This window comes from Xanthomonas sp. CPBF 426 (assembly GCF_903989465.1).
GTDB classification, from domain to species: Bacteria; Pseudomonadota; Gammaproteobacteria; order Xanthomonadales; family Xanthomonadaceae; genus Xanthomonas; species Xanthomonas euroxanthea.
This window is the reverse complement of record NZ_LR861805.1, coordinates 2359740-2416384: the sequence shown is the minus strand read 5'-3', so window position 1 is coordinate 2416384 and position 56645 is coordinate 2359740. Positions and strand designations below refer to the sequence as shown.

Genomic DNA, 56645 nt, shown 5'->3' with positions numbered 1-56645 from the left:
CAGCGTCACCATCGCACCGCCCGCACCGACACCTGCGATGCCCACCAGCGCAGCCACCAGGAGATAGACGGTGAGCAAGGCGCGCGTGCCACCAACGCGGTCCGCAATCACGCCGCCCAACGGGCGCATCACCGACCCCGCCAGCACGCAGGCAGCGGTCGCCCAGCCGGCAGTGCGCGCATCGAAGCCGAACTGGTCGTGGAAGTAGCCCGGCAACGCGCTGGCAAACCCGGAGAAACCGCCAAAGGTCACCGAATAGAAAAACATGAAACGCCAGGCATCGCGGTTGCCCACCAGCACGCGGCCGTAGTCGGACCAGCGCTTGCGTGCGACCGGTGCAGGCGCCTCCTTCGCAATCAAGACAAAGACGATCAGCGTCAGCAGCAACGGGATGCATGCCAGTCCGAATACATTCTGGTAACCGAACGCCAACGCCAGCATCGGTGCGAACAACGCCGCCAATACGGTGCCGGAATTGCCCGCACCGGCAATGCCCATCGCCGTGCCCTGATGCTCGGGCGGATACCAGCGCGAGGCCAGCGGCAGCGCAACCGCGAACGAGGCGCCGGCAATGCCGAGCAACACGCCCAGCAGCAACACCTGCCCCATGCTGTGCACGCCGAACTGCCAGGCACCAAACAACGACGCGATCACCGCAAGCTGTGCGGCAACGCCCGCACGCTTGGCACCGATACGATCGGCCAGCATGCCCAGCGCGAGCCGCAGCACGGCGCCGCACAGGATCGGCACCGCCACCATCAGGGCGCGCTGCTGCGTATCCAGTCCCAGCGATTGCGCAATCGGCACCTGCAGCGGACCGAGCAGATACCACACCATGAAGCTCAGGTCGAAATACAGGAAGGATGCGAACAAGGTGGGCGTGTGCCCGGATCGCCAGAACGAGCGCTGCATAGAGACCTCTTCGAATGCGATGGCCAAAAAAAAACGGCGCCCCTCCGGTAAAACCGGAAGGACGCCGTTGTCCTGGATGCGTGCGGATCGCCGTTGATCCGCTGCATCGTGTGTGTGTTGTTGCAGGTACGCCGTTGCACCTGCACGTGAGTGCCAAGCAATCAACGTGCCAACTTGCGCACCCGGGCATCATGCCGCTGCAAGTCACTGGAAAATGGTGGCTTTCTTGCAATGCCTGCAGTTCGCCAACGATCTGTCGAGGAACGGATGCAGCGTGCGGTTCCCGGCTTTCGTGCGCCGATGCACCAATAGCGTGCGTCGGTTGGTGCGCGCCCTGCCCCATCGCACGGCTAAGAGCGCCGAATACATCTGGTGCACTACAAGGGCGCGGTGTCCTTATTAGATGCAGTCAAATGTTTAGGTCGAAGCTTGGCTAGTCGAGGGCGCGATGCCCTCGCCGCTTGCGGGACATGCCGTGAATCCATCCGTGGACGCTCGGTGGCGGCCTCCATGCCGCCACACGGTCCCGCAACCGGCGAGGGCACCGCACCAGGAAGTTGATCGGCTGCCCTTTCTTAGAGTCTTTATTCAACTTGCGCCGGGCAGATGAGAAGTTTGTGGGGTGCGTATCGAAGACCTGTCTGCCGCCCGGCCTGCGCTGGGAAGTCGATCTAACGCACTGTGATCCGAACAACGCACCTCATGCCCTGCTTGCAACCACACACCGACCATCTCCACAGGTCCTTGCCCGCTCACCGTCGCGGGACCTTGAGCGGCATGGATGCCGCGCCAGAGCCTACAGGGACGTACTTGCGGCGTGTCCTGCGAGGGTGGGCGGGCAAGGGCCCTGCAACCAAGCGGCAGACCACATGCCTCGCGCCGTTGCGGTTGCCGTTGCCGTTGCCGTTGTAATTTTTGCCGCTGCTTCCGCTTCTGCCCGATCCAATGCATCCAGCCAGTGCACTCCGGCTGGCTGGCCGCACGACCCTCTTGTCAGCCACGCTCAGCGCGAATCGAACAACCGATTGCTGCGGTGATCGCCCTCCGGCACGGCCACGCCGATGCGTGCGGCCGCGCGCCGATAATTGTCCAGTCGATGGATGTCGCGCAGCCGCGCGATGTCGTCTTCCTGGATGTCATGCCAACCCCAGCGTTGAAACTGGGTCAGGAACCACTCGCCGTCCGATAGCCATGGCATGTTGACCGCGCCATCGCGGTGAAAGGCCAGCGCCGTCCCATCGTTCGCAGATGCCTTCGCATCGGCATCGGCATCCAGGCAGGCCGCCAGATGCGCAGCCGACACGCCGATATGCTGCGGTTCGGCCAGCCACTGCGCACATTGCGCGCGATTTGCCGGGTCCGCATCCAGCCAGCGGCAGGCCTCCAGCACGCAAGCGGTCAGGCGTTCGGTCAACTCGGGTTGCAGCGCCGCGAATTCGCGCCGGCAGGCCAGCACTTTCTCCGGATGGCCGGCCCACAGCTCGCCACTGCGGATCACCCGTCGACCGCTGCCCTGCGCCTGCGCAACCGCCGCCCATGGCTCACCGGAGCAATAGCCATCGACCAGGCCACTGGCCAAGGCGTCCGGCATCTGCGGCGGCGGGATGCTGAGCACCTCCACTTCGCGCATCGGGTCCACGCCGCGTGCGGCCAGCCAGTAGTACAGCCACAACGCATGCGTGCCGGTGGGGAAGGTCTGCGCGAACACGGCGCGGCGACCCAGGCTGGCCAGCGCCTGTGGCAAGGTCTGCCCATCGGCCAAGGCCTGCGCGAGCGCAGGTGCCAGCGTGATCGCCTGGCCGTTGTGGTTGAGCGTCAGCAACAGCGCCATCGGGCACTGCGGCCCGGCAATGCCCAGGTCGATCGCATAGACCAGGCTGGCCAGGGTGTGCGCGGCATCGACCTCGCCCGCCAGCAGACGGTCACGTACGCCGGCCCAGGACGCCTGCCGTTGCAAGTGCAGCTGCAGCCCATGCACGTAATCCAGGCCCAGTCGTTGCGCCGCGACCAGGGGCGCGCAATCGATCAGCGGCATGTAGGCCACGCGCAGTACGGGGAGGTCGGCTTGGCTCATGTGGTCATCCCAGCAACTCGGCCATGGCCACGATGCGTCGCGCCACTTCGGCCAGTTTGACGCCCTGCTTCATCGCCTGCTGGCGCAGCGCCGCGTAGGCGTCGGCCTCGCTCAGGCCGCGTTTTTCCATCAACAGGCCCTTGGCGCGATCGATCAGCTTGCGGTCCTGCAGCGCCTGCTGCACATCGTCCAGGCGCTTGCGCATGCTGCTTTCCTGCGCAAACCGCGCAAGCGCCACCTGCACGATCGGCGCCAACCGCGCCGGCGCCAGACCATCGACCACATAGGCAGTGACACCAGCGCCGACGGCCGCATGGATCAAGGCATCGTCGCCATCGCCGGAAAACATCACCACCGGGCGCGGCGCGTGGGCATGCAGCATCGACAGTTGCTCCAGGGTGTCGCGCGAGGGCGAGTCGACATCGATCACCACCACGTCCGGCTGCTGACTCTGTACCGCATGCAGCAAGGCACCGACCGATGCCACATCGTCGAGCACCGTGTAGCCGGCGCGCGTCAATGCCTGACGCAGTTCGCCGATCGGCTTTTCGGTATCGTTGACCAGCAGGACACGCATTGGCGGCAGCGAGGCGTGGACGTGGCCTGATGGTGCCATGCAACATGCCGTCGATGCGAGCCATCCTTTCGGAGTACGTCTGATGCCGTTGTTCCCGTTGTTCGCAAACCTGCAGGCGCGCGCCGTGCTGGTCATCGGCGGTGGCGAGGTCGCCACGCGCAAGGTGCTGGCGCTGCTCAAGGCCGGTGCGCACATCCGCCTGTACGCGCATGCGCTCTCGCCCGAACTGGCAGAGCTGATGCAGGCCGGCCGTTTCGAACAGTTGGGCGGCCAGTTCGATCCGGCCTGGATCGATGACGTGTGGCTGGTGGTCGCCGCCACCGACGACGGCGCGTTGAATCAACGTGTCGCCGCTGCCGCCGGTGCGCGTCAGCGCCTGGTCAACGTGGTGGACGATGCGGAGCTGTCGACCTATCAGGTGCCGGCCATCGTGGACCGCGATCCGCTGGTCATCGCCATTTCCTCCGCCGGTGCCGCACCGATGCTGGCACGCCGCCTGCGCGAACGGCTCGAGCGCGAACTGGATATCTCGGTCGGTCGCTTCGCCGGCCTGTTTGCGCGTCACCGCGAGCGCATCCGCAGCCAGTTCCCCGACATGAACCGGCGCCGGCGCTGGTTCGACCGCGTCATCGACGGCAACGTGCCGCTGCTGCTGCAGGCCGGCAACGACGACGCGGCCGAAAGCGCCTTCATCGCCGCACTGGACGATGCCGGCGCGGTGCCGGCACGTGGCAGCGTGCAACTGGTCGGCACCGGCCCGGGCGATCCCGGCCTGCTCACCCTCAAGGCGCTGCGCGCGATGAATCTGGCCGACGTCCTGCTGATCGGCGACGACATCCCCGAGGCAGTGCTGGAACTTGCAAGGCGTGATGCCTCACGCCGCGGCTTGCCGCACGATGCCGCGGCACAGCACGATCTCTTGCTGGAACTGGCCACCGAAGGCCTGCACGTGGTCGCATTGCGCAGCGGCGCCGGTTACAGCGATACCGATGCTGCCGCAATCCAGGCCGCGCTGCAGGCGCGTGGCCTGGCGTGCGAGCGTGTGCCCGGCATTGCTGCGCGGCTTGAAGCCGACGCATGAGCGGTGTGCGCGTGTAGCCACCGCCTCAGGTTTTCGGAAAGCGCTTGCGCGCACTGTCGCGCACATCGATATCGAAGGTCACCTGCAACGCCGTCTGTTCGGCATGGCCAGCACCGGCGTCGAAGCTGAAGCGCAGTCCCTCGCGGCTGGGCAATTGCCGTGCATGGTCTTCCAGCGCATCGCGCGGCACCGACAACTGCCAATGGTCGGTGGCGCAGTTGCAGGCTGCATGACCACCGGTCAGGCTCACGCTGTGGCGCACCAGGCGCGCGCCCTGCCCGCTCGGCAAGCGGCTCAGGTTCTCGACCGTGCGCCCGGCAAGCAACTCGGCCAGTTCGGCTTCGTCGATGCGAAAGCGCAGCTGCTGACCTTCAATCTGGATTTTCATGCGTGAGCTGACTCCACTGCTCGGGCGTATTGCAATTGACGAACGAGGCGCGTTGGCTGGCGGTGACAGCCACGCGATGGCAATGCAATGCGGCCTGCAGGGCGCGCAGCGAGCGCGACGGCCCGGCGCCGGCCATCAGCGCAGCGAGTGCCTCACGCACAGCGGCATCCAAGTACAGCCGCATTGGCAACATCTGGTCTTCGAAGGCAACGCAGCGCCGATGTGGCGGGGCCAGCAGCCGCTCCAGCAATGCCCTGGACAGCAGTGGCATGTCGACCGGGACCACCACCAGCGTCACTGCATCGGCCAGCCGATCGATGACGCTGGCCAGGCCGCCCAGCGGCCCCAGGTCCGGCTGCACGTCGGCAATCCCGGCATAGCCCGGGCGATCGCCGCTGATCACCACATCGCGCGCGCCGGCATCACGCAGCAAGGCCTGCATGTGCTCCAGCAACGGACGGCCGTGCCACTGCAGCAGCGCCTTGTCCCGCCCCATCCGCGAGGACCGGCCACCGGCCAGCACCAGACCCGTCCAGGCAGGCGTGGCGCTCATGCCGCCCGCCCGCCGGCAACACAGCGCGCCACGTGCCGGCGCACGCTCATGGCACAAGCGCCGGTGCGGCCGGCTGCAGATGGCCCAGCCCGAACACCTGCGCCGTCGTCGCGGGCGCGGCGCCCGCGTCCTGCGGTTCCAGCACTGCCCACACATTGGCCTGCAGCAACGGCGCCACGCGGAACGACTCCTGCTGCGGCAGGATCTGCACGCAGAGCACGCCGGCAGCGCTGCAGCTCAAGCGTGCGCGCAGGTGCTGCCGCCAGAGTGGCCGTGCCTGCATCGGCGTCTCCAGCGAAACCTGCAAGCCGCGCTCGGCCGGCATGCCAAGCAAGCCGCGCAACGCCGGCTCGACAAAAAAACGCAGCCCGGCGGCGCTGGCCATTGGATTGCCCGGCAGGCCGACGTACAGCACGCCGTCCTCGAAGCGCGCCAGCAATACCGGCTTGCCCGGCCGCACCGCAACCTTGTGGAACAGCACCGCCGCGCCATGCCGTGCCAAGGCATCCGGCACGAAATCGTAGCGACCGCGCGACACCGCGCCCGTGCTCAGAATCACATCGGCGCCCGCATTGCGCGCCTGCGCAAGCGCCGGATCGAAGCCGGCAGCGTCATCGCCCACCTGTCCATGCCACACGACTTCGGCACCGGCTGCACGCAGCTGGCTGAGCAGATAGCTGCTGGTGCCATCGCGGATCTGACCAGGCTGCAGCGGCTGCGCCGGATCGCCGACCAGCTCGCGGCCGGTCGCAATCAGGGCCACACGCGGACGCCGCACCACCTGCACACGCGCACACCCGAGCGCGGCCAACAGCATCAGGTGGGCGGCGCGCAGCACGGTGCCGGCCGCGATCACGCGATCGTGCAAGGCCACATCTTCTCCGCGTCGCCGAATGTGCTGGCCGGCGCGAAGATCGGCGCGCAGACGGATGCGGCTGGGCCGTGGGCCATCATGCGCCAGCACGTCCACCTGCTCGATCGGCACCACTGCATCGGCACCCGCAGGCAAGCCGGCACCGGTCATGATTTCCCAAGCGTGGCCAACCGCGATGCCAACGGCATCTTCACCTGCGGCAACGCTGCCGCCGATGACGTGTTCGCTGCCGGCGGTTGCACCGCGGCCGGCAGTGAGCAACGCAAATCCATCCATCGCGCTGTTGTCGAACACCGGCAGCTCGGCCGGACTCGACAAGGCCTGCGCAAGCACCCGTCCCTCGGCATCGGCACTGTCCACCCACTCGCCGGCAAGCACGGCGATCTGCTGGTGGACAATCGCAAGTGCGTCGGCGTAGCTGATCATGAGCAAGGCACGGTCGAGCGATGGATGACCTGGCTAGGATACCGGCCCCCGGCGCGGCCGGTACAGGTATGGCGGTTGCGGCATCGCTGCCTCCTGCTGCACGCACAAGCCTGTCTGGCCGATGGCGCGCGTCGCTTGAAGCCGCTAGAACGCCATGCCCACATGGCACCTCGCACTATTGCACGCCGTTCCCCACGGTAGCCGTTCCGCATGCAACCCGTCGACCTTGTGGGCTGGCTCGCCAGTACCATCCTGATTGCCACCTTGATCCGCCAGATCTACAAGCAATGGCGCTCGGACGCAGCGCACGGCGTGTCGCGCTGGCTGTTCATCGGCCAGATCAGCGCCTCGGTGCTGTTCATCCTCTACAGCTACCTGGTCGGCAATGCAGTGTTTATCGTCAGCAACGTACTGATCCTGCTGACCGCCCTCACCGGGCATGTGCTGCACCGGATCAAGCAGCGTCGGATGGAGCGTCGCCATGCAAGCGGGACCGGCTAAGCCTGCCGCATTATTCAGCGCGTTTCTTCGCCCGCTTGCGCGGCTTGGCGGGTGCGGTTGACGTGCTGGTGGCGGGCGGCGTTGGCGTCTTCTTCGTCCTGGTCTTGGGCGCCGTCTTCGCGGTTGTCTTCGCGGTTGGCTTGCGCACCGCAGCTGCCTTCGCGACGGGCCGTCTACGCGGCTTGGACACAGCCTTGGCCTGCGGTGCCTGCCCGGCTACCACGTCCGGCACACGCACGCTGATCCATGTCGGCGCGTGATCGCTGGCTTTTTCCAATGCACGGACCCACTTGTCCACGCCGGCGTCCTGCAGTCTGGGCGCCAGGGTGCGATTGAGCAACAAGTGATCGATGCGCAAGCCGCGATCACGCGCAAAATGCTGGCGAAAATAGTCCCAGAAGGTATAGATCGGCGTCTGGCCGTGGACGGCAAGCAGACTGTCGGTCCAGCCCTGGTCGAGCAGGGCCCGGTACGCCTGGCGGCTCTCCGGCTGCAGCAATGCATCCTTGCGCCAGCCTTTGGGATCATAGATGTCGGCATCGGTCGGCACCACGTTGAAGTCGCCGATCAGTGCGACCGGGTGTGGCAGGTCCACCAGCGTCCTGGCATGCCGGATCAGGCGTTGAAACCATGCCAGCTTGTAGTCGAACTTCGGCCCGGGCTGCGGATTGCCGTTGGGTAGATACAGGCAGGCCACCACGACCCCGTGAATTGCCGCTTCGAGATAACGGCTCTGCGTATCGCCACGGTCCCATGGCAGCCCCCGACGGATTTCCACCGGATCGGCGCCACGCGCCAGCAATGCCACGCCATTCCACGACTTCTCGCCCTGCCAGATCACGCCGTACCCGGCATCACGGATCGCCTGTTCCGGAAAGGCATCCTGCGTGGCTTTCAGTTCCTGCAAGCCGACGATGTCCGGTTGCTCGCGCTGCAACCATTCCAGCAAGTGCGGCAGCCGGCTAGTGATGCCATTGACGTTGAAGGTCGCGATCTTGCGGGTGGTGGCGGGCATGGGCGAACGGCCAGATGAGCGTAATGGAACAGCATCGCCGGCCTGGCATTAAGCGGATGCTCAAGCGGAGTGAAGCTCCATCGCGTGCTGGCATAGGTGCCCACCTAGCAGACGATCAGCCTGTGTCGCCGGTCTTGACCGACACACTCGAAACCTCGACCGCCCGTTGCAGCGGCAACCGGGCGGTCAGTCACTTGCCGGCCATGTTCACAGGCTTCAGTGTCCAGCACCCTTGGTGCCGGCCTGCAGGGCCTTGGCTGTCGCCAGATGGTCGGCGACATGGCTACGCGTGGTCTGCAAATGCGTCAGCACCTGCGGCGTCTTGGCAGCGGGAATCAGATGCTTGTCCAAGGCTGACAATGCATCGGTGTGGTCCTTGACCATCGCCGTGACGTAGGCGGCCTCGAAGGCCTTGGCGTCGAGCTTCTGCAGCGTCGCCAGTTCGGTCTTGCCCTTGCTCATCTGCGCCTTGGCACTGGCAGCAGACACGTCCGGCGACCATTTGGCCAGCTTCTGATTGTTCTCGGTGTGCTCCTTGACCATCTGCATCGCATAGTCGCGCACGCCGCCTTGCACCTGCTTCTGCAACGCGAGATTGGCCGCGTTGATTTCGCTGGTATTGATGGCGCTCAAGGTGCCCAGCGCCTCGCGCTCCTTCGCGTTCGGCATGCTATTGGCCGCCTGTTGCTGGGGGGCGGCCGGCATGTCGGCCTGCGTTGCAGCCTGCGCATGCGCAGCGACGGTGACGCCCAAATACAGGGCCAGCGCTGCAAACATCGGGTGACGTGCTTTCATGAGAATCTCCACGCTAGAGGATGTGCCTCCATGCTGGCCCTCCCCGCGTGACCCGATCGTCGAACCGGTGTCGACGATCGGAGAAAGAACCTTGCTGCACCGCACCCCACTTCACCTCAAGTGAAGGTCACGAAGTTCTTCGGCGCCATTGGGTGCAGTGCAGTGCGGTGCGCCAATGGATCCCGTAGCGATCGCGTATGGCTCGGATCGTCGGACTGCTTGCAATCCTCGGCAGCCCGACACCCGCGTTGCGATCGAACGCAGGACGCACACGCGCCGCAGGCTCGAGTCTCCATCGGTTCCGCGTGGCGGTGTGACGCTGTGCCGGCAGCAATTGCATGCCGATACGGCGCCCGCCAGGCTGAACCGGCGCAGGCACCGCTGCGGGCAAGCCGGCGCTACAACTATGCCGCGCCGGCTTGCTGCCGGTCGATGCTGGAGATGCGCGGATCGGGCATAGGCCAACCTAGCTCACCGCAACGCCCACGCATCGAGGACCGCGGGCTCAGGCACCGGGATCCGCAGGTCCCAGCTGATTGGCCGCCAGGATGTCGTCGATCCGCTTGACGATTTGCGCCGCCTGCTCCTGCGAGCCCGCGGCAGCGGTGATCTTCTCTGCACGTGCGTGGAAGACATCCCAGAAGTCGTCCGGATGCTGGCGACGCATATCAGGCAATGCATCGGCAAGTTGTTTCAGTTGCGCGTCGATATCAGGTGTCATTGAGGGTCTCCTTGTACGACCACGCTACCGCCGTGCTGGTGAGCCTGATGCCAACATGGCAATCCCGTGCATCGCATGCCCTGCGTTTGCGCGACAATGGCGCCATGAGCAGCCACGACATCTCCCCTGCAAACGCCCGCCTGCGCGCCCTGCAAGGTGCCTTGCTGGTCGATATCCGGCAGCTGCACGAGCGTGCCGGCGGCCAGGCCGAAGGCGCGTTGGCCATTGCGCAACGCGATCTGGAAACCGCACCCGCACAGCACCTGTCGGAGCAGGCGCGCGAGATCGTGCTGATCTGCCAGAGTGGCAAGCGCTCGGCACACACGGCGGAGATCCTGCGCGCGCAGGGCTATACGCAGGTGTCTTCGGTGCTCGGTGGCACCACCGCATGGACGAGCGCCGGCCTCCCCCTGGTGCGCCCGACCCTGCCGCCCGACGAGCAGGATTTTCTCGAGCGGTATTCGCGCCATCTGCGCCTGCCGCAGGTCGGTCTTGAAGGACAGCAGCGCCTGGCGCGTTCGCGCGTGTTGCTCGTCGGTGCAGGCGGGCTCGGCTCGCCTGCGGCGTTCTATCTCGCCGCCGCCGGCGTCGGCCAGCTGCGGATCGTCGATGACGATGTCGTGGACCGCAGCAATCTGCAGCGCCAGATCCTGCATGTCGAGGACAGCGTCGGCATTGCCAAGGTCAGCTCGGCCGCGCAGCGCATTGCCGCGCTCAATCCACGCGTGCAGGTCCAAGCGCGGCAGGCGCGCGTGACTGCCGACAATGTCGACGCCTTGCTCGAGGACGTGGATGTCGTGGTCGACGGAGCCGATAATTTTCCTGCGCGTTATTTGCTCAACGACGCCTGCGTCAAACTCGGCAAGCCGCTGGTCTATGGTGCGGTACAGCAGTTCGAAGGACAACTGAGCGTGTTCGATGCCGGCCGCAAGCGCGGCCAGGCACCGTGCTATCGCTGCCTGTTTCCCGAGCCACCGCCAGCCGAATTCGCGCCCAGCTGCGCCGAAGCCGGCGTGCTGGGCGTACTGCCCGGCGTGATCGGACTGCTGCAGGCCACCGAGGCGATCAAGTTGCTGCTCGGTATCGGCGACACACTCACCGGACGCTTGCTCAGCTTCGATGCGCTGGCGATGCGGTTCCGCGAGATCCGCCTGCCGCCCGATCCGCAGTGCCCGGTCTGCGCACCTGGCGTCGCATTCGCCGGTTATGCCGATTACGCCGCGTTCTGCGGCAGCGCAATCGGCTGAGAGCGGCGACCGAACGGACACCGGCGGCGCTGGTTGCCGCCGATCCCCCGCGCGCCGGCTTGCTGGGTAGACAGGCGATGTCTTCCGCTGCGTGTCGTCGCTCCCTCAGCGTCGCCGACACCATGTGACGCACCGTCGGCGGATGCGTGCGAACGGCACGGAAGCAACGGCATGGACCAGAAACCGGGACACCTGCCGCATCGTGCAGCGGCCGCGCCCGCTGGCGTCAGGCACGGTATTTCCTGCTGGCGGCGCCTGGTTCACCAAGGGATCACAGCGCGTAGGGAATCACCCGCACGATCTCGCCCGCCTCGAAGCGCCGCGCCTGTTCTGGCAGTACGATCAGGGCATTGCTGTCGGCCGCGCCACGCAACAGATGCGATGCATCGCCGCGGTGCGGCAACGCGCTCAGACGTCCGTCTTCGCCGCACTCCAGGCGCCCGCGCAGGAACTCCAGGCGCTCGTGACGTTTTTCCCACGGGCTTGCCAGCGCCGCATGCCAGGACGGACGCGGCTCGCCACGTCCCTGCAGGCCATCCAGCAACGGCACGCCGTAGGCGATCAACGTCGCCAGCACCGAGACCGGGTTGCCCGGCAGGCCCAGCACCAGGCAGCGGCCGATCTGGCCCAGCACCGCCGGCATGCCCGGGCGCATGCGCACGCGCCAGAAGTGGATGCGGCCCAGTTCGCCGATCAGTTGCGGCAGATAATCCTTCTCTCCCGCCGAGACGCCGCCGCAGGTGATCACCACGTCGAAGGCCGCAGCCGCATCTTCCAGCATCGTGCGGATACGCTGTGGATCGTCGGGCAGGGTCGGCCAGGCGGTCGGCGCATAGCCCAGTGCGCGCAGCTGCGCCATCAGCATGTCGCGGTTGCTGTTGTAGATCTGTCCCGGCCCCAACGGCATGCCCGGCTCCACCAGCTCATCGCCGGTGGCCAGCACCGCAATGGTCGGCCGCGGCGCCACTGCAAGCCGCGACAGGCCCAGCGCAGCCGCCAGTCCAATCCGGGCAGGCGTCAACACCTGCCCGCTCTGTATCACCAGGTCGCCCGCGCGCACGTCGCTACCGGCCTGGCGTACCGCCGCACCCAAGGCAGGCACCGTGCGGAAGCGCACCACGCCATCGCGCTCCTGCGCATCTTCCTTCGGGATCACGGTATCGGCGCCATCGGGCAGCGGCGCACCGGTGGTGATGCGCAGGCACTGGCCCGCGCTCAGCGTGCCGGTCCAGCGCTCGCCGGCGAATTGTTCACCGACCAGTTGCAATGACGCATCGCCAGCAGCGACATCGGCATGCCGCAACGCAAAGCCATCCATCGCACTGTTGGCGAAGGGCGGCAATGCAAGCGGCGCGATCAGATCGGCAGCGCAGATGCGCCCATCGGCACGCGAGGTGGCGATGTTTTCGTCAGGCGGACGGCTGTTGGCTGCGACGGCCTGCAGGATCTGCAATGCCTGCGCGTAGGGAATGCGGGAGGGATAGTCGGTCATGGCACGCAGGATACCAGTGCGACACGACCGCCCGGAGCGCCCGGCACCGCGCGTGCAGGTGCCGCAAGCAGGTCAATGCCGCTACCCCGGGTGTGGTACGCGCCGCATCGCCATGGCAAGAAAGGGTCCGGCACTCACTTCACCTGACGATCGCGCGCCAGGCGTGGCTGGTGCCCTGCTTACTTGCCCTTGACGTGCTTCATCAACCGTCTTTTGCGCGCCACCTGCCGTTCGGTGAGCGTGTTCTTCTTGCCCTCGTACGGATTGGCGCCTTCGCGGAAGATGAAACGCACCGGCGTGCCGACCAGCTTGAAGCGCTTGCGGAAGAAGTTTTCCAGATAGCGCTTGTAGGACTCCGGCAGCACCTTCAGGCGCGTGCCATGCACGATGAAGGTCGGCGGATTTGCGCCACCCGGATGCACGTAACGCAGCTTGGAGACATGGCCTCGGATGCTTGGCGGCGGATTGGTCTCGTAGGCGATTTCCAGCGCCTGGTTGACTTCGCTGGTGCTGAACTCGTGCGTGGCCGACGCGTGTGCGCGATGGATCGCCTGGAACAACTCGCGCATGCCCGAGCCGTGCAGCGCGGAAATCCGCACCGCCTCGGCCCAGCTGACGAAGCCCAGCTTGCGCGCCAGCAGGTCTTCGGCCTGCGCACGCTGGTAGTCGCTCTGCCCGTCCCATTTGTTGATCGCCACCACCAGGGCACGACCGGCATCCAGGATCGCCCCCAGGATAGTCGCGTCCTGATCGGTGACGCCTTCGCCGGCATCGAGCATCAGCACCGCGACCTGGCACTGCTCGATCGCCTGCAGCGTCTTGAACGCGCTGAATTTCTCCACCGCCTCCTCGACCTTGCCACGGCGACGCAGGCCGGCCGTGTCGATCAAGCGGTACTGGCGCCCGTCGCGGTCCATGTCCACGGCGATCGAATCGCGCGTGGTGCCCGGCACTTCCGAGGCAATCATGCGTTCTTCGCCGAGCAGGCGATTGACCAGCGTCGACTTGCCCACGTTCGGGCGGCCGACAAAGGCGATGCGTACACGTGCCGGGTCGGTGTCCAGCAACTCGCCGGCACCTTCCTCGGGCAGGCGTGCGCCGACTTCCTCGAGCAGTTCGTCGATGCCCTGCCGATGCGCGGCAGACAGCGCCACCACGTCGGAGAAGCCGTAGCGCGCGAATTCCGAGCGCACGGTCTCCTCGTCGGTGCCGTCGATCTTGTTGATGACCAGCACGGTCGGCCGCGCCAGCTTGCGCAGCCAGGCCAGGATCTCGTCATCCAGCGAGGAGGCGCCTTCGCGGCCGTCGACCACGAACAGCACCAGGTCGGCTTCACCGGCCGCGGCACGTGCCTGGCGTGCGGTGGCGCCGGCCAGGCCTTCCTCGTCGCCGGCGATACCGCCGGTATCGACGACGATGAACGGGCGCTCCTCGTCGAGACGACACACCCCGTAGTTACGGTCGCGGGTGACGCCGGGCTGGTCGTGGACCAGCGCGTCACGGGTGCGCGTCAGCGCATTGAAGATGGTGGACTTGCCGACATTGGGCCGTCCGACCAGGGCGACCAGGGGCAGCATCGCGAAGTCCTTATTGTGCCAACCGGAAGGCGGTGATATCGCCATCGGTGTTTTGTACCAACAGAATGCCATCCACGACGATCGGCTGCGCCAGCAGCGTGTCGCGTCCAGCGCGAGCGCGCGCGGCCAGTGCACCATCGCTGAGCTTCAGCCAGTGCAGATAGCCTTTGTAATCGCCGACCACGGCGTAATCGCCCTGGATGGCCACACCGGTCAGGGAGCGACGTGCCAGCGCGGCCTGCGACCACATCGCCGCACCGCTGCTCTTGTCCAGGCCCCACACCGAGCCGGCGTTATCGGACACCACCACCACCGCGGACGACACGCCGACGCCACCGGCGCCGCCGTGATCGCGCGTCCACAGCGGACGACCGCTCGGGCCTTCCAGTGCGAGAGTCTCGTTCTTGAAGCTGGTCGCATACAGCGTGGTGCCGTCGAGCACCGGCGCGCCGTCCACATCGGACATGCGCTCCAGCTCGGTGCGGCCTTCCGGCACACCAATCGCCTGTTCCCACAACGGGCGGCCGTCCTGCAACGCCAGCGCGCTCAAGGTGCCGCTATCGTTACCGACGAACAGCACACCCGGGCCGGTCACGATCGGTGCATTGCCGCGCACCGACAGGGTCGGGCCTTCTTCGGCATGGAACCAGCGACGCTCGCCGGTGGCTGCGTCGAAGGCAGTGACGCGACCATCGTTGCTGCGCACCAACACCAGGTTCTGTGCAATGGCCGGTGCAGCGATGACTTCGTTCGGCACCTTGGCACGCCACTTTTCGGTGCCATCGGCCTGGTTCAGCGCAATCACGTCGCCAGACAGCGTGCCGATCACCACCAGGCCATCGCCGACGCCGGGGCCACCGGACAGGCGCTGCTTGAACTTGCGATCGTTGCGCTCTTCCTTCTTGGGCTTGTATTCCCACACGCGCTTGCCGGTCTGCAGGTCCAGTGCCTGCACGCCGCCGGTGATCGCCGAGGCGTACACCTTGCCATCGGCCACCGCCGGACGCTGACGCACGCCGATATGGCCTTCGCCCTTGCCCACGCCGGTGGACCAGATCTTGTCGACCTTGACCGACGGCTCGAACTTGACCAGCTCGGCAGGTTCCTGCGCCTTCTTGGCGGCAGCGTCCTTCCCGGCAAACCAGCCCTTGACGGTGCTGCAACCGGCCAGCGACACGCCCATCAGGGCGATCAATGCAATGCGCTTGTACATATCAACCTGCTTCATCAAATCGGCTCCGCCGGATCGGGCACCTTGCCGCCCACATCCATCAGCTTGGTTTCCAGCAAACGGCGCTGCGGCGAGGCCACGTCCACCGTGGTCAGGGCCTTGGCGTAGAGCGCACGCGCTTGATCCGGCTTGCCCTGCACCACCAGCGCATCGGCGCGGATCTCCAGGCTGGTGTGATCCTGCGCATCGGCCAGCAGCGTGATCGCTTCGTCCGGCTTGCCGCTTTCGGTCAGCACGCGCGCCAGGCGCTGCTGCACGATCTGCTTGAGCTCGCCTTCGGCGGGCACGTCGCGCAAGGTCTTGATCGCCTCGGCATGCTTGCCGGCATCCACCTGGGCCTTGGCCAGACGCAATGCAGCCAGCTCGGCGTAGATTCCACCCTTGCCGTCATCGAGCGCCACGATGTCCTTGGCCGCCTTGTCCAGGTCCTTGCCCTGGATGGACTTCACCACCGCCTCGTAACGGGTATTGGCTTCCACCGATTGAGTGGCGGTGTGCTTCTGCCACCACTGCCAGCCCAGGATCAGGGCCAGGCCCAGTACGACGCCGCCAATCAGCCCTGCGCCATTCTTTCTCAACCAGGAACGAACGCGTTCGCCTTGTTCGTGTTCGTCCAGCAGATCGTCGATCGCCATGCGTACTCTCGCTCCGTCATCCCGGAGGCGCGGAACATCAATAGGGAAAAATGAAAAACCGCAGTCCGCTTCACTCGGAAGCAGGTACCACGGAGCCGTCGGAGGATACCGCAAAACGGGCGACGTTAGCGCGCTGGAACGGTCTCACGTCGACGATACTGCCGCCCTGCTGAACCTCTACCGCCGACGCGTTGCCCAGCACGACCCGGCCCACCTGCCCGGGCGAATAACTGCGACGCTCGCCGGCACGCACCAGTGCTTTTTCGACCGCGCTGCCATCGGGCGCCAGAATCTGCACCCAGCTGTCGCCACTGAAGCTCAACGACAGACTGCCGCCAGTGGCGGACGCCGCTGCAGGCGTCTCGACCTCGGGCGTGGCGCGCGGCACTGGCGTCATCGAGGCGATGTACGGGGCCGGCTGCTCGCGCGGCGCGCCGGCCGGCTGTGTTGCAGCGTTGGCCGGGGTACCGGCCCTGGGCGTCTCGGGCATGCTGTCCAGCGACACCGTGCTGGGCACCGTGCCATCCAGGTGTGAGCGGGTCGCATACCACACCGGCACCGCGAACACGCCGGTGATCACCACATACATCGCCTTGCGCGCCGTGCTTTCCAGGATGCGCCGCGCCCGCGGCGTATGCGTATGACTGACCAGCTTGACCGGCTCGATCGGCGCAATGGTGGCCTGCTTCAGCAATGGCTCCAGGTCCACATGCAGCAGGCGCGCATAGCTGCGCAACTGACCACGCACAAAGACCGGCGCGCCCAGGCGCTGCCATTCTTCCTGCTCTAGCGAGCGCACCACATGCGCCGGCATGCGCAGCTTGCCAGCGACTTCGTCCACGCTCAGACCTGCCGCTTCGCGCGCGTCGCGCAAATGCTGTCCGCAGCCCTTTTCCTGCTCGAAAGGGTTCGGATTGGAATCACTGATCACAATGCATTGGCCCCGGAGTTGGCGGTCGCTGCGTCAGGAAATTCCCTGACCAACCGCTGTTGGTAACGGCTGGCAGCTACCTTGTCGCCCAGCCCTTGCTCAATCTGAATGGCGAGTTGTAACACGGAAGCGGTTGCCGGTGCAGCCGCAAGCCGTCGTTCGATAAAGGCGCGCGCTTCGAAATAATTGCGACGTGTCGCTTCCGAACGCGCCATCGACTCGAGTGCGTACGGATTGAGTGGATCCAGTTCCAGCGCTTTCCGCAAGTCACTGGCTGCACGTTCCGGCTGCCCGGCCTTGAGCGCGCAACCGCCTGCATTACCCAATGCAGAGGCGGGCGATGCGTAGTTTCTGTCGGTCAGGGCGCGATCGAACCAGAGCAAGGCTTCGGCCGGCGAGCCGTTCGCGCACAACCATGCGCCGTAATTGTTCAAGACATCGCCACGCTGGGGTGCAAGTTCCGCAGCCCGGCGGTAAGAGGCACCGGAGCCGGAAACATCGCCCTTGGCACCCTGAATCAGCGCGAGCAACCCAATGGCATCCACCGATTGGGGATCTTTCTTCAAGGCTGCACGGACCTGTTCCTCGGCAGCGGCATAGTCGCCTATCTGCAGCCGGTTATTGGCCAGACCGAGCTTTTCCTGCACCGCCAGACGATTCTTGGTTGCGTTGCTGTCGCGGAACGAGTGCACCTGCGCGACCTCCTCGACCGTCTGGACCGAGCCCGCCTTGGCATTGCGACCACCGCAGCCGACCACGCTCAGCGCGATCGCCGCGGCCGCCATGACGGCAAGATCACGCTGCCGCATCTCGACCGGCCTGCCCTTCCAGGGTACGCAGGAAATCCGCCTGCCGACGGGTACGGTCCATGACCTGCCCCTTGAGCTGCCCACAGGCGGCGTCGATGTCGTCACCGCGGGTACGGCGCACCATCGTCAGTACTTGCGCATCGAGCAGGATCTTCTGGAAGGCGCGGATCTCGGTCTCGCCCGAGCGCTCATAACGCGTGCCCGGGAATGGATTGAACGGGATCAGGTTGACCTTGCCTGCGTCCTTGGACTGCACCGCATTGTCGAACTGCCGCATCAACCGGGCCAGCTGGCGCGCATGCTCGGGCTGGTCGTTGATGCCCTTCATCAACGTGTACTCGAAGGTGACCGAATCGCGCTTCTTGTTGCCGCGCAGATAGCGCGCGCACGACTCCATCAGCTCGGCGATCGGGTACTTCTTGTTCAACGGCACCAGGCTTTCGCGCAGCGTGTCGTTGGCGGCATGCAAGGAGACCGCCAGCGAGACATCGCTTTCGGTCGAGAGCCGGTCGATCATCGGCACCAGGCCCGAGGTCGACAGCGTCACCCGCTTGCTGGCCAGGCCGTAGCCCAGGTCGTCGCGCATCACGCTCATCGCGCGCACGACGTTGTCGAAATTCATCAACGGCTCGCCCATACCCATCATCACCACATTGGTGAGGCGGCGCTGCTGGTGCGGCACGTTGCCCAGATGGCGCGCCGCCACCCACACCTGCCCGACGATCTCGGCAGTGGTGAGGTTGCGGTTGAAGCCCTGGGTGGCGGTCGAACAGAAGGTGCAGTTCAGGCCGCAGCCGACCTGGGACGACACGCACAGCGTGCCGCGCCCCTTGTCGGGGATGTAGACGGTTTCGATCGCGTTCTTGCCGTCGGTGCCCATGGCCAGCAGCCATTTGTGGGTCCCGTCGGTGGACGGCTTGTCGAACACGACATTCGGGACGAGGACCTCGGCATGCTGGTGCAACTTCGCACGCAGCGCCTTGCCGAGGTCCGTCATCTGGTCGAAATCGGTGACGTAGCGATGGTGGATCCACTTCATCACCTGATGGGCACGGTAGCGCGCTTCGCCGAGCGTGTCGGCGAAGAAGCGCTCCAGTCCCTCGCGGTCGAGGTCGAGCAGGTTCTGCTTGCGCAGTTCCGGGGCACGGACGGGAACGTCCTGCAGCACGGAGGGGATCACGACCTCATTCACGATTCGACTCTCTCGGCCTCAGCGCGAGACCACTTCGGTGGCGGCAAAGAAATACGCGACTTCGTTGGCAGCGTTCTCGACCGAATCCGAGCCGTGGGCGGCGTTGGCATCGATCGAGTCGGCGAAGTCGGCGCGGATGGTGCCCGGCGCGGCGTCCTTGGGATTGGTCGCGCCCAGCAGGTCACGGTGTGCGGCAACGGCGTTCTCGCCTTCCAGCGCCTGGATCATCACCGGGCCGGAGATCATGAACTCGACCAGCGCGTTGAAGAACGGACGCTCGCGGTGCACGGCATAGAAGCCTTCGGCTTCGCGACGCGACAGCTGCTTGTACTTGGATGCCACGATCTTCAGGCCGGCCTTTTCGAAACGGCTGTAGATTTCGCCGATGACGTTCTTGGCAACGGCGTCGGGCTTGATGATGGACAGGGTGCGCTCCAGCGCCATGGGAAGATCTCCGTTGGGCGGGCCACTGAAGGCCCGAGATTATCATGAAAAAAACCCGCGTCAAAACGCGGGCTTAGGCTTCTTTGCGATGGTCAATTCTATCTCTTCGTCGCTGCGTTTGCACACCGCCCCCTGAATCGTGCTGCGCTGCCGCATGACCGGCGCGGCGGCCAGCCCGTAGACTCAAACAATCGTTTGATTGAGTTTCGTCCCGCGCATGCCCAAGCCCGCCCACTTCTCCACCAAGGACCGCATCCTCGGCGCGGCCGAGGAGCTGTTCGCCCAGCATGGCTTCGCCGGGACCTCGCTGCGCCAGCTGACCACCCAGGCCGACGTCAATATCGCCGCGGTCAACTACCACTTCGGTTCCAAGGAAAACCTGGTCAACGAGGTGTTCCGCCGCCGCATGGACGAGATGACCGCCGCGCGCCTGCAGCAACTGGAGGCGGCCAGGAAGTCACAGCCAGGCGAGCTCACCGCGGTGCTCGCGGCGTTCGTCGAGCCGGCCCTGGCGATGGCCCAGGACCGCCAGAGCGGTGGCGCGTTCGTGCGCGTGATTGCGCGCGCCTACGCCGAAAAGAACGACAACCTGCGCAAGTTCCTGTCCGACCACTACGGGCATGTGCTGCGCGAATTCGGCAAGGCCATCGCTGCCTGCGTGCCGGGCCTGAGCAAGGAGGAGCTTTACTGGCGCCTGGATTTCCTCGCCGGTGCGCTCACCTATGCCATGGCCGATTTCGGCCTCATCAAGCGGCCGGCCGGCGTCAGCGAGGCCGACCACCGCGCGCGCGCCGCGCGCGAACTGATCCGTTTTGCAGAACCGGGTTTCCGTACCCATTCCACACCGTAGTCGCTCACACCAAAGGCTCATCGCTATGTCCAATCCGTTGCTAGTCCGTCGTGCTGCCGTGCTCGGTGCCGGCGTCATGGGCGCGCAGATCGCCGCGCATCTCACCAACGCCGGTGTCGACACCGTGCTGTTCGACCTGCCTGCCAAGGAGGGTCCTGCCGACGGCATCGTGCTCAAGGCCATCGCCAACCTCGGCAAGCTCAGTCCTGCCCCGCTCGCCAGCAAGGCGCTGGCCGAGGCGATCACCCCGGCCAACTACGAGAGCGGCCTGGAGCAGTTGCGCGATTGCGACCTGATCATCGAGGCGATCGCCGAGCGCATGGACTGGAAGCAGGACTTGTACAAGAAGATCGCCCCGTTCGTGGCCGAGCACGCCGTGCTGGCCTCCAATACCTCGGGCCTGGGCATCAACAAGCTCTCCGACGTACTGCCCGAGCAGTTGCGTCACCGCTTCTGCGGCGTGCACTTCTTCAATCCGCCGCGCTACATGCACCTGGCCGAACTGATTCCCGCAAAGGGCACCGATAAGGCCGTGCTGGAAGGCCTGGAGAGCTTCCTGGTCACCACGCTGGGCAAGGGCGTGGTGTATGCGAAGGACACCCCGAACTTCATCGGCAACCGCATCGGCGTGTTCTCGATCCTGTCCACCATCCACCACACCGCCGAGTTCGGTCTGGGCTTCGACGAAGTCGATGCGCTGACCGGCCCGCTGGTCGGGCGCCCGAAGTCGGCGACCTACCGCACCTCGGACGTGGTCGGCCTGGACACCATGGCGCACGTGATCAAGACCATGGGCGACACCCTGCCCGACGATCCGTGGCATCAATATTTCAAATCGCCCAAGTGGCTGGATGCGTTGATCGGCAAGGGCGCGATCGGTCAGAAGGTCGGTGCCGGCATCTTCCGCAAGGTCGGCAAGGACATCGTGGTGCTGGACCTGCAGAAGCAGGATTACAGGACCGCCGATCGCAGCGCCGCGCCGGAAGTGGTCGAGATCCTCAAGATCAAGAACCCGGCCGAGAAGTTCGCCAAATTGCGCGAGAGCCAGCACCCGCAGGCGCAGTTCCTGTGGGCAACGTTCCGCGACCTGTTCCATTACAGCGCGTTCCACCTGGCCGATATCGCCGAGACCGCGCGCGACGTGGACCTGGCGATCCGCTGGGGCTACGGCTGGTCGCTCGGCCCGTTCGAGACCTGGCAGGCCGCCGGGTGGAAGCAGGTGGCGCAGTGGATTGCCGAAGATATCTCCAACGGCAAGAGCATGAGCAGCGCACCGCTGCCGAACTGGGTGTTCGACGGCCGCGACGGCGTGCATGCAGCCGAGGGCTCTTACAGCCCGGCACGCGATGCCAAGCTGCCGCGTTCGGCGTTGCCGGTATACAAGCGCCAGCGCTTCCCCGACCCGTTGCTGGGCGAGCAGTTCTCGCCGGGCGAGACGGTGTTCGAAAACGACGGCGTGCGCATGTGGCACGACGGTGACGACATCGCCGTGGTCAGCTTCAAGACCAAGATGAACACCGTCTCCGATCACGTGCTCAATGGTCTGCAGGAGGTCGTCGGCCGCGCAGAGAAGGACTTCGCCGGCCTGGTGATCTGGCAGCAGAAGGAGCCCTTCTCCGCCGGCGCCGATCTGGCCGGTGCGCTGGGTCTGCTGCAGGCTGGTAAGGTCGATGCGTTCGAAGCGCTGGTCGCCAACTTCCAGGCCACCAGCCAGCGCATCAAGTATGCGCAGGTGCCGGTGATTTCGGCGGTGCGCGGGCTGGCGCTGGGCGGCGGCTGCGAGTTCCAGATGCATAGCGCCAAGACCGTGGCCTCGCTGGAAAGCTACATCGGCCTGGTCGAAGCCGGCGTCGGCCTGCTGCCGGCCGGCGGCGGGCTGAAGGAAATCGCCGCGCGCGCCTCGGTGGCGGCAGGTCCGGGCGGCGACGTGTTCGCCGAGCTGAAGAAGACTTTCGAAACCATCGCGATGGCCAAGGTCTCCAATTCGGCGGTCAATGCCAAGGAGCTGGGCCTGCTGCGGGCCACCGACAAGGTGGTGTTCAACGGCTTCGAGGCCTTGCACATCGCCAAGGCCGAAGCGCGCGCACTGGCCGAGGGCGGCTACCGCGCTCCGCTGCCGGCACGCCGCATCCAGGTCGCCGGCGACGTCGGCATCGCCACCTTCAAGATGCTGCTGGTCAACATGCTGGAAGGCCGTTTCATCAGCGAATACGACTATGAAATCGCTACCCGCATCGCCACGGTGATGTGCGGCGGCGAGGTCGATCGCGGCGCGCTGGTCGACGAAGAATGGCTGCTCAAGCTGGAGCGCAAGCACTTCGTCGAACTGGCCCAGCAGGAAAAGACCCAGGCACGGATTGGGCACATGCTCAAGACGGGTAAGCCACTCAGGAACTGAGAATCGGGAGTGGGGAATCGGGAATGGGTAAAAGCCCAACCGACTCCCCGCTTCTCCCCACTATTCTGCCGGGTAATGAAAATGGCGAACTCAGGCGAATCCGCACTTGCGATTCCCGACTCCCCATTCTCGATTCCCGGCTATCGGAGATAGCCATGAGCAAGCAGATTCAAGAAGCCTACATCGTCGCCGCCACGCGTACGCCGGTGGGCAAGGCGCCCAAGGGCGTGTTCCGCAATACCCGTCCCGACGACATGCTGGCGCACGTCTTGCGCGCAGTGGTGGCGCAGGCGCCGGGCATCGACCTGTCGCGCATCGACGACGCCATCATCGGCTGCGCGATGCCCGAGGGCGAGCAAGGCATGAACGTGGCGCGCATCGGCGTGTTGCTCGCCGGCCTGCCCAACACCGTGGCCGGCCAGACCATCAATCGCTTCTGCTCGTCCGGTATCCAGGCGGTGGCGATGGCCGCCGACCAGATCCGCCTGGGCAATGCCGACCTGATGCTGGCCGGCGGTACCGAGTCGATGTCGATGGTGCCGATGATGGGCAACAAGGTTGCCATGTCGCCAAACGTGTTCGCCGACGACCATGTCGCCATCGCCTACGGCATGGGCATCACCGCCGAGAAGGTCGCCGAGGAATGGAAGGTCTCGCGCGAGGATCAGGATGCGTTTGCACTGGCCTCGCACCAAAAGGCCATTGCCGCCATTGCCACCGGCGAGTTCCGCGACGAGATCACTCCGTACGAGATCCTCTCGCATCAGCCCGACCTGGCCGGCAATGTCATCGCACTGCGCAAGCGCCTGGTCGACACCGATGAAGGCCCGCGCCCGGACAGCTCGCTGGAAGGCCTGGCCAAGCTGCGTCCGGTGTTCCGCAATGGCCAGTTCGGCGGCAGCGTCACCGCCGGCAATTCCTCGCAGATGAGCGATGGCGCCGGTGCGGTGCTGCTGGCCTCGGAACAGGCGATCAAGGATTACGGCCTGACCCCGCTGGCGCGTTTTGTCAGCTTCTCGGTGGCCGGCGTGCGTCCGGAAGTGATGGGTATCGGCCCGATCGCGGCAATCCCCAAGGCGCTTAAGCAGGCCGGCCTGACCAAGGACCAGCTCGACTGGATCGAGCTCAACGAAGCCTTCGCCGCGCAGGCACTGGCGGTGATCCGCGACAGCGAGCTGGATCCGTCCAAGGTCAACCCGCTCGGCGGCGCCATCGCCCTGGGCCACCCGCTGGGCGCCACCGGTGCGATCCGTGCCGCCACCCTGGTGCACGGCCTGCGCCGTCGCCAGCAGAAGTACGGCATGGTCACCATGTGCATCGGCACCGGCATGGGTGCGGCCGGCATCATCGAAGCGCTGTAAGTCACGGATCGCGAGATCGGCTGCCAAGCCGATCTCGCAACGCTGACGCGGCTGTCAGTCAACCAAGGCGTGCGCAAGCACGCCTTCTTTATGCGCCAGTGCGGGCGGTCGTCAGCGGATGCAAGCGGCACCATGCATCGGTTGCGCGCCCGATAGGCACGCCGGCTGAGTCGCATTTGAGTATGGCTCCTGATGGCGCATTGACCGCCGCCCGGCGGCATCTGCGGCAAGAACGCCCAGAACGTGCCAGCCGTTCGATAGCCAGCGTGGCGCGCACGCAATGCCAACGCATCCCGGTCTTCGCTCCACTCTCGCGAGCGCACGGCAGACGCAAGCCTAGCGCGCCACCAGCCATTGACCGGCACGCGCACCGGCAAACACCAGCGCCAGTCCGGCCACCAGCGTGATGGCCAGATACACGCCGATCATCGCGGACCGATCCGTGCGTGCAAACACCAGGCATTCCATCATCAGCGACGAGAACGTAGTCAGCCCGCCGATCACGCCGACGATCAGCAAGGCCCGCAGCGGCCAGCTCGCCGGCCCGCGCGCATCCAGCCAGACCAGCAGCACGCCGGCGACGAACGAACCGAGCAGATTCACCGTCAACGTGCCCCACGGAAATCCGTTGCCAAAGCGCTGCAGCAACGAGGCACCAATGGCAAAGCGCAGGCCGGACCCCAATGCGCCGCCGGTCATCGCCAGCAGCAGCTGCTGCCACCACACCGGTGCGTTCATGTCTGCAGTCCGCAAGCGGCCGATGGAGTTTTCAACGACGTGTCGTGCATGGTCGGCAGCATCCAGTTCCTGAGCGAGAAAAGATGCCGGGGCGCAGACCTGCCTCCCCGGCGGGGGTGGGCAGGCATCATCAGCGCGCAGGGTGCGTGCGGTTCAAGGAGGAATGCCATCTCCTGCACGGCCGATTATGCCGTGGGCTTGCCGACCTTGTCAGCCCGCGCCTGTTCGCGCGCGGCGCGCAGACGGTCGAGCTTTTCCTTGAGCTTGATCTCCAGTCCGCGCGGCACCGGGTTGTAGTAGACCCGCTCGCCCATCGCATCCGGAAAGCCGGTCTGGTCCAGCGCGATCCCGCCTTCGGCATCGTGGTCGTACTGATAGTCCTGCCCGTAGCCGAGCGTCTTCATCAGCTTGGTCGGCGCATTGCGCAGATGCAGCGGCACCTCCTGCGTGCCGGTGGCGCGCACCTCGGCCTTGGCCTGGTTGAAGGCGGCGTAGCCGGCATTGGACTTGGCGGTGCTGGCCAGATACAGCACCAGCTGCGCGAACGCCAGTTCGCCTTCAGGGCTGCCCAGACGCTCGTAGATGTCCCAGGCTTCCAGCGCCATGCTCTGCGCGCGCGGATCGGCCAGGCCGATGTCCTCGATCGCCATGCGGGTCAGCCGCCGCGCCAGATAGGCCGGGTCGCAGCCGCCGTCGAGCATGCGCGTGAGCCAGTACAGCGCGGCATCGGGATTGGAACTGCGCACCGATTTGTGCAGCGCCGAAATCTGGTCGTAGAACTGCTCGCCGTTCTTGTCGAACCGGCGCGTGCGGTCGGCCAGCACCTGCAGCAGCGTCTGCGGGGTGATCTGGCCACCCTCGCCGCCTGCCAGTTCCGCGGCAATCTCCAGCAGGGTCAACGCGCGTCGCACGTCGCCGTCGGCAGCGCTGGCAATTTCCAGCAGCGAGGCATCGCTGACCTGGAGCGTTTCCTGCCCCAGCCCGCGCTCTGGATCATGCAGGGCACGTTGCAAGGCCTCGACGATGTCCTGCGGCGAAACGCCCTCCAGCACGTGCACGCGACAGCGCGACAACAATGCCGAATTCAATTCGAACGAGGGATTTTCGGTCGTCGCACCGACGAACAGGATCGTGCCACGCTCGATATGCGGCAGGAATGCATCCTGCTGCGCCTTGTTGAAGCGGTGCACCTCATCGACGAACAACACCGTGCGGCGTCCGCTGGCGAAACGCTGCGCGGCCTCGGCCAGGACCTGCCGCACCTCCGGCAAACCCGACAACACCGCCGAGATCGCCTTGAATTCGGCATCGGCGTAATGCGCCAGCAGCAGCGCCAGGGTGGTCTTGCCGCAGCCGGGCGGGCCCCACAGGATCATCGAATGCACGCGGCCGGATTCCACCGCGCGTCGCAATGCGCTGTCGGGCGCGAGCAGTCGCTTCTGCCCGACCATCTCGTCAAGGGTGCGCGGACGCATGCGCTCGGCCAGCGGGCGCAGATGCTCGCCGTCTACGCTGAGCAGATCGGCTTCGGGAGCGATGGGGAGCTTGGTTCGTGCCACGCGGCATTGTATCGCGTCAGCCAGCGACCTTCTGCGAAGAACGCCATTGGCTGTACGGATGCTGCAAGCGACGGCTTAGTGCGCGTCGCCGACCACATCCACGCCCTTGCCCGGCGTGTAGTGGAAGGTGTCGGCAGCGAATGCCGGATTGCGCTTCCAGCCGCTGAAGCTGATCGCAGTGCGCTGGCCCACCGCATCCACCACTTCCATCCTGGCCAGGCCATCCTTGCCGAACCCCAGGGAGGCCATCTGGAAGCTGGCCTCGGTGTCGACCTTGGGCGTCAGCGACAGCCACTGCAGTCCGTCACGTGGCGCGGCCTCTTCGCTGACGTCGTACTGCTTGTCCAGGCGCGCCGGGTCGATCAACGCGACCAGGGGGCTGTTCTGTTCTTCGCTGCCCTGCGCGCGCACGGTCACCTGCGCCAGATCCGGGTCGAACACCCAGACCTTCTTGCCGTCGGCCACGATCAACTGCCGGTAGGGCTTGGCGTACTCCCAACGGAACTGGCGCGGCGCCGACAATGCCACCCGCCCGCTCGCGCGCTCCTTGACCCGACCATTGGCATCGGAAACCTGCTGGCTGAACTGCCCGTCCAGGCCTTTGAGGCCGCGCGTGAACGTATCCAGCTCCTGGCGCGCGCCGGCGAACGCGGTGCCGGCAAACAGAGCGGTGGCGAGGACGGCATAACGGAGCTGGCGATGCATCGCAGTTTCCAGAAAGGGAATGCGGGAATTCTGATACTTCGTAGATGAATGGGCGAGCGCTATCGCGTGATGCGTTCAGATCGCGGCGGCGGCCGGTCAGTCCATTCCCTGTGCGGTCTGCACCCTGGACAGATCGCCATACACGATCTGCCCGCGAAAACCGCGCCGCACCTGCTGGTAGAGCTCGCGAAACGCGCGGTAATCCTGCGGCTGACACAGCGCCTGCGGCCCACGCACTGCAGCGCGCTGCAACCGGTGCACCGCCGTCACCGTCTGGCCCTGGCGCGTCCACTCGACCGCATACTCGCCAGCGGCATTGCGAAAGCGGCTGCTGCGCGGGATCGCGATGATCGGCACCGTCGCCGGAAAGCTCACCACATAGGTCTCTTCGCGCACGCTGTCGTTGCAGTAGAACGGGGTCAGGTTGTCTTCGGCCGAGGTGGTCGTGTAGATGCCACGGGTGGATTCGGCGCCGGGCATATCCGGCAAGGTCATGCCGCCGACCACCGAAAAATCCACTGCATCGTCGGCCTGGAACGCGTAGCGATAGTTGAACGGCGCATCCAGGTCCAGCGGGTCGCCCTGGATCAGCAGATCGCCGGTGCCATCGAAGCCGGACTGCGCAATGATCGACTCCTCGATGCGATTGCGGTTTTGCGCATTGAGCTGCACGAACATCGCCCGCAGCCCCACCTCGCCGGTCTGCCCGCTGTCGAGCGTGGTCAGGCCGTGCAACCCACCCTCGGGGGTAAAGCGGTACTCGGTACGCGCGACATAGCGGTTGACCTTGCGGTCGTTGGGCGGGGTATGCGTGACCTTTCCGTCCAGCGTATGCACCACCGGCGCGCCGAGATCGCCGGCCGGCAACTGGCCGAAGCGCGCATAGGGATTGGTCGAATCCACATACAGGTCGAACGCCGGGATGTAGGTGATGGCGTGGTTGAAGCGGCCAAGCACCGGAATCGGCGGCAGTGTCGGCCCGCCTTCGGCACCGATCAGCACCGGCGTGCTGGCGATGCCCTTGGCCGCCAGCAAGGCTTCCAGGATCACGGTGTGGTCCTTGCAGTCGCCATAGTGGTTGGCCAGGATGCTGTCGGCGCCATTGGGCTCCAGCCCGCCGTTGCCCAGGTACACCGCCACGTAGCGGATATTGCGCGCCACCCACGCGTACAACGCGGCGGCCTGCGCGCGCGGCGCGTCGATACCGCGGGTCACTTCGTCGGCCAGCGCCTGGATCGCCGGCGTCACTGCGGCAGCGCGGCCGCCCTTGACGTGATAGGCCAGGCCCATCTGCGACCAGCTGTCGAAGGTGCTGGCCATCAGGGTGGGGCTGAATTCCCAGGTCGCCGCACTCCAGTTCTGGTTCTTCATCGGCGCGGTGCGCTGATAGCGCCACTCCCAGCGCGCCTGGTCGCCGCGCACCACCGGCCTGGTCCCGCCCTGCAGCCCGCGCACCGACAAATGCATCGGCAATGCCTTCGGCGCCACCAGGGTGACCACCGCATCGTCGTATTGCGCGAACACGCTGAAGGTTTCCCACAGGCTGAAGTACCCGGGGAAGTACGGCGTGTTCTGCGCCCGCCGCACGCGGTAGACGATGCGCGCACCCGGCGCCAGATTCGGGAACACCACCACCTTGACCTTGCGGTCGGCATACATCGCCGCCGCAGCACTGGAATAGCTTTCCTGGGTGTAGATCTTGTCGGGCGCCACGTCCTGGCGCAGTCCTTCGGCGGTGACGGTATAGGCCTGCAGCACCTCCAGGGTCTCCATCTTCTCGCTGTAGCTCAGCCGCACCTGGCTGAACTGCTCCACCGCCGATTTGGTCTTCAGCAGGATCTCGTACTCGTCGGTTTCCACGCTGCTGGCGTCGGCACGCACTTCGTAGTCGGCGCGATAGCGCACGAAGCTGTAGTTGGTGTCGGCCTGCGCGCGCGCCGCAGCGGCAGCAGGCGCAGGCTGTTGCTGGGCCTGGGCCAGCAACGGCAATGAGATCAGCAGCAGGAGCAGCAAGACGGAACGACGCAGCATGGGCCTTGAATCGCGGCGGACCGGAGCGGCCCTCGTGCAACAGGGTAGCCGGTGCACGCCGCAGCGTCAGGCACCGGCCTCCAAGATCACCGCATCCCTGCGCGCGAGCATGCACAGGCAGCCCGGATCAGCGCGCAATCCGCTACCACCGGCAGGCGGATTCCACCGCGTTGCCGGCCGCCGGTTACTTGGGCGGCGGCGGCGCCAGCACGGTGCGGTCGCCATTGTGCTCGGGTTGGCTGACCACGCCGGCCGCTTCCATCGCTTCGATCAGGCGTGCGGCGCGGTTGTAGCCGATCTTCAAGCGCCGCTGCACGCCGGAGATCGAGGCGCGCCGGGTTTCGGTGACGATACGCAAGGCTTCGTCGTACAAGGGGTCGGACTCGTCGCCGCCACCACCGCTGCTCTCGGGCAAGCCGGTCGCACCGACTACGGTGCCGTCGCCCATGGTCTGCACTTCGTCCAGCACGCCGTCGACATACGACACCGGCCCGCTGGCCTTGAGATGCTCGACTACCCGATGCACTTCCTCGTCGCTGACGAAGGCGCCATGCACGCGGTCCGGCAGCGCCGTGCCCGGCGGCAGGTACAGCATGTCGCCGTTGCCCAGCAGCGCTTCGGCGCCGGACTGATCCAGGATGGTGCGCGAGTCGATCTTGGAGCTGACCTGGAACGCCACGCGGGTCGGGATATTGGCTTTGATCAGGCCGGTGATCACGTCCACCGACGGCCGCTGCGTGGCCAGGATCAGATGGATGCCGGCCGCACGCGCCTTCTGTGCCAGGCGCGCGATCAGCTCCTCGACCTTCTTGCCGACGATCATCATCATGTCGGCGAATTCATCGATGAAGATCACGATGAACGGCAGCGTCTCCAATGGCCGCGGCGCTTCGCCCAGTTCGGGATTGGGCTTGAACAGCGGGTCCATCATCGGCTGGCCGGCGTCGATGGCGTCCTTGATCTTCTTGTTGAAGCCGGCCAGGTTGCGCACGCCCACCGCGCTCATCAGCTTGTAGCGGCGCTCCATCTCGGCCACGCACCAGCGCAGGCCGTTGGCGGCCTCCTTCATGTCGGTGACCACCGGTGCCAGCAGATGCGGGATGCCCTGGTAGACGCTCAGTTCCAGCATCTTCGGGTCGATCATCAGCATCCGCAGTTCCTTGTGCGAAGCCTTGAACAGCAGGCTCAGCACCATCGCGTTGACCGCCACCGACTTGCCCGAGCCGGTGGTACCGGCCACCAGCAAATGCGGCATGCGCGCCAGGTCGGCGACGGTCGGGCGTCCGGCGATGTCCTTGCCCAGGGCAAGCGTCAGCGGGCTGGCCGACTTGTCGTATTCCTTGGAGCGCAGCAGTTCGGACAGGAAGATCATCTCGCGGCTGACATTGGGGATCTCCAGGCCGATCACCGACTTGCCCGGGATCACATCCACCACGCGCACCGACTTGACCGACAGCCCGCGCGCAATGTCCTTGTCCAGCGAGCTGATCTGGCTGACCTTGATGCCCGGCGCCGGCTCGATCTCGAAACGGGTGATCACCGGGCCCGGATAGGCCCCGACCACCTGCGCCTCGATGCGGAAGTCCTTGAGCTTGAACTCGATCTGCCGCGACAACGTCTCCAGCGTCTCTTCCGAATAGCCCTTGGCCTGCGGCTTGGGGTCGTCCAGCAGCGCGAGCGGCGGCAGGTCGGAACCGTCGGTGCTGACGCCCTGGAACATCGGGATCTGGGTATCGCGCTTGGCGCGCTCGCTCTTTTCCACCACCGGTGCCGGCGGCGGCTCGATCTTGACCGGCTCGCGCTTGGCCTGCTTGACCGCATCGACCTTGCGCACTTCCTCGCGCTCTTCGCGCATCACGCGGGTCTGCTGCCACTCGCTGGCCTGGTGGGTCTTGCGCTGCATCAACGGCCCCAGCGCCAGCACCCAGGTGCCGATGCGCTCCATCACCGCAAACCACGACAGGCCGGTGGCCAGGGTGATCGACACCAGCAGCAGCACCAGCACGAACAGGTTGGCACCCAGCGCCCCGAACCCGGCGCTCAGCGAATTGCTGACCAAGCGCCCAAGGATCCCGCCGGCCCCGGCCACATCGCCGTTGAACAGGCGCAGATGCAGGAAGCCGGTCGAGGCGATCAAGAACCCGACCATGCCGACCAGCCGCAATGCCGGCCCCAGGTCGGCTTCGGCCTGCCCTTCCTTGTCCATGCCGAACAAGGCGATCCAGGCCACCGCTCCCAGTACCACCGGCAGCAGGAAGGCCACATAACCGAACAGCTGCAGCAGTACGTCGGCCGTCCAGGCGCCGACGCGGCCGCCCATGTTGTGCACCGGCGCGACCACGCTGCCGGTCTGCGACCAGCCGGGATCGGCGCTCGAATAGGTGAACAGGCTGGCCAGCAGATACAGCAGCAGCGGCGCCACCGCGATCAATGCCAGATCGCGCCAGAGCTTTTGCCGACGCGGATTGTCCGCCACCGCTGTCTTGCGCGAGGACGTCTTGCCCTCAGCGGGCTTGCTGCGTTCGGGAACCTGCTTTGCCACCTGTAGCCAGACCTTAGAAAAATGCTGTTAGTGGTTGATAATAAACGACCGAGGCCGCGGTTTCAGCTGTTGTATGAGCGTCGCCTGCCCGGGCACGCGCCGGTCAACAAAAAACGCCGCACGAGGCGGCGTCGATTACGCGTACGGGGTGGACCATGCCATCTGCGGTTCAAGCAGTTCCATCGCGCCGCCTTGATTCACCGGGTGGGGACCGCCACTCTATGCCGCCACAGGGGCGCGAATTCAGTCGCCTGCCCTGCCAATTCCTAGATCGCGAGTATACATGAGCGCCTCTTCTGCCAGTCCCGCCAAGCATTCCCGCCTGCTGATCCTGGGCTCCGGCCCGGCCGGCTGGACCGCCGCGGTCTACGCCGCCCGCGCCAACCTCAAGCCGGTGGTGATCACCGGCCTGCAGCAAGGCGGCCAGCTGATGACCACCACCGAAGTCGACAACTGGCCGGGCGACCCCCACGGCCTGATGGGCCCGGACCTGATGAGCCGCATGCAGGCCCATGCCGAGCGCTTCGAGACCGAGGTGATCTTCGACCACATCCACACCGCCGACCTGTCGCAGCGCCCGTTCCGGCTGACCGGCGACGGTGCCGAATACACCTGCGACGCACTGATCATCTCCACCGGCGCCACCGCCAAGTACCTGGGCATCCCCAGCGAGGAAGCCTTCAAGGGCCGCGGTGTGTCTGCCTGCGCCACCTGCGACGGGTTCTTCTACAAGGACCAGGACGTGGTGGTGGTCGGCGGCGGCAACACGGCAGTCGAGGAAGCGCTGTACCTGTCCAACATCGCCCGCAAGGTCTACCTGGTCCACCGCCGCGACACCCTGCGCGCCGAAAAGATCATGCAGGACAAGCTGTTCGCCAAGGTCGCCGCCGGCAAGATCGAGACCGTCTGGCACCACGCCATCGACGAAGTGCTGGGCAACGATGCCGGCGTCACCGGCGTACGGGTCAAGTCCACCCTCGACGGCAGCACCCGCGAGATCGTCGCGCACGGCTTCTTCGTCGCCATCGGCCATCACCCCAATACCCAGCTGTTCGACGGCCAGCTGGCGATGAACAACGGCTACCTGGAGATCCGCTCCGGCCTCAACGGGGCAGCGACCGAGACCTCGGTGGCCGGCGTGTTCGCTGCCGGCGACGTTGCCGACCAGCATTACCGCCAGGCGATCACCTCGGCCGGTTTCGGCTGCATGGCCGCACTGGATGCCGAGCGCTATCTCGACAAGAGCGCCTGAGGTGGCCGCTGACCGCCGGCCGCGCCGCGCGGGCAGCGCCGATGCCGGCGGGCCGGGCGCATGAGCGTCACCGCCGGCTGGTGCCGCCGGCTGGACGAGCTCCCGGCCGGTGCCTGGGACGCGCTGCACGACGGCGCGCACCCGTTCATTTCCTATGCCTTCCTGGAGGGCCTCGAACGGGAGGGCTGCCTGCGCCCGGACTGGGGCTGGAATCCGCTGCACCTGACGCTATGGGACGGCGACACGCTGGTCGCTGCGGCGCCGGGGTACCTGAAGAACAACTCGCACGGCGAGTTCGTATTCGACCACGCCTGGGCCCATGCGTATGCGCGTTATGGGCAGGAGTACTTCCCCAAGTGGCTGTGCGGGGTGCCCTACTCGCCGGTGACCGGCCCGCGCCTGCTGGGGGCACCGCGATGGCGCCCGCAGTTGCTCGCGGCGATGCGCGAGCTGGTGGAGCGCAGCGGGCTGTCGTCGGCGCATGTGAACTTCTACCCGGCCGGCGAAGATGCGGCCTTCGATAGCGACTGGCTGGAGCGCAACGACCTGCAATACCACTGGCATAACGCCAGCGGCTGGAGCGACTTCGAAACCTTCCTGGCCGCGATGGACCACAAGCGGCGCAAGAACATCCGCCAGGAGCGCGCCAAGGTGCAGCGGGCCGGCGTGCAGTTGCGCGTGGTCCATGGCGATGAAGCCAGCGACGCCGACCTGGAAGCGATGTATGGCTTCTATCTCAAGACCTTCAACGAATACGGCAACTCGCCTGCGCTGACGCCGGAATTCCTGCGTCATCTGGCCCGGCACCTGCCGCGCCAGCTGGTGATGTTTCTGGCCGAGCTGGACGGGCGCCCGATCGCCGGCGCGCTGTGCCTGCGCGGGCGCGACACGCTGTACGGGCGTTACTGGGGCGGCGAAGCCCTGCCTGGGTTGCATTTTGAAACCTGCTACTACCAGGGCATCGACTACTGCCTGCGCGAAGGCCTGACCCGCTTCGAGCCGGGCGCGCAGGGCGAGCACAAGATCGCACGCGGCTTTCTGCCCACCCTGGTCCGCAGCCGTCACTGGATTGCCGACCCCGGCTTTCGCGAGCCGCTGGCGCACTGGTGCGCCGACGAACGCCAGGCGGTCGCCCGGCACGCACGCGAGCTGTCCGAGCACAGCCCGTTCCGCGATTGAACCCGCGCGGCAGCCAGGCCGGCTGCACCCGCCCTGATCGCAGGCTGGCCTCTTGCAGGCGACGCGCGACGCGCCCCGTCCAAGGACAGTCGTCAGCCCGGTAAGAACTGCACGCCCGGCAGCGCGTGCTCGTGTACGCATGCCGCGGCGCGTATCGAGGACGCAGTGCAGCGTGCCGGGGACTGCGTGCCCGGGTGCGCCATGGACGACAGGCTCTACACTGCGCGCATGTCCCGCACCCTTCCCTACCTGCTTGCGACCGACCCGGCCGCGCCCTTCCCGCCGGCCGAACAGGCGCTGCGCGAGCCGGACGGCCTGCTTGCCATCGGCGGCGATCTGTCGCCGCAACGCCTGCTCAAGGCCTATGCCGGTGGCGTGTTCCCCTGGTTCTCGGACGGCCAGCCGATCCTGTGGTGGAGCCCGGACCCGCGCACGGTGTTTCGTACCGATGGCGTACGCCTGTCCTCGCGCTTCCGGCGCCAGTTGCGCGGCAGCCGCTGGATGCTGCGCGCCGATACCGCCTTCGCACAGGTGATCGCGGCCTGCGCGTCGATTCCGCGCGCCGGCCAGGAAGGCACCTGGATCACCACCACGATGCAGCAGGCCTACCTCGAACTGCATCGGCTGGGCCATGCGCATTCGCTGGAAGTGTTCGATGGCCCACGCCTGGTCGGCGGTATCTACGGCGTGGCGATCGGCCAGATGTTCTTCGGCGAGAGCATGTTCAGTGCCGACAGCGGCGGCTCCAAGGTGGCGCTGGCGGCGCTGGCCGCGCATCTGCACGCCTGCGGTTGGCCATTGCTCGATGCGCAGGTGGAAAATCCGCACCTGATGCGCCTGGGCGCGCAGCGCCTGCCACGTGCAGACTTCCTGCAGCAGGTACGGCTGCAGGTCGGCCAGACTGCGCTGCCGGGCAGCTGGTCCGAGCGCTACGGCGAGCGGCCTGCCAGCGCGCTTGCTGAAGTCCGCTTAACATAAAATTTGCACCGCGGGGAGATGGAGCGTAAAATGCTGTCCCTTACGGCCCTCCCGGGCCAGCCGTGATTGCACAGGATTACATGTCGAAAGACGACTCCATTGAATTCGAAGGCAGCGTCAGCGAGACGCTCCCCAACACCACGTTCCGGGTCAAGCTGGAAAACGGGCATGAAATCATCGCCCACATCTCCGGCCGCATGCGCAAGAACTACATCCGCATCCTGACCGGCGACCGGGTCAAAGTTGAGATGACTCCGTACGACCTGACCAAGGGTCGTATTACCTACCGCATGAAGTAAGCGGTTCTGGTGTGAGACGCGAGGCGGCCAATGGCCGCTTTTTGTCGTGGCCGGGATCTGTGTATTTGGCAGGCATGGCTAGCCGATGTCGTCGGCTTGCCCTGCATTCGCTGGTGTCATTGGCGTTTATGCCAGCCGATCCATTGCCTCGGTTCCGAAGCGTGCGGTTGTCGCTCGTGGTTTGCCGCTCCTCCGCGATTGCCGCGCCTGTGTGTCCCTCCCGCTGTGCGTCTCCAGGGACATAAAAAAACCGCTCCTTCGAGCGGTTTTTTCACTTCAGGACTGCAAGGCGATCAGTCGACCGTCGCCGGCAGCAGACGCTCCGGTTCCGGATGCGCCTCCACCACCAGCTCGCCATCCTTGACGTCGATATTGACCCGACCGCCTTCCACCAGCTTGCCGAACAACAGCTCGTCGGCCAGCGGGCGCTTGATCTTCTCCTGGATCACCCGCGACATCGGGCGCGCACCCATCAGCGGATCGAAGCCGTGCTGGGCCAGCCAGTCGCGCGCAGTCGGCGTGGCCGACAACGACACGTGCTTTTCCTGCAACAGCATTTCCAGCTCGATGATGAACTTGTCCACCACGCGCAGGATGTGGTCAAAGCCCAGCGGCTGGAACTGCACGATCGCATCCAGGCGGTTGCGGAACTCGGGCGTGAACCCGCGACGGATCGATTCCATTGCATCGGTGGAGTGATCCTGCTTGGTGAAGCCGATCGACCGCCGCGACGCCTGGGTGGCGCCGGCATTGGTCGTCATCACCAGGATCACGTTCTTGAAGTTCGCCTCGCGCCCGTTGGTGTCGGTGAGGATGCCGCGATCCATGACCTGCAACAGGATGTTGAAGATGTCCGGATGCGCCTTCTCCACCTCGTCCAGCAGCAGCACGCAGTGCGGCGTCTTGACGATCTTCTCGGTCAGCAGGCCACCCTGGTCGAAACCGACATAGCCCGGAGGCGCGCCGATCAGGCGGCTGATCGAATGCGCTTCCATGTATTCGGACATGTCGAAGCGCACCAGCTCGATCCCCAATTGCAGCGCGAGCTGCTTGGTGACCTCGGTCTTGCCGACACCGGTGGGACCGGCAAACAGGAAGTTGCCGATCGGCTTCTCCGGATTGGCCAGGCCCGAGCGCGCGAGCTTGATCGAGCCGGCCAGCGTCTCGATCGCCGGGTTCTGGCCGAAGATCACCATCTTCAGATTGCGCTCCAGATGCTGCAGCACGTCCTTGTCGGTCGCGCTGACCTGCTTGGCCGGAATCCGCGCCATCTTGGCGACGATGGTCTCGATCTCCTCGATATCGATCAGCTCCTTGCGCTTACCCTCGGGCAGCAGGCGCTGACGCGCACCGGCTTCGTCGATCACATCGATCGCCTTGTCCGGCAGCAGGCGGTCGCCGATATGCTTGACCGACAGGTCCACGGCGGCCTGCAGCGCATCGTCGGCATAGGTCACGCCGTGGTGCGCTTCGTACTTGGGCTTGAGGCCCTGCAGGATTTCGAAGGTCTCGCCCACGGTCGGCTCGACGATGTCGATCTTCTGGAAGCGACGCGCCAGCGCACGGTCCTTTTCGAAGATGCCGCGGTATTCCTGGAACGTGGTCGAGCCGATGCAGCGCAGCTCGCCCGACGACAGCGCAGGCTTGATCAGATTGGAGGCATCCATCGTGCCGCCCGACGCCGACCCGGCACCGATGATGGTGTGGATCTCGTCGATGAACAGCACCGCGTTGGGCACCTTCTTCAGCGCCGCCAGCACGCCCTTGAGGCGCTTCTCGAAGTCGCCGCGGTACTTGGTGCCAGCCACCAGCGCGCCCAAGTCGAGCGAGAAGATCACTGCGTCGGCCAGCACTTCCGGCACGTCGTTGTCGACGATGCGCTTGGCCAGCCCCTCGGCGATGGCGGTCTTGCCGACACCGGCCTCGCCCACGTACAGCGGGTTGTTCTTGCGGCGGCGGCACAGCACCTGGATGGTGCGCTCGATTTCGTCGCCACGGCCGACCAGCGGGTCGATCTTGCCGTTGCGGGCCTGCTCGTTGAGATTGGTGGCGAACTCGGCCAGCGCATCGCCCTTGGCCTCGCCCTCCCCGCCCTCGCTCTTGGGCTCGCCATCGGAGGTGGACGGCTGCTCGCCGTCCTCACCCAGCTTGGCGATGCCATGCGAGAGGTAGTTGACGATATCCAGACGGGTGATGTCCTGCTGATTCAGGAAATACACCGCGTGCGAATCCTTCTCGCCGAAGATCGCCACCAGCACATTGGCGCCGGTGACTTCCTTCTTGCCGGAGGATTGCACGTGATAGACCGCACGCTGCAGCACGCGCTGGAAGCCCAGCGTGGGCTGGGTGTCGCGGCCATCGTCTTCGGCCAGGCGCGAGACCGAGGCCTCGATCGCCTGCTCCAGATCGTTGTGCAGACGCACCTGGTCAGCGCCGCAGGCCTTGAGGACGGCCTGGGCGGACGGGTTGTCCAGCAGCGAGAGCAGCAGGTGCTCGACGGTCATGAACTCGTGACGCGCCTCGCGTGCTCGCTTGTAGCACTGGCCGATGGTTTGCTCTAGGTCTTTGCTGAACATTGGTAACTCCGAACGGCTGTTGCCAACAATATGCGGCTTTTGTTGGGATTTACCACAACCCTATCGGATAGGCATGTTCAGACGGCGTTAGCATGTGATTGCAGCCACAGTGTTGCGCTGCTGGAATGATCCAATCGACCCGTCAGGCCTGTTCCATCGTGCACAGCAGCGGATGCTGGTTCATGCGCGAGAATTCGTTGACCTGCGCGACCTTGGACTCTGCGACTTCGCGACTGTAGACCCCGCAAACGCCACGTCCGCGGGTATGGACATGCAGCATGACCTGCGTGGCCCGCTCCAGATCGAGGTTGAAAAACTGCTGCAGCACCGTCACCACGAAGTCCATCGGGGTGTAGTCGTCGTTCAGCAGAAGCACCTGATAACGCGGCGGTGGCGCCACTTCAGGCTTGCTGGCTTCGACCGTGAGGCCGTGATCGTGTTCGTGTGAGGTCTTACGAGGCATCCGGGCATTATACGGTTCATCGCCGCACGCATTGGACGATTTACGCCGCGCCCCGCACAATTTGTCTCCGATTCCATGGCTGGCCCTTGATGACCGATTCCCTGACCGCGCCCTTGCTGGCGCCGTCGTTCACCGCCGACTTGTCCAGCTCCATGCGCGAAGCAGGGTCAAACGGCCGCCTGGGCCGGCGTCACGCGCTGCCCCTCGCCGGCAAGGCGAGCAACCCTTCGATCGAGCAGGACCAGCAGCGATGAGCGCCTCCGGACAACGCTGGCATCCGGATGTCACCGTGGCCACCGTGGTGGTACGCGACGGGCGCTTTTTGCAGGTCGAAGAGCACATCGGTGACCGGCTGCTGTTGAACCAGCCTGCCGGACACCTGGAACCGGACGAAAGCCTGCTCGACGCGGCGGTGCGCGAGACCCTGGAAGAGACCGGCTGGGATGTGCGCCCGACCCACTTCATCGGCACCTACCAATGGGTCGCCCCGAGCGGTCAGTGCTTCCTGCGGTTTGCGTTTGTCGCCGAGGCCCTGACCCACCATCCCGAGCGCAGCCTGGACACCGGCGTGGTGCGCGCCTTGTGGATGACGCCGGAAGAATTGCGCAGCGCCACCGAGCGGATGCGCAGCCCGTTGGTGTGGGAGGTGGTGGCCGATTACCTGGCCGGCCAGCGCCATCCGTTGGCATTGGTGCGGCACGTCGCATGAGTACGCCGCGCATCGTGGTCGGGGTCTCCGGCGGCGTGGATTCGTCCGTGGCGGCCTGGCGGCTGGCCCAGCAAGGCGAGTCGCTCGCCGGACTGTTCATGCAGAACTGGGCCGACGATGGCAGCGGCGATTGCCGCGCCGAGGACGACCGCCGCGATGCGGTGGCGGTGTGCGGGGTGCTGGGCATTGCGTTCCATTTCCGCGATTTTTCCGGCGAATACTGGAGCGGCGTGTTCGAGCACTTCCTGGCCGAATACGCGGCCGGGCGCACGCCCAACCCCGATGTGCTGTGCAACCGCGAGGTCAAGTTCAAGCATTTCCTGGATGCGGCCCAGGCGCTGGGCGCCGAGCGCATCGCCACCGGCCACTACGCCCGGGTGGCGCACAGCGGCGGGCGCTGGCGCCTGCTGCGCGGCGCCGACCGCGGCAAGGACCAGAGTTATTTCCTGCATCAGCTGGGACAGGCCCAGCTGGCCGCGACGCTGTTTCCGATCGGCGACCTGGAAAAAAGCACGCTGCGCCGGATCGCCCAGGATGCCGGCCTGCCGACGCATGCCAAGAAGGATTCCACCGGCATCTGCTTCATCGGCGAGCGCGATTTCCGCGAATTCCTGGGCCGTTACCTGCCCGCGCGCACCGGCGAGATCCGCGACCCGCAGGGGCAACGCATCGCCGAGCATCCGGGGGTGTTCTATTTCACCCTGGGGCAGCGCGAGGGCCTGAACATCGGCGGCGTGCGCGGGCGCGCCGCCGCGCCGTGGTATGTGGTCGGCAAGGATGTGGCGAGCAATGTGCTGTATGTGGACCAGGACCGTGACAGCCCGCTGCTGCAATCGCGCTGGTTGCAGTCCGAGCAGGCCCATTGGGTCACCGGCGCGCCGCCGGCGCGCAGCTTCGCTTGCACCGCACAGACCCGTTACCGGCAGCCCGACGAGCCGTGCACGGTGCAGGTGCAGGACGATGGCAGCGTGCAGGTACGTTTCGAGCGGCCGCAGCGGGCGGTGACGCCCGGGCAGTCGCTGGTGTTGTACGACGGCGAAGAGTGCCTGGGCGGCGCGGTCATCGCCGCCACCGATGCGCCGCTGGAACGCCAATTGGCGGGATCTTCTTTTTCACCTGAGGTAGTGGCTTGATGAGTTCTTCCATGGATCACCGCGTTCTGGCGCTTGCCGGTGTCGCCCAGGCCTTGCAACAGGTGCGGCGGATTGCCGAAACCGGGCACTCGGAGGCTGCGACGGTGCGTACCGCCATGGACAGCGTGTTCCGGGTGGATGCGGCCTCGCCGGAGGCCGTGTACGGCTCGCCAGCGGACCTGGCACCGGGCCTGCGGCTGCTGCATAACTATTTCCACAATCAGGGCCAGGACGAGGTCCTGCCGCGGCTGGCGTTGGCGGTGCTGCAGCTGGAGCGCCGCTTCGTGCGCGACACCACCACCGTCGCCACGGTCTCCAAGGGCATCGAGGCGGCCGCGCGTCAGGCACAGAGCCTGGGCGACAGCGGCCATCCGGACGTATTGAATTCGCTCGGCGGGCTGTATGCGCAGACCATCAGCCACCTGCGCCCCAAGGTCATGGTGCAGGGCAATCCGCATTACCTGGGCCAGGCCGGCGTGGTTGCGGAAATCCGCGCGTTGCTGCTGGCCGCTGTCCGCTCGGCGGTGTTGTGGCGGCAGATGGGTGGCAGCCTGTGGGATTTCCTGTTCGCCAAGCGCGCAATGATCGAGGCGGTGGACCGCGCGCTGCGCTAACCACCTGAGAATTCGGGTTGCCACATGCGCCAGCGGTCGCTGGCGCGTGTCAACATCGGTTGAACGGGCGAGACGATGTGGCGATCGTCGCTAAAGACACAGGGGGGACGGCCGATACAGCAACCGTGACTCTGCCGAGAACGCCCATGTATTCACGTCCACTTATCCGTCTGGCCGCCCCTTTGGCCCTGACCTTGCTGTTTCCCTTCGCTGTCGGATTCGACTGGCCCGCTTCGGTGCGCTGGGCGATCCTGGCGACCATGACGCTCAGCTGGCTCGGTTTCGCTGCCTGGGTGACCTACTCCCAGTTCCGGCGTAATCCGGACCAGACCCGCATCCTGCGCGAGCAGGACCAACTGCTCAACGAACTGCGTACGTTCGTCAGCAACGAAGTCGACGGTTCGCGCTCGGAAGTCGAGCGTGCCCGTGAACTGATCCGCCAGGCCGTGTCCGGTCTTGGTGGCAGCTTCGAAGCGATGAACCGCAAGTCGCGGCAGCAAAGCCAGGCATTGGCCCGCATCGTCGACCGTGCCGGTGACGACGGCAGCGCCGGTGTCGACGTCGCCCGCTTCGCCCAGCACGCCAGCTCCCGGATGGAGCAGCTGGTGGAAGCGCTGGAACAGGTGAGCGGCCAAAGTACCAACACGGTGCACCACATCGATGAGATGGCCCAGCACCTGGATGGCATCTTCGCGTTGCTGGAAGACGTCAAGTCGATCGCCGACCAGACCAACCTGCTGGCCCTGAACGCCGCCATCGAAGCAGCACGTGCCGGTGAAGCCGGTCGCGGCTTCGCGGTGGTCGCCGACGAGGTGCGCAATCTGTCCGAGCGTTCCACCACCTTCAACGAACAGATCCGCAAGCTGGCGCACAGCTCCAAGGAATCGATCGCCAAGGTCCGTGAAACGGTCTCGCAGCTGGCGTCGCGTCACATGGATCGCTCCCGCGAAGCCCGCCACGAATCGGCGGCGATGCTGGAGAATGTCGCGCAGATCAACGCCTCGTTGGGCGACGGCATGCGCGAAATCTCCGAGTGCGCGCGTTCCATCGACGGTAGCGTGGCCGAAGCGGTGCGCGCCCTGCAGTTCGAGGACATCGCCACGCAGACGCTGAGCGGTATCCATACCCACCTGGATCGTCTCACCGCGATCAACCGTGAAGCGGTGGCGCTGCAGGAACTGCTGCATCGCAACGGCGGCGTGTACGACAGCGATCTGGTCGCCGCGCTGCAGAAGGTGTCCACCCGCCTGCGCGACATGCGTGTGGAGTGGGAGCGCCCGCCGCACAAGCCGGTGGCGCAGCAAGGCATGGGTGCCGGTACGGTCGAACTGTTCTAAGACCGCTGCCACGCACTGCCTGATTCCGACATTCCCCGGCCTTCCGGGGATTTGTCGTTCCGCAACAACCTGGTATTCCGCTCATGACGCTACTTGCCCCGCCCACCGATGCATCCACCGCCGTGCTCGAATCAGCCGCGCTGGCGGCTGCACATGCCCAGCGTATCGCGCAAAGCGACGCTGCCCGGCCTGCGCTGCGCAGCGTGCGCATGCCGGCCGCGCTGGAACGGCTGGAGCATGCCGCCCGTGCGGAAGTGCAGGCAATGCAGAACCCCCGCCGCAGCTGCAGCGAAGAAGACCTGCTGTTTGCGACCGTGGCCTGGGATCTGGGTCTGGATGGCGCCGCTGTCGGCGTGTCTGGAGCCTGACATCTGTGCGAAGGCGGGGCGTGCCTCGGCAGGCGCCCCGCCGGTTGTTTCCACTGCCCGACCTGTGGCGCTGGTACGCCAGGCCGTGCCACCAGGCGTGGCTCCGAGCATGGGCGACCATTCGATTGCAGCACCAGGGTGACCTCTCCCCTGCCCGTCTGCTCGACGACCTCTAAGAATCCCACGAAACAATGTCCCGCTTCGCTCGGCTGATCTACGGCCTGGCTGCAGGGCGCTTGCCGCTCCCGGTCGCGAGACACGCCGCGAATCCATCGCTCCAGGCTCGTATGCGGTATCCATGCCGCAGGTTTCGAGATAGTGAGCGGGCTGCACCGAGACGCCCCTGCTGCTCGAAGCTGCCGCATGTGCCTTCGGTAGTTTGGCGCGTGATAGCTCAGGTGTAGAGCGCCTGGCGCTGTGGCTTGGCTGCAGCGCCCTTGTCTGCCCACCATTGCGGGACACGCCATGAATCCGCTCCTGAAGTCGCTTAAGCGACATCCATGCCGCACAAGGTCCCCAGGATGCTGAGCGGGCTGCACCGGCACGACGCAGCTCCTGCTATGAATTGCAGCGTGTGCCTTTCAGGTAGTCCGGTAGGTGAGGTCTAGAGCGTCTAGCTTTGCAGCTTGGCTGCCGGGTCCTTGCCCGCCCACCGTCGCGGGACACGCCGTGAATCCGTCCATGGAGGCTCTGGCGCGGCATCCATGCCGCTCAAGGTCGCGGACAAGGACCAGTCAGGATGGTCGGTGTGCATGGCTGCAAGCGGTGCATGACGTCCGCTCTCCGGATAGCCGGGAGTTGGGGCATCTTCCCAACGAAAGCCGAGCAGCGGGCAAGCTTTTAAAGTAACCGACCAACTCTCGGTGCGTTGTCCTCGCCGGTTGCCGGACCCTTGGCGGCATGGATGCCGCCAAGGAGCCTCCGCGGACGGATTCACGGCGTGTCCCGCAAGTGACGAAGGCATCGCGCCCTCGACTCATCGAGCTTTTGACTTGCGTATGCGGACCGTCAGACGATTGAACAGCCGGACGACGCCAGGCGCTGCGACAGGTTGCGTCAGCCGGCGATGACCAGGCGTGCACCGAGGCGCATGCCGGCTTCGGCCTCGCGCAGCCACTGCGCCATGTCGCGCGGCGACAGCGGCCGCGAATAGAAGTAGCCCTGGATTTCGTCGCAGCCCTGCTGGCGCAGCAGTGCATCTTCCTGCACCGTCTCCACCCCTTCGGCCACCACCTGCATGCCGAGCGCATGGCCCAGATGCACGATGGCCTGGGTCACTTCGGCGGTGTTGGCGTCGTCGAGCATCCCCTGGACGAAGCTGCGGTCGATCTTCAGGCGCTGCACCGGGAAGCGGTTGAGGTAATGCAGGTTGGAGAAGCCGGTACCGAAGTCGTCCACCGCCAACAGCACGCCATTCTGTTCGAACAGCTCGAAACAGCGGCGCAGCGCATCCGAATCGCGGATCAATGCCGATTCGGTCAATTCCAGTTCCAGACGCGAGGGCGACCAGCCGTTGTCGCGGCAGATTTCCAGCACGCGCTCGGCAAAGCCGCGCTCGCGCAGCTGTACCGCGGACACATTGACGGCGATGCGGCTGAAATTGAGCCCGGCGCGATCCCAGACCACGGCCTGGCGGCAGGCTTCGCCGATCACCCATTCGCCCAGGCGCACGATCTCGCCGCACTCCTCGGCAATGGGAATGAACTCGACCGGGCTGCACTGGCCATGGCCGGGGCGATTCCAGCGCATCAGCGCTTCGATCGCAGGCGAGGATTCGCCCACCGTGTTGACCAGCGGCTGGTAGACCAGGGTGAACTCTTCGCGCTCCAGCGCGCCTTGCAGTGCGTGTTCCAGCTCCAGGCGGCGCTGTGCACGCATCAGCACGTCCTGGCTGTAGTAATGGAAGGTGTTGCGGCCCGATTCCTTGGCTGCATACATCGCCGCATCGGCGGCGCGCAACAGGCTGTCGAAATCCGACAGGCCTTCGCCCTGCAGCGCGATGCCGATGCTGGCACCGAGTTTGAGGGTGACATGGTCCTTGCGCAGCGGCTCGCCAAGGGCGCTGATCAACTTGCGCGCAACGTGGCCGGCGTCTTCCGGTTCGGAGAGATCGCGCAGCAGCACGATGAATTCGTCGTCGCTGAAGCGGCCGAACAGGTCGCTGTTGCGCAGATGCTGATGCAGGCGCGCAGAGGCCAGCTTGAGCAGGTTGTCGCCGGTGGCGTGACCGAACGAATCGTTGATGCTCTTGAAGCCATCCAGATCGATCAGCAGCATTGCCAGTACCTGGCCACGCTCGTGCGCTTCGCGAATCGCGTTCTCCGCCTGCTCGCGCAGCAGGAAGCGGTTGGGCAGACCGGTCAGGCGATCGTAGTGGGCCAGCAGCTCGATGCGCTCGTTGGCCTCGCGTTCGCGGGTGACGTCACGGAACAAGGCGACGAAACGCGGCGGCAGGCCTTCGCGGCGGTCCAGCTCGATCAGCACCTGTACCCAGATCCGCTGGCCGGAATTGCGGTAGAAACACAGTTCCAGCTGTTCGGGCAGGCCACCGTCGGAGATACGCAGCAGCGCCGCCTCGAAGGCGTCGCGCGAATCCTGCGTGTACAGCGACAGCGCCTGCTCCAGGGTGATGTTTTCCTTGCGCAGGCCGTGGATGCGGTAGCACTCCTCGGTCCATTGCATGCGCCGGGTGTCGACCTCGATCTCGCAGCCGCCGATCTTGCCCAGCGCGGACACGCGGTTGAGCAGCTCGGTGCGCCAGCGGATCAATGCATCGGTCTGGCGCTGCTCGGTGACGTTCTGCAACTGGCCCAGCAGGCGCACCATGGCGCCATTGCCGTCGAACACCGGCTGCGCCCAGACCCGCAGGTGATGCGGATTGATGCTGGCAGGCCCGTTGATCTCCAGCTCGAAATGCACCGGTACGCCTTCGTGCTTGATCTTGCGCCAGGCACTGCGCAGATGTGCAACCGATGGCCGCCCCAGCAGACGCAGGATGTCGCGGATGCCCTGCGGGCGCAGTTCGGTCATGCCGAGCTGCTGCAGGAAATCCGGCGACACCCACAGCGCGTCCTTGAGCGTGTCCCAGCTCCAGCTGCCCATGCTGGCGATGCGCTGGGCCTCTTCGAGCTGGGCCTGCTGCTCGCGCAGCTGCTGCTCGAGCAATTTCTGGTGGTGCACGTCGGTATGCGTGCCGACCATGCGCAACGGGCGGCCGTCGGCTGTCCGCGAGACCACCCGGCCGCGGTCGAGGATCCAGCGCCATTGGCCGTCGTGCTGGCGCAGGCGGAATTCGGCCGTATAGGTATCGGTGCGCCCGTCCAGGTGCGCCTGCACGGCAGCACTGACCTGCGCGTGGTCGTCCGGATGGATCAGCCCGGACAGCGCGGTGAGATTGTTCGGTAGCGGCTGCTCGGAGTAACCGAGCATGCGGGTCCAGCGCTCGGAGCGGTAGACCACATCGGCCGGAATATCCCAGTCCCACAGTCCGTGATCGGCGCTGTCCAGGCCCATTTCCCAGCGGCTGGTGCCGTCGGCGCCCATCGGCTCGGGAATACTCAGGGTGAAGGCCATGACCTGGCCATGCTCATCGCAGACCGCGCGGAGCCAGCCTTCCAGGCGCCCGCCGCCGGCCCCCGGCAGCACGCAGGCGGTCATGCCGCCGCTGCTGGCCACCTGGGCGCGACTGCTTTCCAGGACTTCCACATAGGCGCCAAGGGTGGCCGGCAATCCCAGCGATTGCGCGACACGGTTGGCCGCCAGAGGCTGACCATGCGCATCCAACAACACCACCGCCGAGGTCAGCGGGTGCTGCAGCATGCTTGCAATGACGCCTGAGTCCACTCTGGAACACTCCGAAGAATCGACCCCTGCCTTCGGAGTCGCAATGGATAACGGCCGTTTCCTGGATTAGTTGAGGCGCGTGTTTCGGGCTCGACCGAACCGGGCCGAGTTGCGGCTAAGATGGTTGCATCGCCAGCACCAAAGGTCGTCCGCGGACCCATGCCCCATCCTGTCGCCGCGCCCGCGTTTTCGTCCGCTCCCGTGTCCCGTCTTCGCCTCGCCGAGCGCCTGCAGCAAGGTCTGTGGACCTTGACCGGGCTGTATTTGCTGGTCGGCGTGATCTGGCTGCTGCTGGGCAACCGGCTGCTGCACCTGGCCGGCGCCGCCATGCCGGAGCGCTGGTCGGACGCGAGCTTTCTGCTGCTGTCCAGCGTGGTGATCCATCTGGTGCTGCGCCGTTTCGTGGCGCTGATCGTGGAAGAGCACGCACAACTGGCGCAGTCGGAGGCAGTGCTGCAGGCCAAGTTCCTGGCCTTGCCCAGCCCGGCCCTGGTCTACGACCTGGCCACGCTGCGCATCCTGGATGCCAACCCGGCGGCGCTGGAGTTCTTCGGCTGGGAACGCGACGAATTTCTGCAGCAGACGCTGCAGGCGATCTGGCCCAACGCCGATGGCGCGCGCCTGGAGGAAATCATCACCCAGATCCGCGCCAAGGGCGACGCCACCTGCACCTTGCACGAGGATCTGCTGACCCGCAGCGGCTCGCGCCATGTCGAGATCCGCAGCAACCAGCTGCATCTCGCCAGCGGCCCCGCCCGCCTGGTGGTCACCGTGGACCGTAGCGAAGAACGCCAGGCGCAGCATTTGCGCGACGAGGCGCTGCAGCGGCTGGAAGAAGCGCAAGGCATCGCGCGGCTGGGCTCGTGGCAGCTGGATTGCGCGACCGGGTTGGGACGCTACTCGCCGGCGGTGTATCGCCTGCTCGGCCGCAGCGTGCCGATGCATCGGCGCGACCACCGGCTGGAAGAGCTGTTGACCGCATCGGACACCGCCACCCAGACGCGGATCGAACGCATGATCGAGGACATGTGCACCGGCGGCGAAGTGCAGATCGATGTGCTGCTACCGCTGACCGGCGGCGACTCGCAGCCGCGCACCGTCCATCTGCGTGCCGAAAGCGTGGCCAGCCCGAACGGCACCCGGCATATCCACGGCACGCTGCAGGACGTCAGCGAACGCGAGCAGTCGCGCCGGTTGCTGCGCGAGCGTGAGGAGCAGTTCCGCGAGCTGGTCAGGGTGCTGCCAGATGGCGTGCTGATCCTGGCCGACGAGCACGTGATGTATGCCAATGCCGCCGGGTCGGTGCAGTTCGGTTTCCAGGGCGAAACCATCCTGGGCGAACCGCTGCAGACCCTGGTGAGCGACAGCGACCTGCCGGTGGTGCGCGAGTACCTGCGCGCGGGCAGCGATCGCAACGAGCCGGTGTCCAGCGCACGGGCGATGCGCCGTCGCGATGGCAGCACCTTCTATGCCGGGCTGTCGGCCGGTGACATCCGCTATGGCGGACGCAGCTGCAAGTTGCTGGTGGTGCGCGACCTGAGCGAACCCGAACGCATGCGCGATGCGCTGGCCGAGAGCAACGCCGAGTTGCAGGCGATGGCCAAGCGCCTGTTCTCGCTGCAGGAGGACGAACGCCGCGCGATCTCGCGCGACCTGCATGACGACATCGGCCAGGCCATCACCGCGATGAAGCTGTCCGCTCATGCCGCACTGGACGAACCGGACCCGGACGCGCGCCGCGAGGACCTGCTGGAAGTGGTGTCGCTGGCCGACAGCACCGTGACCAAGCTGCGCAACCTGTCGATGCTGTTGCGTCCGCCGCAGCTGGATGCGCTGGGTCTGGAAGCGGCCTTGCGTTGGCAGGCCTCGATGTTGTTTCGCGCATCGCCGGTGCGCTTGGAGCTGGACATCCAGGCACTGGACGTGCGGCCGGGCAACGAGATCGAGCAAGCATGTTTCCGGATTGCGCAGGAAAGCCTGACCAATGCGCTGCGGCACGCCTGCGCGGGCGAAGTGCGCATGCGCCTGCACTCGATCGACAGCGAGAGCTTTCGCCTGGAAGTCAGCGATGACGGCGATGGCTTCGAACCGGAAGGCCCGCGCGGGCTCGGGCTGATCGTGATGCGTGAGCGTGCGCAAACCGTCGGCGGTGCGCTCGCGATAGAATCAGCCCCCGGAGCAGGCACGCGCGTGACGTTGCGCCTGCCCTATCACCCGGTCGGCGAGTCCGTCCACGACGATGGTGGACGTTAAGTCATGTGGAGCCCCGTAATCCCGCCCGGCCTGGAAATCGTCAAGCCCACCCGCCTGGGCGCGGGCAATCCCGAACTGCTGCATCTGGTGGACGCTGCCGCCTCCGGCGGTCCGCCGTTGATGGTGTTCCATATCGATATCGACCACTTCGCCTCGATCAACGAGAACATGAGCGCCGAGGTCGGCGATCAGGCGCTGACGCTGGTCGCGCGCCGGCTGCAGGACTTCCTCGGCGCGCGTGGCAAGTTGTGGCGCCACGGCAGCGATGAGATGGTGGTGGTGGCGGTGCGGCGCGAAGACACCCCGCTGCCGGAAGATTTTGCCGAAGAGATCCGCCAGCAACTGGAACTGCCGTTGTCGGTGCTGCCGTACACCTTGTTCATGACCGGCAAGGTCGGCATCAGCCTGTGCCCGGAACACTCCACCTCGCTGTCGATCCTGCTCGACTACGCCGAGGAAGCCAGCTACCAGGCCGCACGCGAAGGCGGCAATACGGTGCGGCTGTATACCCGCAACTCGACCACCAACGCGCATAGCGAAAGCATCATTGCGCGCCAGATCGTCGATGCGATCCCGCATGGCGAACTGCGCCTGCGCTACCAGCCGCTGGTGAGCGCGCGCGATGGCCGCATCGTCGGCATGGAGGCGCTGTTGCGCTGGCAATCGCCCACCCTGGGCATGCTGGTGCCGGAACGCTTCATGCGCACCGCCGAGCGCCTGGGCGTGATCGTGCAGATCGGCGAATGGGTGCTGCAGAACGCGGTGCGTCAGGCGCGGCTCTGGCGCGACCAGGGCTTCGACGATTTCAGCATCGCGGTGAACGTGTCCACGCTGCAGTTGCTGCGGCCGGGCTTCTTCAACGAAGTGATGGCGATGCTGCAGACCGCCGGCGTGCCGGCGCAGTTCGTGACGCTGGAGATCAACGAAAGCGCGTTGACCAACAACGTCAACTTCGTCCACGAGACGATGGCCAACCTGCGCAACGAAGGCATCAGCCTGAGCCTGGACAACTTCGGTACCGGCGATTCCAGCCTGAGTGCGCTGGTGCGCTATCCGGTGGACCGGCTGAAGATCGACCGCAGCTTCATCAAGAGCGCGCCGGCCGGCAGCCGCGAGGCGGCGATCGCGCGCGCGATCATCGCGATGGGTCATCAGTTGGGTATGACGGTGATCGCCAATGGCGTGGAATCGCAGGCGCAACTGGGCTTTTTGCGTCGCAACGATTGCGACATCTTCCAGGGTTATCTGTTTGGCGAACCGATGTCGGCCGAGTCGGCCGGCATGGCGCTACGCCGCCGCTATCTGCGCCCGGAATCGTTCGCCGAAAGCCGCCCAGACCGTACGCTGCTGCTGCTGGACGACGAAGAAAACGTGTTGCGCTCGCTGGTGCGGCTGTTCCGCCGCGACGGTTACCGCATCCTGGCCGCCGGCAACGTGCGCGATGCCTTCGACCTGCTCGCCACCAACGACGTGCAGGTGATCCTGTCGGACCAGCGCATGAGCGACATGAGCGGCACCGAGTTCCTGGGCAGGGTCAAGATGCTCTACCCCGACACCGTGCGCCTGGTGCTGTCCGGCTATACCGACCTGGCCACCGTCACCGAAGCGATCAACCGCGGCGCGATCTACCGCTTCCTGACCAAGCCCTGGAACGACGACGAGCTGCGCGAGCACATTCGCCAGGCCTTCCGGACGCACGATGAGCTGCGTAACGGCCGGGAATAGGGAATCGGGAGTGGGGAATCGGTACGGCAGCGCACTGGCTCTGCACGTTTCCCAAGATTTTCACCGCCCGCGTCAAGCGCAAATCACAAGCAAACCCCGCTCTACCGATTCCCGATTCCCCACTCCCGATTCCCGGCGCGCAGCACTACCGCGGCTGCCGCACCGGCAATACGATCCTGAAACTGGCGCCCTGCCCCGGGACGCTTTCGACATCGATGCGGCCGTGGTGCTTGTTGATGATGCCGTAGGAAATCGACAGGCCCAGGCCGGTGCCGCTGCCGACCGGCTTGGTGGTGAAGAACGGGTCGAAGATGCGTTGCAGCAGGTCCGGGGCGATGCCGGCGCCGCTGTCCTGGAACTGGATCCAGACGTTTTCGGCCTCGTCGCGGCCGGTGGTGACGGTGATCGTGCCGCGCTCGACGATTGCCTGGCCGGCGTTGAGCAGCATGTTCATGTAGACCTGGTTGAGCTCGGACGGCAGGCATTCCACCAACGGCAGCTCGGCGTAGTTGCGCTCCAGCGTCACCTTGTATTTGAGCTCGTTCCAGATGATGTTGATCGTGGATTCGAGCCCGGCATGCAGGTCGACCATCTTCCACGACTCGGAACGGTCCGAATACGAGAAGTCCTTGAGGTCGCGCACGATGCGGGTGACCCGCTCGATGCCTTCGCGCGACTCGGCCATCAACTGCGGCAGGTCGCGGCTGATGAAGTCGATGTCGGCGCGGTTGCGGATCTCGTCGATCTCCGGGATCAACGCCTTCGGATCCGGCGCCTGCAGCGCGCGCTCGTAGGCTTCGATCAGCGTGAACAGGCTGCGCAGGTATTCCTGCAGGCTGCCCAGATTGGAGTGCACGTAACCGATCGGGTTGTTGATTTCGTGCGCCACGCCGGCGGCCAGCTGGCCGATGGAGGCCATCTTCTCCGATTGCAGCAGCTTGTCCTGGGCACCGTTCAGACGCAGATAGGCCTGGCGCAGTTCGGCGTGGCGCTGCTGCAGCTCGCGCTCGTAATCCTGCTGGCCTTCGATGTTGTGGAACAACGCCAGAAAGTGCCCGACGCCCTGTTCTTCGTTGTAGTACAGATGCGCAATGACCACGCGATCGGCAACCGGCAGGCTGCCGGTCCAGCTGCCCTTGCTGCGCGCCTGATTCAGCGCATCCGATGGCAGCACCTGCGAGATCCGCTCGCCGAGATTGCGGTCGTCGGCGGGATCTTCCCTGCACAGGCTCTGGCGTGCGATGGCGTTGGCCAGGATCAGCTGCCCGTCTGCGCGGAACAGCAACACACCCTCAAGCATCTGGTCGCCGAAAGCGCGCAGCATGGCCGAGGACGGTAATAAGGCTTGATTGAGAAAAAACTTGGCAGTCACGGGACAGGGCGGCGTAGAGGACGCTTCAATATACGCCGAACCGCCCAGGCCCCGTATTGCGCGGCGCCACGCTCCTGCACATCGGGCCCGTCAAGGCTGCACCACCACGCCGCCGGCGCGGCCTGTGCGTGCGCTCGGGCACGCTGCGGCGCGTCAGGCCACGGCCAGCGAACGACCGCCGCGCAGCACGCTCGACTGACCCTTGGCATCGTAGGACGGCGCACTCTCGGTGCGGCCCAGATGACGCAACGCCCAGTTCACCTCGCGACGCCGGCGTGCCAGCAGCGCGCCGTTGGCGCGGTTGGCTTCGGCCAGTTCGCGCAGCCGCTCTTCTTCGCCCTGGGGCATGGCCGCTTCCAGCGCGCGCAGCGCCGACAGCTTGTCCTGCGTGTGCCGCATCAACCCATCGATGTCGTTCTCGAGTAATGCCTGGCGTTCGCCGGCCAGCGCATCGCTGAGACGTTGCAGGAACTCGTTCACATTCATCCTTTGGGTCGGGAATTAACCCGCCAGTTGCTGATTCAGATCCATCATGCGGCTGGCGATGGCATCCGGATTGATGGAATAGCTGCCGTTCTGCAACGCATCCTTCACGGCCTGGACGCGACCGGTGTCGATCGCCGAGGACTGCGACAGCGTGCGCTGCAAGTTCTGCAGGTTGGTCGCCTCACCGGTCAGCTTGACGCTGTCGGTCGGCGGCAATGCGGCGATCGGGGACGCGCGGTCTTCACCGGCCGAAGCGATCTTGCTACTCGTGGCCGCGGTGCGAAGGGTGGCAGCGGTCGGTAGATTGCCTTCGATTTTCTGTGTCATGTCAGGAACTCCTCTACAGGTCGTAGGGGATAACGGCATGCCAAAAAAAAACTTTATAGCGAATTTCTATCTGGAGACCAAAACGGTCCCGCTCGCTTCGACAATCCCCTGCACCACGCGGCGCGACGAGGAATTTTCCACCGACACACGCTCGTTCTCACCGGCATCGGACAGCGCGCGACCGCTCATGCGCACCTCCAGACCGCCGTTGCGCGACACCAGCGGGACCGTGTCGCCGCGCCGGACCAGCCGCTGGGTGACCAGATCGTTGGCCGAGAGCAGCGAGCCGGCCGGCAGGATGCGGCGGGCGCTCTTGCCCACCGCAGCCACCGGATCGGCCAGCACCGCGCCGACGATGCGTGCGGCGTCACGCTTCTCGATACTGATATCGGCCAGCGAAATGACTTCTCCAGCGCTGATGCCGCGGCGCAATACCAACACGTCCTGATTGCGGCGCACCTTCAGCGGCACGAACAGGCGCCAGCCAGCCGGCTGCGGACAGGCCACTTCCACCGTATTGGTGCCGGTCGGCTGCGCCTGCAGCGCAATCGGACAGGCCGGCATGCGCAAGCCCGGATCGAGCGTGGCCTCGGCCTCGGCATCCGGGCCAACGGTGGCCAGTGCCGCAGCGCGGATGGAATCGACAGACTGATAGCTCTGGGCCCAGGCCGGAGCGGCAGCCAACAAGATGACAAGCAGGAGCAGGCGCATGGGACCAGATCCGGAGGAAGACGGAATAGGCAGTGCAAGTGGCGTGCCTGTTTTTTGAATCGGGAATCGGGAATGGGGAATCGGTCGGGGGCTGAGCCTTGATCGGTCTTCGCTGCTGATGTGCGATTTCCTTAGTGAACACCGTAGGTACGTCACACCACGGCCCTTCGCCTCGGGCTGGCTGCAAAAAGCCCTCCGCTTTTGCGATTCCCCATTCCCGACTCCCGATTCCCGACAGCGCCCCACGCCAAGCTGAAACCGCTCAAGTTTTCCGAGGGCGCTGTCGATATCTGCCCCATGACCCACGATCTGCTCAACCGCATCGACCAGCGCACGCGTCTGGCTGGCCACAACCGACTGGCCCTGCTGCTGTTCCGGCTGGGCGGGCGCCAGCTTTTTGGCGTGAATGTCTTCAAGGTGCAGGAAGTGCTGCGCCGCCCGGAGTTGTTCCAGGTGCCCGGCCTGCCGACCGAGTTCGCCGGCGTGGCCGATGTGCGCGGGCGCTCGGTACCGGTGCTGGACCTGGGCCTGGCGATCGGCCACCCGGAGCGCGATGCGCACTCGGAGAACGGCCCCGGCTACCTGGTGGTGGCCGAATTCAACCGCTCGGTCCAGGGCTTTCTGGTCAGCGGCGTGGAGCGCATCGTCAATATCGCGGTGGAAGATATCCATCCGCCGCCGGAGCTGGGCGCCGAAGCCACTTATTTGACGGCGGTGACGCGGTTCCAGGGCGAGCTGATCCAGGTCATCGACGTGGAGAGCGTGCTGGCCGACATCGCCAAGGTCAGCAAGGACGTGCAGCTGGATCCTTCGCTGCAGCTGGTCGCCTATGACCGGCAGTTCCAGGTGCTGGTGGTGGACGACTCGCGCGTGGCGCGTCAGCAGATCCGCAGCGTGCTCGACCAGCTCGGCGTGGCGGCGACCTTGTTGTCCGACGGTCGCCAGGCGCTGGACCACCTCTTGCAGGTGGCTGCATCAGGCGAGAATCCGGCCGACCGCTATGCGATGGTCATCTCCGACATCGAGATGCCGGCCATGGACGGCTACACGCTGACGACGGAAATCCGGCGCACGCCGGGGTTGCAGGGCCTGTACGTGCTGCTGCACACCTCCTTGTCGGGCGTGTTCAACAACGCCATGGTCGAACAGGTCGGCGCCAACGCCTTCGTGGCCAAGTACAGCGCGCACGAACTGGCCGATTACGTGCTGGCCCGCCTGAAAGTGGTCGCCGAAGCGGCCTGAGCAGGCCACAAAGCGGCGGCCAGGTCGGAGCCGACAATAGCGATGAGCGCCGCGCTGCAAAGGTGCGGCGTGATGGAAGATCGCCCGGTTGGGGTCGGTGGGTCGACACCTGTTGAAATGACACCCCCGACTTGAAGTGACACCCCCGACGCCGGGCAGCGCTCAGGGTCATGCCGGGCCTTCCGGCCTGGCGCACCTGAGTGAGCCAACTCTGCGACGGACACAGGTCCACCCTGTATCCCGGACGGCCAAGCTGCCGTTCGTCGGCGGCGCCGATAAGTCTCCGAGTTCTCTGACCCGCACCACCCCGATTGGCACAAACATTGCTTTCTCCCTGGCAACACTTCGCGGGAGAGCACCGTGTCCAATTCCATCTCGTCCTTTCTAGGCATCCACGGCGATGCCCTGCCGCTGCGCGAGCAGCGCATGAAGCTCATTGCCAGCAACCTGAGCAATGTGGACACCCCTGGCTACAAAGCCAAGGACATGGACTTCGAAGCCGCGCTGAAATCGGCCGAAGGCGTGCGCGACGGCACCCTGCTGCAGACCACCGACGCCAAGCATTTCGAGATCGGCAGCAGCGGCGGGCTCAACCCGTTCCAGATCACCCGCGAATCCGATCAGCCCAGCCTGGACGGCAATACCGTCGATCCCGATGCCGAACGTGCTGCCTACGGCCGCGCCGCGCTGGAATACCGCGCCTCGCTGAGCTTCCTCGAATCCAAGGTGCGCTCGATGCTCACCGCGATCACCGGCCAATAAGTCATGAGCAATCTTCCCATCTTCGATGTGGCCGGCTCGGCGCTGCATGCGCAGTCGGTCCGCCTGAGCACCATCGCCTCCAACCTGGCCAATGCGGACTCGGTCGCCGGCTCGGCCGAGGCGACCTACAAGCCGATCGAGCCGATCTTCCAGGCCCAGCAAAGTCGCCAGGACCCCAGCCTGACCTCGGTGAACGTCAAGGAGATCACCACCACCAACGCGCCGCCGATCCGTCGCTACGAGCCCGGCCATCCGCTGGCCGATGCCGACGGCTACGTGTTCTCGCCCGACGTGGATCCGGTCTCGCAGATGGTCAACATGATCTCGGCCTCGCGCAACTACCAGGCCGGCGTGGAAATGCTCAACACCGCCAAGGAACTGGCGCTCGCCACCCTGACCATGGGTCGCTGACCCGCCTAGCTGACCCTTCCCTTACGGACCTTTTCACATGAGCACGATCGGTAGTGACCTCTACACCAGCCTCGGGCTGACCTCCAGCAGCGCCACAGCGACCAAGAAGAAGGAGGAATCGCTCGGCCAGGCCGACTTCCTCAAGTTGATGACCGAGCAGCTGCAGCACCAGGACCCGCTCAAACCGATGGAAAACAGCGCGTTTCTGGGCCAGTTGGCGCAGTTCTCCACCGTGCAGGGCATTGGTGACCTCAATACCAAGGTCAGCAGCTTCTCTGCAGCACAGAGCAGCGATCAGGTGCTGAAGGGCGCCTCGCTGGTCGGGCACAACGTGCTGGTGCCTTCCGCGCAACTGGCCATCGATGCCACCAACTCGGCCAAGGGCGTGGTTGCGGCAACCTCGGCCGGCACCGTCAATTTCGAAATCACCGATGCCAACGGCGCGTTCGTCAAACAGCTCAGCGTGCCGGCCAGCGCCGCCGGCGAGGTGTCGTTCGCCTGGGACGGCACCGATGCCAACGGCAACCGCATGGCCGCCGGCAAGTACGGCGTGACCGCCACCCAGACCGACACCGCCGGTGCCAAAAGCAAGTTGTCCACCTATGTCGACGCACCGGTGGACAGCGTCACGATCGGCTCGGACGGCCTGTATCTCAACCTGACCGGGCTAGGCACTTCCCCGCTCGCCAACGTGCTCCGCGTCAGCTGAGCCGGCAACCGACACTCAAAGGACCTCATCCATGGCTTTCAATACCTCGTTGTCCGGCATCAACGCAGCCAATGCCGATCTGAACGTCACCTCCAACAACATCGCCAACGTCAACACGACCGGATTCAAGGAATCGCGCGCCGAGTTTGCCGACATGTTCCAGAGCACCAGCTACGGCCTGTCGCGCAATGCGGTGGGTTCGGGCGTGCGCGTCAGCAATGTGGCGCAGCAGTTCTC

52 protein-coding genes and 1 riboswitch (2 of these 53 cut by a window edge) are annotated in these 56645 nt (G+C 65.7%); of the genes, 23 read left to right on the top strand and 29 right to left on the bottom strand.

Annotated features, from left to right (window positions below; all coding sequences use genetic code 11):
* The 3 genes from H7A87_RS10345 to H7A87_RS10335 all read right to left on the bottom strand — a co-directional run.
* Positions 1-873, bottom strand: partial view of a nitrate/nitrite transporter gene (locus H7A87_RS10345; RefSeq protein WP_180497010.1) — the 5' portion only. It extends 297 nt beyond the left edge of the window; 873 of the gene's 1170 nt are visible here — the first part of the coding sequence; it begins with the start codon at positions 871-873; its stop codon lies beyond the left edge, outside the window.
* A 1042-nt stretch (positions 874-1915) separates the two neighbouring features.
* The gene (locus tag H7A87_RS10340; RefSeq protein ID WP_119128767.1) at positions 1916-2986 is read right to left on the bottom strand and encodes a CmpA/NrtA family ABC transporter substrate-binding protein; all 1071 of its coding nucleotides are present in this window, start codon (positions 2984-2986) and stop codon (positions 1916-1918) included.
* Positions 2987-2990: 4 nt separating this feature from the next.
* Entirely contained in the window at positions 2991-3563 is a 573-nt protein-coding gene (locus tag H7A87_RS10335) for an ANTAR domain-containing protein (protein WP_024940396.1), read from the bottom strand.
* Between the two features lie 82 nt (positions 3564-3645).
* Between H7A87_RS10335 and H7A87_RS10330 the strand changes: the two genes are divergently transcribed.
* Entirely contained in the window at positions 3646-4644 is a 999-nt protein-coding gene (locus H7A87_RS10330) for an NAD(P)-dependent oxidoreductase (RefSeq protein ID WP_119128768.1), read from the top strand.
* Between the two features lie 25 nt (positions 4645-4669).
* On the opposite strand, the gene H7A87_RS10325 is transcribed toward H7A87_RS10330, so the two are convergent.
* The 3 genes from H7A87_RS10325 to H7A87_RS10315 are packed head-to-tail and all read right to left on the bottom strand — an operon-like array spanning position 4670 to position 6885.
* Positions 4670-5032: a hypothetical protein gene (locus tag H7A87_RS10325; protein ID WP_119128769.1), complete on the bottom strand. Its 363-nt coding sequence runs from the start codon at positions 5030-5032 to the stop codon at positions 4670-4672.
* Complete coding sequence (locus tag H7A87_RS10320; RefSeq protein ID WP_119128770.1) at positions 5016-5585, bottom strand: molybdenum cofactor guanylyltransferase; 570 nt, start codon at positions 5583-5585, stop codon at positions 5016-5018. Before H7A87_RS10320 ends, H7A87_RS10325 begins: the two co-directional genes overlap by 17 nt.
* A gap of 46 nt (positions 5586-5631) precedes the next feature.
* The gene (locus H7A87_RS10315) at positions 5632-6885 is read right to left on the bottom strand and encodes a molybdopterin molybdotransferase MoeA (protein WP_119128771.1); all 1254 of its coding nucleotides are present in this window, start codon (positions 6883-6885) and stop codon (positions 5632-5634) included.
* 210 nt (positions 6886-7095) lie between these two features.
* Here H7A87_RS10315 and H7A87_RS10310 point away from each other — a divergent pair, with 210 nt between their 5' ends.
* Positions 7096-7386 (top strand): hypothetical protein, encoded by a 291-nt coding sequence (locus tag H7A87_RS10310; protein ID WP_115677146.1) that lies wholly within the window; start codon positions 7096-7098, stop codon positions 7384-7386.
* A 10-nt stretch (positions 7387-7396) separates the two neighbouring features.
* Here the strand turns inward: H7A87_RS10310 and xth are convergent, their stop codons facing one another.
* From xth to H7A87_RS10295, 3 genes are all read right to left on the bottom strand, one after another.
* On the bottom strand, positions 7397-8401 hold the full coding sequence (gene xth, locus H7A87_RS10305; RefSeq protein WP_119128772.1) for an exodeoxyribonuclease III: 1005 nt from the start codon (positions 8399-8401) through the stop codon (positions 7397-7399).
* Between the two features lie 216 nt (positions 8402-8617).
* Complete coding sequence (locus H7A87_RS10300) at positions 8618-9196, bottom strand: DUF4142 domain-containing protein (protein ID WP_119128773.1); 579 nt, start codon at positions 9194-9196, stop codon at positions 8618-8620.
* Positions 9197-9701: 505 nt separating this feature from the next.
* Entirely contained in the window at positions 9702-9917 is a 216-nt protein-coding gene (locus tag H7A87_RS10295; RefSeq protein WP_104582649.1) for a hypothetical protein, read from the bottom strand.
* 104 nt (positions 9918-10021) lie between these two features.
* On the opposite strand from H7A87_RS10295, the gene moeB reads away from it, so the two are divergent.
* On the top strand, positions 10022-11164 hold the full coding sequence (gene moeB, locus H7A87_RS10290; protein ID WP_115677193.1) for a molybdopterin-synthase adenylyltransferase MoeB: 1143 nt from the start codon (positions 10022-10024) through the stop codon (positions 11162-11164).
* Between the two features lie 271 nt (positions 11165-11435).
* Here the strand turns inward: moeB and glp are convergent, their stop codons facing one another.
* The 8 genes from glp to ndk form a co-directional block, all read right to left on the bottom strand.
* Entirely contained in the window at positions 11436-12656 is a 1221-nt protein-coding gene (gene glp / locus H7A87_RS10285) for a gephyrin-like molybdotransferase Glp (protein ID WP_119128774.1), read from the bottom strand.
* A 179-nt stretch (positions 12657-12835) separates the two neighbouring features.
* Positions 12836-14233, bottom strand: a complete 1398-nt coding sequence (der, locus tag H7A87_RS10280) for a ribosome biogenesis GTPase Der (RefSeq protein ID WP_024940126.1) — start codon at positions 14231-14233, stop codon at positions 12836-12838.
* A 10-nt stretch (positions 14234-14243) separates the two neighbouring features.
* A complete protein-coding gene (gene bamB, locus H7A87_RS10275) occupies positions 14244-15461 on the bottom strand; it encodes an outer membrane protein assembly factor BamB (protein ID WP_164739796.1) in 1218 nt (405 codons plus the stop codon).
* Positions 15461-16099 (bottom strand): tetratricopeptide repeat protein, encoded by a 639-nt coding sequence (locus tag H7A87_RS10270; RefSeq protein WP_104582652.1) that lies wholly within the window; start codon positions 16097-16099, stop codon positions 15461-15463. The genes bamB and H7A87_RS10270 overlap by 1 nt, the downstream gene beginning before the upstream one ends.
* A gap of 70 nt (positions 16100-16169) precedes the next feature.
* A complete protein-coding gene (locus H7A87_RS10265; protein ID WP_104582653.1) occupies positions 16170-17030 on the bottom strand; it encodes a helix-turn-helix domain-containing protein in 861 nt (286 codons plus the stop codon).
* Positions 17027-17815 (bottom strand): type IV pilus biogenesis/stability protein PilW, encoded by a 789-nt coding sequence (gene pilW / locus H7A87_RS10260; RefSeq protein WP_119128876.1) that lies wholly within the window; start codon positions 17813-17815, stop codon positions 17027-17029. The genes H7A87_RS10265 and pilW overlap by 4 nt, the downstream gene beginning before the upstream one ends.
* Before the next feature lie 10 nt (positions 17816-17825).
* The gene (gene rlmN, locus H7A87_RS10255; protein ID WP_104582654.1) at positions 17826-19031 is read right to left on the bottom strand and encodes a 23S rRNA (adenine(2503)-C(2))-methyltransferase RlmN; all 1206 of its coding nucleotides are present in this window, start codon (positions 19029-19031) and stop codon (positions 17826-17828) included.
* Between the two features lie 18 nt (positions 19032-19049).
* Positions 19050-19475 carry a nucleoside-diphosphate kinase gene (gene ndk / locus H7A87_RS10250; RefSeq protein ID WP_024940120.1) on the bottom strand — a complete coding sequence of 142 codons (426 nt, stop codon included), beginning with the start codon at positions 19473-19475 and terminating at the stop codon, positions 19050-19052.
* 217 nt (positions 19476-19692) lie between these two features.
* On the opposite strand from ndk, the gene H7A87_RS10245 reads away from it, so the two are divergent.
* From H7A87_RS10245 to H7A87_RS10235, 3 genes are all read left to right on the top strand, one after another.
* The gene (locus tag H7A87_RS10245; RefSeq protein ID WP_024940119.1) at positions 19693-20325 is read left to right on the top strand and encodes a TetR/AcrR family transcriptional regulator; all 633 of its coding nucleotides are present in this window, start codon (positions 19693-19695) and stop codon (positions 20323-20325) included.
* A gap of 25 nt (positions 20326-20350) precedes the next feature.
* Positions 20351-22723, top strand: a complete 2373-nt coding sequence (locus H7A87_RS10240; protein WP_119128775.1) for a 3-hydroxyacyl-CoA dehydrogenase/enoyl-CoA hydratase family protein — start codon at positions 20351-20353, stop codon at positions 22721-22723.
* A 155-nt stretch (positions 22724-22878) separates the two neighbouring features.
* Positions 22879-24084: an acetyl-CoA C-acyltransferase gene (locus H7A87_RS10235; RefSeq protein ID WP_119128776.1), complete on the top strand. Its 1206-nt coding sequence runs from the start codon at positions 22879-22881 to the stop codon at positions 24082-24084.
* 336 nt (positions 24085-24420) lie between these two features.
* Here H7A87_RS10235 and crcB read toward each other — a convergent pair whose 3' ends face one another.
* From crcB to H7A87_RS10210, 5 genes are all read right to left on the bottom strand, one after another.
* On the bottom strand, positions 24421-24822 hold the full coding sequence (gene crcB / locus H7A87_RS10230) for a fluoride efflux transporter CrcB (RefSeq protein ID WP_065031396.1): 402 nt from the start codon (positions 24820-24822) through the stop codon (positions 24421-24423).
* A 114-nt stretch (positions 24823-24936) separates the two neighbouring features.
* Positions 24937-25005: riboswitch (Fluoride riboswitch) on the bottom strand.
* A gap of 2 nt (positions 25006-25007) precedes the next feature.
* Positions 25008-26297: a replication-associated recombination protein A gene (locus tag H7A87_RS10225; protein WP_232087975.1), complete on the bottom strand. Its 1290-nt coding sequence runs from the start codon at positions 26295-26297 to the stop codon at positions 25008-25010.
* 159 nt (positions 26298-26456) lie between these two features.
* Positions 26457-27086, bottom strand: a complete 630-nt coding sequence (gene lolA, locus H7A87_RS10220; protein ID WP_119128777.1) for an outer membrane lipoprotein chaperone LolA — start codon at positions 27084-27086, stop codon at positions 26457-26459.
* Positions 27087-27182: 96 nt separating this feature from the next.
* Positions 27183-29117: a DUF3857 and transglutaminase domain-containing protein gene (locus tag H7A87_RS10215; protein WP_119128778.1), complete on the bottom strand. Its 1935-nt coding sequence runs from the start codon at positions 29115-29117 to the stop codon at positions 27183-27185.
* Positions 29118-29301: 184 nt separating this feature from the next.
* Positions 29302-31659, bottom strand: a complete 2358-nt coding sequence (locus tag H7A87_RS10210) for a DNA translocase FtsK (RefSeq protein WP_104582660.1) — start codon at positions 31657-31659, stop codon at positions 29302-29304.
* Between the two features lie 283 nt (positions 31660-31942).
* Between H7A87_RS10210 and trxB the strand changes: the two genes are divergently transcribed.
* From trxB to infA, 4 genes are all read left to right on the top strand, one after another.
* Complete coding sequence (gene trxB, locus H7A87_RS10205) at positions 31943-32911, top strand: thioredoxin-disulfide reductase (RefSeq protein ID WP_016901755.1); 969 nt, start codon at positions 31943-31945, stop codon at positions 32909-32911.
* A 60-nt stretch (positions 32912-32971) separates the two neighbouring features.
* On the top strand, positions 32972-34090 hold the full coding sequence (locus tag H7A87_RS10200; RefSeq protein WP_119128779.1) for a GNAT family N-acetyltransferase: 1119 nt from the start codon (positions 32972-32974) through the stop codon (positions 34088-34090).
* A 228-nt stretch (positions 34091-34318) separates the two neighbouring features.
* Positions 34319-35068, top strand: a complete 750-nt coding sequence (gene aat / locus H7A87_RS10195) for a leucyl/phenylalanyl-tRNA--protein transferase (RefSeq protein WP_119128877.1) — start codon at positions 34319-34321, stop codon at positions 35066-35068.
* An 80-nt stretch (positions 35069-35148) separates the two neighbouring features.
* Positions 35149-35367, top strand: coding sequence for a translation initiation factor IF-1 (infA, locus tag H7A87_RS10190; protein ID WP_002813418.1), 219 nt, complete (start codon positions 35149-35151; stop codon positions 35365-35367).
* 293 nt (positions 35368-35660) lie between these two features.
* On the opposite strand, the gene clpA is transcribed toward infA, so the two are convergent.
* On the bottom strand, positions 35661-37943 hold the full coding sequence (clpA, locus tag H7A87_RS10185) for an ATP-dependent Clp protease ATP-binding subunit ClpA (protein WP_104582663.1): 2283 nt from the start codon (positions 37941-37943) through the stop codon (positions 35661-35663).
* Between the two features lie 142 nt (positions 37944-38085).
* Entirely contained in the window at positions 38086-38406 is a 321-nt protein-coding gene (clpS, locus tag H7A87_RS10180; protein ID WP_104582664.1) for an ATP-dependent Clp protease adapter ClpS, read from the bottom strand.
* Between the two features lie 89 nt (positions 38407-38495).
* On the opposite strand from clpS, the gene H7A87_RS10175 reads away from it, so the two are divergent.
* The 6 genes from H7A87_RS10175 (at position 38496) to H7A87_RS10150 (ending at position 42567) form a co-directional block, all read left to right on the top strand.
* Entirely contained in the window at positions 38496-38660 is a 165-nt protein-coding gene (locus H7A87_RS10175) for a hypothetical protein (protein ID WP_180496971.1), read from the top strand.
* Positions 38657-39115 carry an NUDIX hydrolase gene (locus tag H7A87_RS10170; protein WP_104582665.1) on the top strand — a complete coding sequence of 153 codons (459 nt, stop codon included), beginning with the start codon at positions 38657-38659 and terminating at the stop codon, positions 39113-39115. The genes H7A87_RS10175 and H7A87_RS10170 overlap by 4 nt, the downstream gene beginning before the upstream one ends.
* Positions 39112-40248 carry a tRNA 2-thiouridine(34) synthase MnmA gene (gene mnmA / locus H7A87_RS10165; protein ID WP_115677157.1) on the top strand — a complete coding sequence of 379 codons (1137 nt, stop codon included), beginning with the start codon at positions 39112-39114 and terminating at the stop codon, positions 40246-40248. The genes H7A87_RS10170 and mnmA overlap by 4 nt, the downstream gene beginning before the upstream one ends.
* A complete protein-coding gene (gene hflD, locus H7A87_RS10160) occupies positions 40248-40862 on the top strand; it encodes a high frequency lysogenization protein HflD (RefSeq protein WP_104582667.1) in 615 nt (204 codons plus the stop codon). Before mnmA ends, hflD begins: the two co-directional genes overlap by 1 nt.
* A 59-nt stretch (positions 40863-40921) precedes the next feature.
* Positions 40922-42199, top strand: a complete 1278-nt coding sequence (locus H7A87_RS10155; RefSeq protein WP_180496970.1) for a methyl-accepting chemotaxis protein — start codon at positions 40922-40924, stop codon at positions 42197-42199.
* An 83-nt stretch (positions 42200-42282) separates the two neighbouring features.
* Positions 42283-42567 (top strand): hypothetical protein, encoded by a 285-nt coding sequence (locus tag H7A87_RS10150; protein WP_104582668.1) that lies wholly within the window; start codon positions 42283-42285, stop codon positions 42565-42567.
* Positions 42568-43623: 1056 nt separating this feature from the next.
* Here the strand turns inward: H7A87_RS10150 and H7A87_RS10145 are convergent.
* Positions 43624-46410 (bottom strand): EAL domain-containing protein, encoded by a 2787-nt coding sequence (locus H7A87_RS10145; protein WP_180496969.1) that lies wholly within the window; start codon positions 46408-46410, stop codon positions 43624-43626.
* A gap of 120 nt (positions 46411-46530) precedes the next feature.
* Between H7A87_RS10145 and H7A87_RS10140 the strand changes: the two genes are divergently transcribed.
* Positions 46531-48663, top strand: coding sequence for a PAS domain S-box protein (locus H7A87_RS10140; protein ID WP_164739794.1), 2133 nt, complete (start codon positions 46531-46533; stop codon positions 48661-48663).
* Between the two features lie 3 nt (positions 48664-48666).
* Positions 48667-50388: an EAL domain-containing protein gene (locus H7A87_RS10135; protein WP_039521514.1), complete on the top strand. Its 1722-nt coding sequence runs from the start codon at positions 48667-48669 to the stop codon at positions 50386-50388.
* Between the two features lie 145 nt (positions 50389-50533).
* Here the strand turns inward: H7A87_RS10135 and H7A87_RS10130 are convergent, their stop codons facing one another.
* The 4 genes from H7A87_RS10130 to flgA form a co-directional block, all read right to left on the bottom strand.
* Complete coding sequence (locus tag H7A87_RS10130; protein WP_104582670.1) at positions 50534-51760, bottom strand: ATP-binding protein; 1227 nt, start codon at positions 51758-51760, stop codon at positions 50534-50536.
* A gap of 153 nt (positions 51761-51913) precedes the next feature.
* On the bottom strand, positions 51914-52246 hold the full coding sequence (locus H7A87_RS10125) for a hypothetical protein (protein ID WP_024939614.1): 333 nt from the start codon (positions 52244-52246) through the stop codon (positions 51914-51916).
* 15 nt (positions 52247-52261) lie between these two features.
* Positions 52262-52573, bottom strand: coding sequence for a flagellar biosynthesis anti-sigma factor FlgM (flgM, locus tag H7A87_RS10120; protein WP_104582672.1), 312 nt, complete (start codon positions 52571-52573; stop codon positions 52262-52264).
* A 66-nt stretch (positions 52574-52639) separates the two neighbouring features.
* Entirely contained in the window at positions 52640-53284 is a 645-nt protein-coding gene (gene flgA, locus H7A87_RS10115) for a flagellar basal body P-ring formation chaperone FlgA (RefSeq protein WP_104648710.1), read from the bottom strand.
* A 297-nt stretch (positions 53285-53581) separates the two neighbouring features.
* On the opposite strand from flgA, the gene H7A87_RS10110 reads away from it, so the two are divergent.
* The 5 genes from H7A87_RS10110 to flgE form a co-directional block, all read left to right on the top strand.
* Positions 53582-54526 (top strand): chemotaxis protein, encoded by a 945-nt coding sequence (locus H7A87_RS10110; protein ID WP_104582674.1) that lies wholly within the window; start codon positions 53582-53584, stop codon positions 54524-54526.
* A 360-nt stretch (positions 54527-54886) separates the two neighbouring features.
* On the top strand, positions 54887-55288 hold the full coding sequence (gene flgB / locus H7A87_RS10105; protein ID WP_104533384.1) for a flagellar basal body rod protein FlgB: 402 nt from the start codon (positions 54887-54889) through the stop codon (positions 55286-55288).
* A gap of 3 nt (positions 55289-55291) precedes the next feature.
* Positions 55292-55699 carry a flagellar basal body rod protein FlgC gene (gene flgC / locus H7A87_RS10100; RefSeq protein WP_005914451.1) on the top strand — a complete coding sequence of 136 codons (408 nt, stop codon included), beginning with the start codon at positions 55292-55294 and terminating at the stop codon, positions 55697-55699.
* 37 nt (positions 55700-55736) lie between these two features.
* Positions 55737-56408, top strand: coding sequence for a flagellar hook capping FlgD N-terminal domain-containing protein (locus tag H7A87_RS10095; protein WP_104582675.1), 672 nt, complete (start codon positions 55737-55739; stop codon positions 56406-56408).
* Between the two features lie 31 nt (positions 56409-56439).
* On the top strand, positions 56440-56645 hold the 5' portion of the coding sequence (gene flgE / locus H7A87_RS10090; RefSeq protein WP_104582676.1) for a flagellar hook protein FlgE. 1018 nt of this gene lie beyond the right edge of the window; 206 of the gene's 1224 nt are visible here — the first part of the coding sequence; it begins with the start codon at positions 56440-56442; its stop codon lies off the right edge, out of view.

Excerpts from the sequence above, each read along its gene's own strand:
- H7A87_RS10340 (WP_119128767.1), bottom strand. The coding sequence starts at position 2,986 with ATGAGCCAAGCCGACCTCCCCGTACTGCGCGTGGCCTACATGCCGCTG.
- H7A87_RS10335 (WP_024940396.1), bottom strand. The coding sequence starts at position 3,563 with ATGCGTGTCCTGCTGGTCAACGATACCGAAAAGCCGATCGGCGAACTG.
- H7A87_RS10330 (WP_119128768.1), top strand. The coding sequence starts at position 3,646 with ATGCCGTTGTTCCCGTTGTTCGCAAACCTGCAGGCGCGCGCCGTGCTG.
- H7A87_RS10325 (WP_119128769.1), bottom strand. The coding sequence starts at position 5,032 with ATGAAAATCCAGATTGAAGGTCAGCAGCTGCGCTTTCGCATCGACGAA.
- H7A87_RS10320 (WP_119128770.1), bottom strand. The coding sequence starts at position 5,585 with ATGAGCGCCACGCCTGCCTGGACGGGTCTGGTGCTGGCCGGTGGCCGG.
- H7A87_RS10315 (WP_119128771.1), bottom strand. The coding sequence starts at position 6,885 with ATGATCAGCTACGCCGACGCACTTGCGATTGTCCACCAGCAGATCGCC.
- H7A87_RS10310 (WP_115677146.1), top strand. The coding sequence starts at position 7,096 with ATGCAACCCGTCGACCTTGTGGGCTGGCTCGCCAGTACCATCCTGATT.
- xth (WP_119128772.1), bottom strand. The coding sequence starts at position 8,401 with ATGCCCGCCACCACCCGCAAGATCGCGACCTTCAACGTCAATGGCATC.
- H7A87_RS10300 (WP_119128773.1), bottom strand. The coding sequence starts at position 9,196 with ATGAAAGCACGTCACCCGATGTTTGCAGCGCTGGCCCTGTATTTGGGC.
- H7A87_RS10295 (WP_104582649.1), bottom strand. The coding sequence starts at position 9,917 with ATGACACCTGATATCGACGCGCAACTGAAACAACTTGCCGATGCATTG.
- moeB (WP_115677193.1), top strand. The coding sequence starts at position 10,022 with ATGAGCAGCCACGACATCTCCCCTGCAAACGCCCGCCTGCGCGCCCTG.
- glp (WP_119128774.1), bottom strand. The coding sequence starts at position 12,656 with ATGACCGACTATCCCTCCCGCATTCCCTACGCGCAGGCATTGCAGATC.
- der (WP_024940126.1), bottom strand. The coding sequence starts at position 14,233 with ATGCTGCCCCTGGTCGCCCTGGTCGGACGGCCCAATGTCGGCAAGTCC.
- bamB (WP_164739796.1), bottom strand. The coding sequence starts at position 15,461 with ATGAAGCAGGTTGATATGTACAAGCGCATTGCATTGATCGCCCTGATG.
- H7A87_RS10270 (WP_104582652.1), bottom strand. The coding sequence starts at position 16,099 with ATGGCGATCGACGATCTGCTGGACGAACACGAACAAGGCGAACGCGTT.
- pilW (WP_119128876.1), bottom strand. The coding sequence starts at position 17,815 with ATGGCGGCCGCGGCGATCGCGCTGAGCGTGGTCGGCTGCGGTGGTCGC.
- ndk (WP_024940120.1), bottom strand. The coding sequence starts at position 19,475 with ATGGCGCTGGAGCGCACCCTGTCCATCATCAAGCCCGACGCCGTTGCC.
- H7A87_RS10245 (WP_024940119.1), top strand. The coding sequence starts at position 19,693 with ATGCCCAAGCCCGCCCACTTCTCCACCAAGGACCGCATCCTCGGCGCG.
- H7A87_RS10240 (WP_119128775.1), top strand. The coding sequence starts at position 20,351 with ATGTCCAATCCGTTGCTAGTCCGTCGTGCTGCCGTGCTCGGTGCCGGC.
- H7A87_RS10235 (WP_119128776.1), top strand. The coding sequence starts at position 22,879 with ATGAGCAAGCAGATTCAAGAAGCCTACATCGTCGCCGCCACGCGTACG.
- crcB (WP_065031396.1), bottom strand. The coding sequence starts at position 24,822 with ATGAACGCACCGGTGTGGTGGCAGCAGCTGCTGCTGGCGATGACCGGC.
- H7A87_RS10225 (WP_232087975.1), bottom strand. The coding sequence starts at position 26,297 with ATGCGTCCGCGCACCCTTGACGAGATGGTCGGGCAGAAGCGACTGCTC.
- lolA (WP_119128777.1), bottom strand. The coding sequence starts at position 27,086 with ATGCATCGCCAGCTCCGTTATGCCGTCCTCGCCACCGCTCTGTTTGCC.
- H7A87_RS10215 (WP_119128778.1), bottom strand. The coding sequence starts at position 29,117 with ATGCTGCGTCGTTCCGTCTTGCTGCTCCTGCTGCTGATCTCATTGCCG.
- trxB (WP_016901755.1), top strand. The coding sequence starts at position 31,943 with ATGAGCGCCTCTTCTGCCAGTCCCGCCAAGCATTCCCGCCTGCTGATC.
- H7A87_RS10200 (WP_119128779.1), top strand. The coding sequence starts at position 32,972 with ATGAGCGTCACCGCCGGCTGGTGCCGCCGGCTGGACGAGCTCCCGGCC.
- aat (WP_119128877.1), top strand. The coding sequence starts at position 34,319 with ATGTCCCGCACCCTTCCCTACCTGCTTGCGACCGACCCGGCCGCGCCC.
- infA (WP_002813418.1), top strand. The coding sequence starts at position 35,149 with ATGTCGAAAGACGACTCCATTGAATTCGAAGGCAGCGTCAGCGAGACG.
- clpA (WP_104582663.1), bottom strand. The coding sequence starts at position 37,943 with ATGTTCAGCAAAGACCTAGAGCAAACCATCGGCCAGTGCTACAAGCGA.
- clpS (WP_104582664.1), bottom strand. The coding sequence starts at position 38,406 with ATGCCTCGTAAGACCTCACACGAACACGATCACGGCCTCACGGTCGAA.
- H7A87_RS10175 (WP_180496971.1), top strand. The coding sequence starts at position 38,496 with ATGACCGATTCCCTGACCGCGCCCTTGCTGGCGCCGTCGTTCACCGCC.
- H7A87_RS10170 (WP_104582665.1), top strand. The coding sequence starts at position 38,657 with ATGAGCGCCTCCGGACAACGCTGGCATCCGGATGTCACCGTGGCCACC.
- mnmA (WP_115677157.1), top strand. The coding sequence starts at position 39,112 with ATGAGTACGCCGCGCATCGTGGTCGGGGTCTCCGGCGGCGTGGATTCG.
- hflD (WP_104582667.1), top strand. The coding sequence starts at position 40,248 with ATGAGTTCTTCCATGGATCACCGCGTTCTGGCGCTTGCCGGTGTCGCC.
- H7A87_RS10150 (WP_104582668.1), top strand. The coding sequence starts at position 42,283 with ATGACGCTACTTGCCCCGCCCACCGATGCATCCACCGCCGTGCTCGAA.
- H7A87_RS10140 (WP_164739794.1), top strand. The coding sequence starts at position 46,531 with ATGGTTGCATCGCCAGCACCAAAGGTCGTCCGCGGACCCATGCCCCAT.
- H7A87_RS10135 (WP_039521514.1), top strand. The coding sequence starts at position 48,667 with ATGTGGAGCCCCGTAATCCCGCCCGGCCTGGAAATCGTCAAGCCCACC.
- H7A87_RS10125 (WP_024939614.1), bottom strand. The coding sequence starts at position 52,246 with ATGAATGTGAACGAGTTCCTGCAACGTCTCAGCGATGCGCTGGCCGGC.
- flgM (WP_104582672.1), bottom strand. The coding sequence starts at position 52,573 with ATGACACAGAAAATCGAAGGCAATCTACCGACCGCTGCCACCCTTCGC.
- flgA (WP_104648710.1), bottom strand. The coding sequence starts at position 53,284 with ATGCGCCTGCTCCTGCTTGTCATCTTGTTGGCTGCCGCTCCGGCCTGG.
- H7A87_RS10110 (WP_104582674.1), top strand. The coding sequence starts at position 53,582 with ATGACCCACGATCTGCTCAACCGCATCGACCAGCGCACGCGTCTGGCT.
- flgC (WP_005914451.1), top strand. The coding sequence starts at position 55,292 with ATGAGCAATCTTCCCATCTTCGATGTGGCCGGCTCGGCGCTGCATGCG.
- H7A87_RS10095 (WP_104582675.1), top strand. The coding sequence starts at position 55,737 with ATGAGCACGATCGGTAGTGACCTCTACACCAGCCTCGGGCTGACCTCC.